The 54911-nt window shown below is 72.3% G+C and carries 57 protein-coding genes (2 of these 57 running past the window's edge); 24 read left to right on the top strand and 33 right to left on the bottom strand.

The window, feature by feature from the left end:
- Positions 1-369, bottom strand: partial view of a lipopolysaccharide biosynthesis protein gene (locus OHS58_RS27685; protein ID WP_328644502.1) — the 5' end (the start) only. It extends 834 nt beyond the left edge of the window; 369 of the gene's 1203 nt are visible here — the first part of the coding sequence; its start codon is at positions 367-369; its stop codon lies beyond the left edge, outside the window.
- A 70-nt stretch (positions 370-439) separates the two neighbouring features.
- Between OHS58_RS27685 and OHS58_RS27680 the strand changes: the two genes are divergently transcribed.
- Together OHS58_RS27680 and OHS58_RS27675 are read left to right on the top strand one after the other, a co-directional pair.
- On the top strand, positions 440-2131 hold the full coding sequence (locus tag OHS58_RS27680; RefSeq protein WP_328644501.1) for a hypothetical protein: 1692 nt from the start codon (positions 440-442) through the stop codon (positions 2129-2131).
- A 3-nt stretch (positions 2132-2134) separates the two neighbouring features.
- Entirely contained in the window at positions 2135-2317 is a 183-nt protein-coding gene (locus OHS58_RS27675; RefSeq protein WP_247056652.1) for a hypothetical protein, read from the top strand.
- Positions 2318-3246: 929 nt separating this feature from the next.
- Here OHS58_RS27675 and OHS58_RS27670 read toward each other — a convergent pair.
- On the bottom strand, positions 3247-4494 hold the full coding sequence (locus OHS58_RS27670; RefSeq protein ID WP_328649869.1) for a glycosyltransferase family 4 protein: 1248 nt from the start codon (positions 4492-4494) through the stop codon (positions 3247-3249).
- A gap of 173 nt (positions 4495-4667) precedes the next feature.
- Here OHS58_RS27670 and OHS58_RS27665 point away from each other — a divergent pair, with 173 nt between their 5' ends.
- Entirely contained in the window at positions 4668-5363 is a 696-nt protein-coding gene (locus tag OHS58_RS27665; protein ID WP_328649868.1) for a class I SAM-dependent methyltransferase, read from the top strand.
- Between the two features lies 1 nt (position 5364).
- Here the strand turns inward: OHS58_RS27665 and OHS58_RS27660 are convergent, their stop codons facing one another.
- Positions 5365-6429 (bottom strand): DUF3068 domain-containing protein, encoded by a 1065-nt coding sequence (locus OHS58_RS27660; RefSeq protein ID WP_328644500.1) that lies wholly within the window; start codon positions 6427-6429, stop codon positions 5365-5367.
- Positions 6430-6689: 260 nt separating this feature from the next.
- Between OHS58_RS27660 and OHS58_RS27655 the strand changes: the two genes are divergently transcribed.
- Entirely contained in the window at positions 6690-7187 is a 498-nt protein-coding gene (locus OHS58_RS27655; RefSeq protein WP_326943928.1) for a hypothetical protein, read from the top strand.
- Positions 7188-7231: 44 nt separating this feature from the next.
- Here the strand turns inward: OHS58_RS27655 and OHS58_RS27650 are convergent, their stop codons facing one another.
- Entirely contained in the window at positions 7232-7780 is a 549-nt protein-coding gene (locus OHS58_RS27650; protein WP_328644499.1) for a hypothetical protein, read from the bottom strand.
- A gap of 39 nt (positions 7781-7819) precedes the next feature.
- Positions 7820-8251, bottom strand: coding sequence for a RidA family protein (locus OHS58_RS27645; RefSeq protein WP_328644498.1), 432 nt, complete (start codon positions 8249-8251; stop codon positions 7820-7822).
- Positions 8252-8313: 62 nt separating this feature from the next.
- On the opposite strand from OHS58_RS27645, the gene OHS58_RS27640 reads away from it, so the two are divergent.
- Entirely contained in the window at positions 8314-8787 is a 474-nt protein-coding gene (locus OHS58_RS27640) for a MarR family winged helix-turn-helix transcriptional regulator (RefSeq protein WP_326958546.1), read from the top strand.
- Here OHS58_RS27640 and OHS58_RS27635 read toward each other — a convergent pair.
- The 4 genes from OHS58_RS27635 to OHS58_RS27620 form a co-directional block, all read right to left on the bottom strand.
- A complete protein-coding gene (locus OHS58_RS27635; protein ID WP_247056639.1) occupies positions 8784-8990 on the bottom strand; it encodes a helix-turn-helix domain-containing protein in 207 nt (68 codons plus the stop codon). The two genes, OHS58_RS27640 and OHS58_RS27635, sit on opposite strands and share 4 nt — an antisense overlap.
- Entirely contained in the window at positions 8990-9469 is a 480-nt protein-coding gene (locus tag OHS58_RS27630) for a DUF2975 domain-containing protein (protein ID WP_326958548.1), read from the bottom strand. Before OHS58_RS27630 ends, OHS58_RS27635 begins: the two co-directional genes overlap by 1 nt.
- Positions 9470-9500: 31 nt before the next feature.
- On the bottom strand, positions 9501-10676 hold the full coding sequence (locus OHS58_RS27625; protein WP_326958550.1) for a PucR family transcriptional regulator: 1176 nt from the start codon (positions 10674-10676) through the stop codon (positions 9501-9503).
- Between the two features lie 105 nt (positions 10677-10781).
- Positions 10782-11411: a class I SAM-dependent methyltransferase gene (locus OHS58_RS27620; protein ID WP_326943923.1), complete on the bottom strand. Its 630-nt coding sequence runs from the start codon at positions 11409-11411 to the stop codon at positions 10782-10784.
- Between the two features lie 176 nt (positions 11412-11587).
- On the opposite strand from OHS58_RS27620, the gene OHS58_RS27615 reads away from it, so the two are divergent.
- Complete coding sequence (locus OHS58_RS27615) at positions 11588-13570, top strand: glycosyl hydrolase family 28-related protein (RefSeq protein WP_328644497.1); 1983 nt, start codon at positions 11588-11590, stop codon at positions 13568-13570.
- 106 nt (positions 13571-13676) lie between these two features.
- Positions 13677-14144: a nitroreductase family deazaflavin-dependent oxidoreductase gene (locus tag OHS58_RS27610; protein WP_328649867.1), complete on the top strand. Its 468-nt coding sequence runs from the start codon at positions 13677-13679 to the stop codon at positions 14142-14144.
- On the opposite strand, the gene OHS58_RS27605 is transcribed toward OHS58_RS27610, so the two are convergent.
- Complete coding sequence (locus tag OHS58_RS27605; protein WP_247056629.1) at positions 14134-14667, bottom strand: GNAT family N-acetyltransferase; 534 nt, start codon at positions 14665-14667, stop codon at positions 14134-14136. The two genes, OHS58_RS27610 and OHS58_RS27605, sit on opposite strands and share 11 nt — an antisense overlap.
- Before the next feature lie 85 nt (positions 14668-14752).
- On the opposite strand from OHS58_RS27605, the gene OHS58_RS27600 reads away from it, so the two are divergent.
- Both OHS58_RS27600 and OHS58_RS27595 read left to right on the top strand, forming a co-directional pair.
- Positions 14753-15334 carry a YdeI/OmpD-associated family protein gene (locus OHS58_RS27600; protein WP_328644496.1) on the top strand — a complete coding sequence of 194 codons (582 nt, stop codon included), beginning with the start codon at positions 14753-14755 and terminating at the stop codon, positions 15332-15334.
- Positions 15335-15352: 18 nt separating this feature from the next.
- On the top strand, positions 15353-16720 hold the full coding sequence (locus OHS58_RS27595; RefSeq protein WP_328649866.1) for a pyridoxal phosphate-dependent decarboxylase family protein: 1368 nt from the start codon (positions 15353-15355) through the stop codon (positions 16718-16720).
- Here OHS58_RS27595 and OHS58_RS27590 read toward each other — a convergent pair.
- The gene (locus tag OHS58_RS27590; RefSeq protein WP_326943920.1) at positions 16714-17106 is read right to left on the bottom strand and encodes a hypothetical protein; all 393 of its coding nucleotides are present in this window, start codon (positions 17104-17106) and stop codon (positions 16714-16716) included. The genes OHS58_RS27595 and OHS58_RS27590 overlap by 7 nt on opposite strands.
- Before the next feature lie 184 nt (positions 17107-17290).
- On the opposite strand from OHS58_RS27590, the gene OHS58_RS27585 reads away from it, so the two are divergent.
- Positions 17291-18493, top strand: coding sequence for a glycoside hydrolase family 18 protein (locus tag OHS58_RS27585; protein WP_442788288.1), 1203 nt, complete (start codon positions 17291-17293; stop codon positions 18491-18493).
- Between the two features lie 61 nt (positions 18494-18554).
- On the opposite strand, the gene OHS58_RS27580 is transcribed toward OHS58_RS27585, so the two are convergent.
- Complete coding sequence (locus tag OHS58_RS27580) at positions 18555-19694, bottom strand: MFS transporter (RefSeq protein WP_328644495.1); 1140 nt, start codon at positions 19692-19694, stop codon at positions 18555-18557.
- A 64-nt stretch (positions 19695-19758) separates the two neighbouring features.
- Here OHS58_RS27580 and OHS58_RS27575 point away from each other — a divergent pair, with 64 nt between their 5' ends.
- Entirely contained in the window at positions 19759-20127 is a 369-nt protein-coding gene (locus OHS58_RS27575; RefSeq protein WP_326951633.1) for a MerR family transcriptional regulator, read from the top strand.
- A 67-nt stretch (positions 20128-20194) separates the two neighbouring features.
- Here the strand turns inward: OHS58_RS27575 and OHS58_RS27570 are convergent, their stop codons facing one another.
- On the bottom strand, positions 20195-20347 hold the full coding sequence (locus OHS58_RS27570) for a hypothetical protein (RefSeq protein ID WP_326958561.1): 153 nt from the start codon (positions 20345-20347) through the stop codon (positions 20195-20197).
- 173 nt (positions 20348-20520) lie between these two features.
- Between OHS58_RS27570 and OHS58_RS27565 the strand changes: the two genes are divergently transcribed.
- The gene (locus OHS58_RS27565) at positions 20521-20691 is read left to right on the top strand and encodes a hypothetical protein (protein WP_326943916.1); all 171 of its coding nucleotides are present in this window, start codon (positions 20521-20523) and stop codon (positions 20689-20691) included.
- Between the two features lie 7 nt (positions 20692-20698).
- On the opposite strand, the gene OHS58_RS27560 is transcribed toward OHS58_RS27565, so the two are convergent.
- Positions 20699-21655 (bottom strand): helix-turn-helix transcriptional regulator, encoded by a 957-nt coding sequence (locus tag OHS58_RS27560; protein WP_247056616.1) that lies wholly within the window; start codon positions 21653-21655, stop codon positions 20699-20701.
- A 318-nt stretch (positions 21656-21973) separates the two neighbouring features.
- Complete coding sequence (locus tag OHS58_RS27555; RefSeq protein ID WP_328644494.1) at positions 21974-22399, bottom strand: DUF5709 domain-containing protein; 426 nt, start codon at positions 22397-22399, stop codon at positions 21974-21976.
- A gap of 99 nt (positions 22400-22498) precedes the next feature.
- Here OHS58_RS27555 and OHS58_RS27550 point away from each other — a divergent pair, with 99 nt between their 5' ends.
- Complete coding sequence (locus OHS58_RS27550) at positions 22499-23329, top strand: cyclase family protein (protein ID WP_247056611.1); 831 nt, start codon at positions 22499-22501, stop codon at positions 23327-23329.
- Positions 23330-23398: 69 nt separating this feature from the next.
- Here the strand turns inward: OHS58_RS27550 and OHS58_RS27545 are convergent, their stop codons facing one another.
- The 4 genes from OHS58_RS27545 to OHS58_RS27530 all read right to left on the bottom strand — a co-directional run bounded on the left by OHS58_RS27545 (position 23399) and on the right by OHS58_RS27530 (position 28020).
- Positions 23399-25726 (bottom strand): putative bifunctional diguanylate cyclase/phosphodiesterase, encoded by a 2328-nt coding sequence (locus OHS58_RS27545; protein ID WP_328644493.1) that lies wholly within the window; start codon positions 25724-25726, stop codon positions 23399-23401.
- Between the two features lie 87 nt (positions 25727-25813).
- Entirely contained in the window at positions 25814-26635 is an 822-nt protein-coding gene (locus tag OHS58_RS27540; protein WP_328644492.1) for an ABC transporter permease, read from the bottom strand.
- Positions 26625-27524 carry an ABC transporter ATP-binding protein gene (locus OHS58_RS27535; RefSeq protein ID WP_328644491.1) on the bottom strand — a complete coding sequence of 300 codons (900 nt, stop codon included), beginning with the start codon at positions 27522-27524 and terminating at the stop codon, positions 26625-26627. The genes OHS58_RS27540 and OHS58_RS27535 overlap by 11 nt, the downstream gene beginning before the upstream one ends.
- A complete protein-coding gene (locus OHS58_RS27530) occupies positions 27433-28020 on the bottom strand; it encodes a hypothetical protein (protein ID WP_328644490.1) in 588 nt (195 codons plus the stop codon). The genes OHS58_RS27535 and OHS58_RS27530 overlap by 92 nt, the downstream gene beginning before the upstream one ends.
- Positions 28021-28217: 197 nt before the next feature.
- Here OHS58_RS27530 and OHS58_RS27525 point away from each other — a divergent pair, with 197 nt between their 5' ends.
- A complete protein-coding gene (locus tag OHS58_RS27525; protein ID WP_328644489.1) occupies positions 28218-28850 on the top strand; it encodes a TetR/AcrR family transcriptional regulator in 633 nt (210 codons plus the stop codon).
- 49 nt (positions 28851-28899) lie between these two features.
- Here the strand turns inward: OHS58_RS27525 and OHS58_RS27520 are convergent, their stop codons facing one another.
- Genes OHS58_RS27520 through OHS58_RS27510 form a run of 3 tightly spaced genes read right to left on the bottom strand, consistent with a single transcriptional unit; the run spans position 28900 to position 31877 of the window.
- Positions 28900-29289, bottom strand: a complete 390-nt coding sequence (locus OHS58_RS27520) for an NPCBM/NEW2 domain-containing protein (RefSeq protein WP_328644488.1) — start codon at positions 29287-29289, stop codon at positions 28900-28902.
- A 38-nt stretch (positions 29290-29327) separates the two neighbouring features.
- A complete protein-coding gene (locus OHS58_RS27515; protein WP_328644487.1) occupies positions 29328-29669 on the bottom strand; it encodes an SEFIR domain-containing protein in 342 nt (113 codons plus the stop codon).
- A 30-nt stretch (positions 29670-29699) separates the two neighbouring features.
- Positions 29700-31877: an ATP-binding protein gene (locus tag OHS58_RS27510; protein WP_328644486.1), complete on the bottom strand. Its 2178-nt coding sequence runs from the start codon at positions 31875-31877 to the stop codon at positions 29700-29702.
- 532 nt (positions 31878-32409) lie between these two features.
- On the opposite strand from OHS58_RS27510, the gene OHS58_RS27505 reads away from it, so the two are divergent.
- Complete coding sequence (locus OHS58_RS27505; RefSeq protein ID WP_328644485.1) at positions 32410-33375, top strand: hypothetical protein; 966 nt, start codon at positions 32410-32412, stop codon at positions 33373-33375.
- Here OHS58_RS27505 and OHS58_RS27500 read toward each other — a convergent pair.
- Complete coding sequence (locus OHS58_RS27500) at positions 33368-36028, bottom strand: toll/interleukin-1 receptor domain-containing protein (RefSeq protein WP_328644484.1); 2661 nt, start codon at positions 36026-36028, stop codon at positions 33368-33370. The genes OHS58_RS27505 and OHS58_RS27500 overlap by 8 nt on opposite strands.
- Positions 36029-36357: 329 nt before the next feature.
- On the opposite strand from OHS58_RS27500, the gene shbA reads away from it, so the two are divergent.
- Positions 36358-37008, top strand: a complete 651-nt coding sequence (gene shbA / locus OHS58_RS27495; RefSeq protein WP_326943904.1) for an RNA polymerase sigma factor ShbA — start codon at positions 36358-36360, stop codon at positions 37006-37008.
- Between the two features lie 4 nt (positions 37009-37012).
- On the opposite strand, the gene OHS58_RS27490 is transcribed toward shbA, so the two are convergent.
- Both OHS58_RS27490 and OHS58_RS27485 read right to left on the bottom strand, forming a co-directional pair.
- The gene (locus OHS58_RS27490; protein ID WP_326943903.1) at positions 37013-37315 is read right to left on the bottom strand and encodes a cupin domain-containing protein; all 303 of its coding nucleotides are present in this window, start codon (positions 37313-37315) and stop codon (positions 37013-37015) included.
- 277 nt (positions 37316-37592) lie between these two features.
- Entirely contained in the window at positions 37593-40583 is a 2991-nt protein-coding gene (locus OHS58_RS27485; RefSeq protein ID WP_328644483.1) for a BTAD domain-containing putative transcriptional regulator, read from the bottom strand.
- 89 nt (positions 40584-40672) lie between these two features.
- Between OHS58_RS27485 and OHS58_RS27480 the strand changes: the two genes are divergently transcribed.
- Complete coding sequence (locus OHS58_RS27480; RefSeq protein ID WP_328644482.1) at positions 40673-41542, top strand: alpha/beta fold hydrolase; 870 nt, start codon at positions 40673-40675, stop codon at positions 41540-41542.
- A 4-nt stretch (positions 41543-41546) separates the two neighbouring features.
- Positions 41547-41918 carry a glyoxalase gene (locus OHS58_RS27475; protein ID WP_328644481.1) on the top strand — a complete coding sequence of 124 codons (372 nt, stop codon included), beginning with the start codon at positions 41547-41549 and terminating at the stop codon, positions 41916-41918.
- Positions 41919-41999: 81 nt separating this feature from the next.
- Here the strand turns inward: OHS58_RS27475 and OHS58_RS27470 are convergent, their stop codons facing one another.
- Positions 42000-42365 carry an RNA-binding S4 domain-containing protein gene (locus tag OHS58_RS27470; protein ID WP_256475414.1) on the bottom strand — a complete coding sequence of 122 codons (366 nt, stop codon included), beginning with the start codon at positions 42363-42365 and terminating at the stop codon, positions 42000-42002.
- Between the two features lie 207 nt (positions 42366-42572).
- Here OHS58_RS27470 and OHS58_RS27465 point away from each other — a divergent pair, with 207 nt between their 5' ends.
- A complete protein-coding gene (locus OHS58_RS27465; protein WP_326958588.1) occupies positions 42573-44129 on the top strand; it encodes a GMC oxidoreductase in 1557 nt (518 codons plus the stop codon).
- Positions 44130-44183: 54 nt separating this feature from the next.
- On the opposite strand, the gene OHS58_RS27460 is transcribed toward OHS58_RS27465, so the two are convergent.
- Positions 44184-44669 (bottom strand): carboxymuconolactone decarboxylase family protein, encoded by a 486-nt coding sequence (locus OHS58_RS27460; protein WP_328644480.1) that lies wholly within the window; start codon positions 44667-44669, stop codon positions 44184-44186.
- Positions 44666-45742: an NAD(P)H-dependent amine dehydrogenase family protein gene (locus tag OHS58_RS27455; RefSeq protein ID WP_328644479.1), complete on the bottom strand. Its 1077-nt coding sequence runs from the start codon at positions 45740-45742 to the stop codon at positions 44666-44668. The genes OHS58_RS27460 and OHS58_RS27455 overlap by 4 nt, the downstream gene beginning before the upstream one ends.
- A gap of 115 nt (positions 45743-45857) precedes the next feature.
- On the opposite strand from OHS58_RS27455, the gene ilvD reads away from it, so the two are divergent.
- A complete protein-coding gene (ilvD, locus tag OHS58_RS27450) occupies positions 45858-47549 on the top strand; it encodes a dihydroxy-acid dehydratase (protein WP_328644478.1) in 1692 nt (563 codons plus the stop codon).
- Here the strand turns inward: ilvD and OHS58_RS27445 are convergent.
- A complete protein-coding gene (locus OHS58_RS27445; RefSeq protein WP_328644477.1) occupies positions 47528-48901 on the bottom strand; it encodes a class I adenylate-forming enzyme family protein in 1374 nt (457 codons plus the stop codon). The genes ilvD and OHS58_RS27445 overlap by 22 nt on opposite strands.
- 16 nt (positions 48902-48917) lie before the next feature.
- A complete protein-coding gene (locus tag OHS58_RS27440) occupies positions 48918-49331 on the bottom strand; it encodes an SsgA family sporulation/cell division regulator (protein ID WP_247056575.1) in 414 nt (137 codons plus the stop codon).
- A gap of 390 nt (positions 49332-49721) precedes the next feature.
- Between OHS58_RS27440 and sigK the strand changes: the two genes are divergently transcribed.
- From sigK to OHS58_RS27425, 3 genes are all read left to right on the top strand, one after another.
- Positions 49722-50318 carry an ECF RNA polymerase sigma factor SigK gene (sigK, locus tag OHS58_RS27435; RefSeq protein WP_247056573.1) on the top strand — a complete coding sequence of 199 codons (597 nt, stop codon included), beginning with the start codon at positions 49722-49724 and terminating at the stop codon, positions 50316-50318.
- The gene (locus OHS58_RS27430) at positions 50315-51040 is read left to right on the top strand and encodes an anti-sigma factor (protein WP_328644476.1); all 726 of its coding nucleotides are present in this window, start codon (positions 50315-50317) and stop codon (positions 51038-51040) included. The genes sigK and OHS58_RS27430 overlap by 4 nt, the downstream gene beginning before the upstream one ends.
- A gap of 162 nt (positions 51041-51202) precedes the next feature.
- Entirely contained in the window at positions 51203-51874 is a 672-nt protein-coding gene (locus tag OHS58_RS27425; RefSeq protein ID WP_326943893.1) for a fasciclin domain-containing protein, read from the top strand.
- Between the two features lie 58 nt (positions 51875-51932).
- On the opposite strand, the gene OHS58_RS27420 is transcribed toward OHS58_RS27425, so the two are convergent.
- Positions 51933-52937, bottom strand: a complete 1005-nt coding sequence (locus OHS58_RS27420; protein WP_328644475.1) for an LLM class flavin-dependent oxidoreductase — start codon at positions 52935-52937, stop codon at positions 51933-51935.
- Between the two features lie 105 nt (positions 52938-53042).
- A complete protein-coding gene (locus OHS58_RS27415) occupies positions 53043-53708 on the bottom strand; it encodes a TetR/AcrR family transcriptional regulator C-terminal domain-containing protein (RefSeq protein WP_326958603.1) in 666 nt (221 codons plus the stop codon).
- 98 nt (positions 53709-53806) lie between these two features.
- On the opposite strand from OHS58_RS27415, the gene OHS58_RS27410 reads away from it, so the two are divergent.
- Positions 53807-54778 (top strand): NAD(P)-dependent alcohol dehydrogenase, encoded by a 972-nt coding sequence (locus tag OHS58_RS27410; protein ID WP_328644474.1) that lies wholly within the window; start codon positions 53807-53809, stop codon positions 54776-54778.
- Here the strand turns inward: OHS58_RS27410 and OHS58_RS27405 are convergent.
- Positions 54765-54911, bottom strand: partial view of an aldo/keto reductase gene (locus OHS58_RS27405; RefSeq protein ID WP_328644473.1) — the 3' portion only. 696 nt of this gene lie beyond the right edge of the window; the window shows 147 of its 843 coding nt (coding positions 697-843); the start codon falls outside the window, past its right edge — the gene reads right to left on this strand; it ends in the stop codon at positions 54765-54767. The genes OHS58_RS27410 and OHS58_RS27405 overlap by 14 nt on opposite strands.

The raw sequence follows: 54911 nt of genomic DNA, 5'->3' as shown, positions 1-54911 counted from the left end.
CACCAGCAGCGCCGGCGCCAGCGAGCCCAGGTGCAGCAGGAGCACCAGCAACGGGCTGAGCGTCAACGCCGCCGCCGCGACGATCCCGCTCGTCACCAGGCCCAGCGCGAACAGCGATCCCGTGTGCTGCGGCGAGCGTGCGACGCGCAGCGCCACCACCGTCTGCAGCCCCATCGCCGGGACGACGCCGATCACCAGCACCGCCAGCAGCGAGCTCAGCTCCCCGAACGCCCCCGGCGCGAGGATCCGCGCCGCCGCGAGGCTCAGGACGTAGCTGCCCGCGTTGTTGCCCGCGAGCGCCAGCGAGACGAGGATCGCCGCGACCCGGCTGCCGGTCCGCGCCGGTTCGGCTTCGGTGTCTACGCTCAACGACGGGCTCCCATTACCGGCGAGTAATGAGCAGCGACGATAACCGCGCGGAAGACGGAAAGGAAGGGCCGTGGACGCACCGGGCAGGCGGCTGGCCCTTCCCGCCGTCTCCGCCGTGCTCGCGTTCGCCGTCTGCGCGCCCCTGCTCGGCCGCGGGTTCGTCCTGAGCTACGACATGGTGTTCGCGCCGCGGCAGTACTTCGTGCCGGACGCCTTCGGGATCGGCGCGACGCTGCCGCGGTCGGTGCCCGCCGACGCCGCCGTCGCGCTCGTCACCACCGTGCTGCCCGGCGACGTCGTCCAGAAACTCGTGCTGCTGCTGGCGATCTTCTTCGCCGCGCACGGCGCGGGCAAGCTCGTCCCGACCGAGCACACCGGCACCCGGCTGGTCGCCGCGACCGCGTACGCCTGGACGCCGTATCTCGCGGAACGGCTGTTCATCGGGCATTGGCCGCTGCTTGTGGCGTACGCGTGCCTGCCGTGGATCGTCCGCGCCGGCCTCGCCGCCCGCGACCACGAACCGAAATCCCTGTGGCGCCTCGTGCTCACCTGCGCGCCCGCGGTGCTGACGCCGCCGGGCGGGGTGCTCGCCGCCGCCGTCGCCATCGTGGCCGCCGGCTCGCGCCGGATCCCGGCGACGCTCGGCATCGCCGTGCTGCTCAACCTGCCCTGGCTGGTGCCGACGTTCCTCGACGCCGGCGGCACGTACTCCGACCCGGCCGGCGTCACGGCGTTCAGCGCCCGCGCCGAAAGCTGGGGCCCGGCGCTGCTCAGCGTCCTCGGCCTCGGCGGGATCTGGAACGCCGAGACGGTGCCCGGCAGCCGCGCGATGCCGCTGATCCCCGTGCTCGTGCTCATCACGGTCGCGATCGCGCTGGCCGGGCTGAAACCGCTCGCCGCGCGCTGGGGCACCCCGCCGGTCCGCGCGCTCTTCCTCCTCGGCGTCGCGGGCGTGCTGCTGGCCTCGCTCGCCACGCTGCCGTTCGGTGACGCCGTGCTGGACTTCGCGACGCGGCGGCTCCCCGGCGCCGGTCTGCTGCGTGACGCCCAGAAGTGGGTGGCCTGGTGGGCGTTGCCGCTCGCGATCGGGTTCGCGCTCGCGATCGAAGCCGCGGCGGCGAAACTGCGGACGAGACAAGGACGCACCGGGCTCGTCGCGGCCGCGGCGCTGTTCCCGATCCTCACCATGCCGGACCTGGCGTGGGGTGGCTGGGGCCGGCTCGGCACCGCGCAGTACCCGGACGACTGGCGCGCGGTGTCCGAAGTGCTCAGTGGGGACGATCGTCCCGGCGACGTGCTGGCGTTGCCGCTCTCGACGTTCCGCGGCTTCGCGTGGAACGGCGGCCGCACGCAGCTCGACCCGGCGCCGCGCGTGCTCCCGAAACCGGTGCTGATGGACGACACCCTGCAGGTCGGGGCCGACCGGATCGCCGGTGAGGACCCGCGGATCGGCGACGTGCGCGCCGCGACGTCCGCCGGGGAGCTCACCGCGGCCGGGGTCGGCTGGATCCTCGTCGAACACGGGACCCCGGGCGACGTCGACCCGCGGCTGCTCGCCGGCGCGACGCTGGTGTGGTCCGGGGAATGGCTGACGCTGTACCGGACCCCGGGTGAGGCACCCGTGAAAGCCGTTGCGTGGGGCCCGGCTTTGCTCGCGGACGGAGTAGCGCTCACGTTGCTCTGCGTCGCACTGTTGTGCCGCATGTTACCGATGCGTACATTGAGCCGCGGCAGGACTTTCCCGCCGCGGAAGAAGGAGTGACACGTGGGCACGCTCATCGGGGTGGTAGCCGCCGTCATCATCGGTGGCGGTCTGGCGACCGGCGCGGGCTTCGCCCTCATCCAGAGCGCCGACCCGGACAGCACCGCCCAGGTGCAGGACCAGCTCAACGCGCAGGTGAAGTACAACCCCGCGGACCACCCGGCCAAGCTGTACGGGAACCGCTGACGCGCATGACGCAGTCCGCCACCGACCACGCGCACCGCGTGGTCGGGCTCTACGGCGACCCCACCGTTTCCTGGAGCATCCTCCTGGAAGCGGACCTCTTTTCGGCCCCGGACCCGGAGAAACTCCGCGCGCGGCTGGCGGCCGTTCTCCCGCAGTACCCGCTCCTCGGCGCCGCGCCGGCGGTCGAACAGACCACCGCGGCCGGGATTTCCCAGGTCCGCGCCCGGTTCGCGGCCGAGCCCTACGAGCGCGGCGCGCCCCTGGTGCGCGTCGCCGTCAGCACGGACGAACCGGCGTTGCTCGTCGCCGGCCACCACGGCGCGCTCGACGGCCTCGGCCTGCTCGCCCTGCTCGGCTTCCTCCTCGACGTCCCGGTTTCCTCGGCGGCGCGCGGCATCGGGGCGCGCGCCGACGGCGGGAAGCCGTTCCTCGTTTCGGCCGTCCAGCGGCTCGCCGAGGCGCTTTTCGCGCCACCCGGCCGGATCGTGCCCGACCGGGACGGCGAGACCGCGGGAGACGTCTTCGAAGCCCGCCGCGTGCCCCGGCTGCGGCTGGGTGCCGCGGGGTTCGTCGCGGCCGCCACCCGCGCGACCGGACGCTGGAACCACGCGCACGGCGCCCGCACGGTCCGCGTCGTCGCCGCGCTGGGCGCGTCGTGGCGCTCCGGCGCCGCGCCGGAACCCGTGCACGACAGCGCGTTCTTCCGGTTGCGGCTGCCGGCCGACCCGGACTCCGGCGCCGTCGCGGACGTCCTGCGCGCGCAGCCGCCCGAGCCCGATTTCCCCGCGCGCAGCAGCCGGATCGCCCGGCTGGGCACCCGGGTGCTGGCGAGCAGGCTCGGCTCGACGTTCCTGGTGTCGAACCTCGGCGTGGTGTCCACCGGGGACACCGTCCGCTCGATCGCGTTCTACCCGGCCGCGAGCGGCCGCTCAGGCGTGGCGTTCGGCGCGGCGACCACGGGGGACACCACCACGGTGACCGTGCGCGCCCGCCGCAAGGACTTCGGCGCGGCGGCCGCCGGCCGGCTGGTGGACCGGTTCCGCGACGCGGTGCGGGAACAGGCCGGCTGAGCTCAGGACGCGGGGCCGGGGCGCGGGCCGGCCGGCGACGTCCCGCACGAGTGACGCGAACTCGCCGACACTCTGGTCCCAGCTGTACTTCCCGGCCCGCTCGGCGCCGGCCAGGCCCATCTCCGCGCGGCGCAGGCCGTCCGCGAGCAGGCCGTCGACGCGGGCGGTGAAGTCGTCGAAGTCGTCGGCGAGCAGCCCGGTCCGGCCGTCCACGATGGACTCGGCGACGCCGCCCGCCGCGCGGTAGGCGACCGAGGGCACGCCGTGCGCGGCCGCCTCCATGATGACGATGCCCCAGCCCTCCTTGACCGACGGGCACAGGTGCAGCCACGAGCGCGCCAGGATCTCGTGCTTGGCCTGCTCGTCGACCCAGCCGTGCAGGGTGACGCGGTCCGCGACGCCGCGCTCGGCCGCGTGCGCCCGCAGCACCTCGTCCCACGGCCCCTGGCCGACGACCTCGAGCCGCAGCTGCGGCCAGCGCCGCGCGAGCCGCGCGACGACGTCGATGGCGTGCTCGATCCGCTTGTGCGGCACCAGCCGGCTCACCGCGACCAGCGTGGGCGAACTGTCGCGTTCGGCCGCCACCGGCGGGGGCGCGTCGAGGCCGTTGGCGACCACGGTGACGCGGTCGCGGTCGACGCCCAGCCCGGCGAGCTCGGCCTTGGTGACCTCGGAAACCGTGACGTAGGCGCACTCGCGGAACAGCCACGGCGCCAGCCGCGACTCGATCCACCAGCCGATCCGGCCCAGCGTCTCGCCCAGCGCGCTGATCCACTGTTCCTTGTGGACGTGGTGCACGAGCACCAGCACCGGACAGCCGGCGACCAGCCGGGCGAAGAACGGCATCCCGTTCTGGACGTCCACCACCAGGTCCGCGCGGGCCCGCCGGATCGCCCGCAGCGCGTGCGCGTAGACGCCGAACTTGTTGCCGCGGCGCCGGTAGCGGACGCCGTCTCGCCATTCGCCCGCGGTCGCGCCGGGGTAGGCCGCGCACTGGATCTCGACCCGGTAGCCCGCTTTCGCGAGCCCTTCGGCCATCCGCTCGACGTACCGCTCGGACCCGCCGCCCTCGGGGTGGCCGGTGTCGCGCCAGTTGACCAGGAGCACACGAGGACGGTCCATCGGGTTATCCAAACTGTAGCGACGATGCTAGGTTACCGGTGCGTACACAGTATGCGTACACAGTAGAGGAACGTATTTCGGAAAGCGATGGTTCAATGGCAGTAAATCCGGTCGTCGCCCCGAACACCGAGCCGCACCGCGCGACGCTCCACCGTTCCGTGACGCTCTTCCGCACCTTTCTCACCGAACAGACCGACCCGGACGGCTTCTACTCGGCGCTCGCCGCCGACTCCGTGCGGCAACTGGCGGCCCACGCTCCGCTGTCCGGGCGCACGGTGCTCGACGTCGGGGGCGGTCCGGGGTATTTCTCGGACGCCTTCCGCGCGGCCGGCGCGACGTATCTCGGGGTCGACCCGGACGTCGGCGAGCTGTCCGCGCGCGGTGAGCCGGGGGAGAACATGATCCGCGCGAGCGGCACGGAACTGCCCGTGCGCACCGGATCCGTGGACGTCTGCTACTCGTCGAACGTGCTGGAGCACGTCGCGAAGCCGTGGGTGATGCTCGACGAGATGTGCCGGGTGACCAAGCCCGGCGGCACCGTCTTCGCGTCGTTCACGCCGTGGTATTCACCCTGGGGCGGGCACGAGACCGCGCCGTGGCATTTCCTCGGCGGTTACTACGCGCGTCAGCGGTATTTCCGGAAGCTCGGGAAGCAGCCGAAGAACAAATTCGGCGAAAGCCTTTTCCCGGTGTCGGTCGGCGCCGCGCTCCGCTGGGCGAAGGCGACGCCGCTGGCCGATCTGGTGGCCGGGTACCCGCGTTATCACCCGAGCTGGGCGATGTGGATCGTGCGGGTCCCGGCCCTGCGGGAAATCGCTTCCTGGAATCTGGTCCTGGTGTTGCGGCGGCGCTGACTCAGCGGCCGGCGCCGACCGGTTCCCGCCGCCGCGGCGGGACCGGCGGCTCGGCCCGGCGCCGCCGGGCCAGCAGCACGATCGAGCCGATGATCAGCACGCCGCCCCCGATCCCGAGCCACAGCGGACCGGTGCTGGAGAGGAACTCCAAGCGGCCCTTGTTCGCGTTCACCTGGTCGGCCATCTTCGCCACGGTCTCCGCGGTGAAGGCGAGCGTCCCGTCGAACACCACGGTCGGCTGACCGGTGCCGGAGCGCAGCTCCTGGTGCTGCTGTTGCTGCTGCTTGACCTCGATCCCGGTGACCGGCTCCACCCACATCGTGTTGACGCCGCGGTAGTAGAGGTCGGCCTTGACGGTCGGGTCCGCGGAGCCGACGAGGGAGCCCGGCACGTCCTTCGTGGCGGTCTTGGTGTCGGGGATGTCCTGGACGAACTTGTAGGTCTCGATCCCGTCGACGGTCTCGGTGCCGGAGTACTTGGCGGTGACGGCCGCGCCGGTGTTGTCGTCGTAGACCTTGTAGTCCTGCTGCTCGGTGCCGAACGGGAACTTGAACTGCAGCCCGGGCTGCGCCTTGTAGTCGTTCGTCTCCGGCGGCTTCTGGCCGTCCTTGTCCGCCTTGTCCTTCAGCTCGGTGACGAAGCTGCTCTTGGCGTCGCACTGCGGGTCGGACTCGCCGCGCGGCTCGTAGCCCTCGCCGGTGCGCCGGTCGAAGCAGACCTGCCGCTTGCTCGCGCTGAGCACGGTGTTGTCGGCGTCGTCGGTGACCTGCACGGCCAGGAGCCAGACCGCGTAGTCGGTGTCCTGGTGCATCTCCGGCGCCGCGAAGTTCGCCTGCACGTGGGCCGTCGCGGTCAGCTTGGCGTCCTTGCGGATCGCCGAGACCGGGCCGGAACCGTTGTCCGTCACGGCGAGCACCTGGCTCGCGGTGCCTTCGAGCAGCGACGTCGAATCCTGGTCGAGCGGCACCTTGGCGAGCTTGGGGTAGACGTAGGTCGGCAGGAGCACAGCGCCCGCGACCGCGAATACGCCCAGTGCCAGCAAGATCAGGCCGAAAGCACGTCGCAACGGTCCTCCTGGTGTCACGCAAATTACCGGGCGGTAATCAGTGCCCGGATAGTGGCCCGCGCCACGCCGGGCGTCAAAGTGTGACCTGCGGTCACAGACACCCGGTACGACCGGAAGGTGGCATGTGCGCCGCCATTCGCACCAAGCGACCAAACATGTTTGTTCCCGGGCACAACGGGCATGGGCCCACCATCGGACGATCCTCACTCCGCCGCGCAGTACCGCAAGGGAGAATCCCCACTTTGTCGCAGGATCCTCCGATGGTCGCCATCGCGGCCACCGCTCGCTGGCGCGCCCGGATCGTGGCGGCGGCCGCGAGCGTCGGTGTCAGCCTCAGTGATCCGTCGGCGGGCATCCCGGGCATCCGCACGCTCGTCTGCGATCGCGGCGACCTGGCGCGGTTCGTCCCCCGCCTGACCCGCGACGCCGAGCCGCCCCGCCCGGCGATCGGCGCCCATTCGGACTCGATAGCCGACCGCGAGCTGCGCGACGCCGTCGCCGACGTGGCGGCCCTGCTTTCGTTGCACGGCAACGTGGTGCTGGACCTGGACGCCGGTGGCCGCCGCCGCCCGGCACCGCGAGCGGACGTGGTCGTCTCGGCCGCCGTGGACCGTCCCCAGTGGACGGAGCCGGCGGTGACGCTCCCCGTGGGCACGGCCCGGCGCGGGGGCCCGCTCACGGTGGAGCTCACCGCCGGCCCCGGCTTCGAGGGCACCCTGCTGGAACTGGCGAGGCTGGTGGAGCTGGACGCGGCTTAACCCGGGGCCGAACGGCTCCAGCCGGCGCCCTGCCGCACGCCGTGTCAGGAATTCGCGGCCGCTCCCTTCCGGTGGACCTCGCAGTCCGGGTTCGGGCATTCGGCCGCGAGCCGGGTGTTCCAGGCCGCCAGCATCGACTCGTGGCGCCGCGCGAACCGGGCGTCCCGCCGCGCCTGCCACGCCGACGGGGTCACCATGCGGGTCACCAGGAACTGGCCGGGCATGTAGTCGTTGCCGGCGTCGGCGACCTCCAGGCCGGCGGCCGTCAGGATCGTCCGCATCGCCTCGGCCATCGCTGCCCCGATCGCGGACGTCAACCGCCCGAACGCCGCGCATTCCGCGCCCTCGCGGTGCGGGTCGTCGCCCCAGGCTTCCTGCGCCGCGTCGAGCAGGATCGCGTGCTCGTACCAGTCGACCGCCACTCCGCGCAGATCCGGCACGTCGACGTACACGACCGCGCCGGCGGTGCCGGTCGGGTGTTCTCCCGGCGCCACCGGCAACCCGGCGGCGGCCAGTTCGGCCTGGACGATGTCGCGGAGGGTCTCCAGCCGGAACCGGCGGTCCGGTTCCGCCGCGGCGGGTGTTTCCGTCATGCCGCCATCGTCACAGACACCACCGACAAATCCGGAGGCTCAGCTCACGATGGCCGTGGCGCGGATCTCCACCCGCATCCCCGGTGCACCCAAAGCCGCGACGCCGAGCTGGGTCCAGATGGGCGCTCGGTCGCCCATACGCTTGCGGAACTGCTCCACCATCACGCGCGTGTGGTCGTCGCCGATGGTGTCGGGTGCCGTGGGGATGTGGAACGAGTCCACGGCGACCACGTCGGTCCAGCTCGCGCCCGCGGTGGCGAGCGTGCGCTCGACGTTCTCGAAGGCCCGGACGATCTCCTCCTCCAGGGACTCGGGGAAGACGGTGTCGTCGTCCCAGCCGCCCTGGCCCGAGATCTCGACGCGGTCGCCGATCCGGACCGCCTGCGTGTAGTGCAGGGCGGCCAGGTGCTTGGGGCCGTAGCCGGGGGTGACGAAGAACTCGGGCATGACGTTCCCTTCGGTTGACTTCACGCTTGAAGTCAAGGTATCAGACTTCAAGCGTGAAGTCATGCCGAGCTGGGTAGAGTTCCCCCATGGCACCCGATGACGACGAGCCGCGCTGGCTGACGCCGTCCGAAAAGGACGCCTGGACCGGCCTGGCCTCGCTCGTCCTGCTGCTGCCGGGCAAGCTGGAAGCGCCGTTGCAGCAGGAAGCCGGCGTGACGCTCTTCGAGTACCTGGCGCTCAGCCAGATGTCGGAGGCGCCGGATCGCCGGCTGCGGATGAGCGAGCTCGCCTACCTGGCCAACGGTTCGCTCTCGCGACTGTCCAACGTGGTCAAGCGGTTCGAGCAGCGGGGCTGGGTCGAACGCTCACCCGATCCCGGCGACGGCCGCTACACGCTGGCCGCGCTCACCGACGCGGGTTACGCCGTGGTCGTCGCCGCGGCGCCGGCGCACGTGCGGGCCGTGCGGCAGCTCGTGCTCGACCCGCTCACCGCGGCCGACCAGCAGGCACTGGCCCGGATCGCCGAAAAGCTGCGGGTGCGGCCCGTCGACCTTGCCTAGTCGTCGACCCACTCCAGCAGGTCGCCGGGCTGGCACTCGAGGACCCGGCACATGGCTTCCAGCGTGCTGAAGCGCACGGCCTTCGCGCGGCCGTTCTTCAGGACGGCGACGTTGGCCGGCGTCAGCCCGACCTTCTCCGCGAACTCGCCGACGCTCAGCTTGCGCTTGGCGAGCTCGACGTCGATGCGCACGACGATCGCCATCAGATGACCGCTTCCATGTCGGTACGCAGCGTAGTGGCCTGGCGCAGCAGGGCGCGCATGACCACCATCAGCAGGCCGATCACGGTGATCCCGACGGTGGCCAGGAACAACACCATCGGCATCCCCGGGTCGTCCGCGTTGAAGCCGACGAAGATCAGCATGCCGGCGAAGACCACCCACGCGGCGACCACGGCCCAGACGATCGCGTCGACCCACTTCAGGGCGCCGCTGGTGAAGATCCGGTCCTTCTTGACCAGGGTCAGCAGCTTCCACGTCGCGACCACCACCACCTCGACGCACAGCACGAGGAACACTGCGATCGCGGTCAGCGGCCACCGGAGGCTCGCGTCGTTCGGGTTCTGCGACGTCGTGTACGCGATCCCGCCGGGCAGCGAGAGCGTCTGGAAGACGACCAGGACGGCGAACAGCACGACGAGGAAGACCCGGAGCGCGGGTACGGCCCACTTCTCTGCGAACATGTGACGACTATCGCTGGATATCTATCGAAAGTCAATCGACGGGATCCAGTCGTACCGATTCGAGGGCGACGTACAGTTCGCCGATGTCCACCGGATCGGTCAGGTCGCGCTTGGTCAGCTCCTGCACGCGCCGCAGGCGGTAGCGGACGGTGTTGGGGTGCACGAACAACCGGTCCGCCGCCTCCTTCGCCGACCCGTGGCCGCCGAACCACGCGAGCAGCGTGTCGAGCAGGACCTTGCGCTCGGCGCCCGGCAGCGTGAGCACCCCCGACAACGCGGACCGCACGACGTCGCGAGCCATCCCCGGCGCGGCCGCGACCAGCGTGGTCACCGGCGAGTCGCCGAACACCACCACGCCCGCGGTCGCCGACGGCAGTGAACGACGCGCGATCCGGGCCCGGTGCAGCGCGTCCGGGACGTCCGGGAACCCGGTGAACGGCCGGCTCAGCCCGGCCGCGACCGGCAGTGAACCCAGCACTTCCCGCAGCCGTCGGACGTCTTCGATCCGGTCGATCGCGACCAGGCCCGCCTCGCCGCCGGGCCGCCAGGCCGACCGCCAGCGCCGCGCCCGCATCAAGGCCTCGACGGTGTCCTGCCCGTCCGGTTCGACGCGTTCGGTGACGACCGCGACGAACATGCCCGCGGTCGGCAGCCCCAGCTCGCGGGCCGCGGACTCCATTTCGGACTGACCGGCCAGCCGGCCGCGCAGCAGGTCGTCCAGCCGCTGGACGTTCGCGTGCGACGGCTCGGCCGCGACCTCGTCGTACGCCGTGGTCAGCGCGTCCGAGTAGAGGTCGATCGCCTTCCAGACGTAGGAGTTGATCTCGATCGTGCGGGTGGAGCTGAGGAACTCGGGGCCGGCCAGCTCCAGCAGGGCCTCGTAGACGAACGTGCCGCCGATCCGGAACGCGCGCAGCACCGCCGGCAGCGGAATGCCCTGCCGCGCTTGGACGAGCCCGGTCTTGCGGGCCGCGTCGAGGGCGAGGCCGTGGCCGTCGGCCAGCGCCGTGAGCGCGCGTTCGAGGTTGGCGTGGCAGACCTTGCGCAGCTCGGCCGGCGCGACGTGGTCGACCTGGCGGTAGAACTCGTCCTCGTCGCTGAGCAGCCGGGCGAGGCGATCGGCGAACTCCGGCAGCCGGCCCAGCATTTCGCGCACCAGCTCACGGTGTTCGCGAGGTACCGGCCTGGCCAGAGCTTCGATGCCCATCCCTCACTTTAGCTCGGGTTCCGGCGCCCGGGATACGCACGAAGTTGAGTAAAATTCATATCCGCTGGGTGATCTTCCCGGTGAGGGGTTGACGCCACGACTGACTCACGAAACCCGGCGCGCGGTCAGGTAGACGTGCGGCTCGGGCGCGGCGCCGGGGTGGTCCGGGACGAACTCCGCTCGCTCCTCGCGGATGATCTCCAGCCCGGCCGCGCGCAGCAGCCCGGCCAGCGCTTCGGCGGTGAAACTGCTCGCGCGCACGGGGTGTCCCATGAAGACGATGTCGAGCCCGTCGACATCCGCCGGCACGGTGGCCAGCAGGACCAGACCGCCCGGTTTCACCCAGGCCGCCAGCCGGCCGATCACGGTCTCCTGCTCCGCGCGCGTGAGCTGCAGCAGCGAGAAGAACGTCGTGACCGCGTCCCAGGTGCCGTCCTCGAAGGTCAGTTCGCGCAGGTCGCCGAGGTCGAACCGGGCGGCGGGCACCTGCGCCCGCGCGATCTCGACCATCTTCGGCGCGATGTCGTACCCGGTGACGTCGTGGCCCGCCGCGGCCAGCAGTTCGGCGACCGGGCGCCCGGTGCCCGAACCCAGGTCGAGCACCTTCGCCCGCGGGGGCAGCGATTCGATCAACGCCGTGATCGCGTCCCGCTGAGCGATCGCGGTGCGGAAGGCGGCTTCGTAGTCCTTGCCGAGCGCGTCGAAGACCTCGGCGGCGGATTCGGGACGAGTCATGCCCCGACCGTGCCAGAAACCCACGCCCGCGCGGGAATGAACGTCCGATTGCGCAAGTCCGCGACCGCGCAACGCAAGTTCGGAGTAAGTTCGGGCAAAATCGGGGCAACGTCTTGTGGCCTGGCCGAAGTGCGACCTACTCTTCCGCCGCACGCCCGAGAGAAACGAGTCCCGCGATGTCGCGAAGCACCCTCGGAGCCGCGTTCGTCGCGGTCGTCACCGCTCTTGTCTCCGTCGCCGTCCCCGCGTCGGCCGCCATCGCCCGGCCTGTGGTGACGCGCGCCGCGCTCGACCCCGCGCTGGTCGCCGGGCGCGGCGCCACCGTCGGCTTCGCCGAGCAGGAGGCGGAGAACGCCCGCACCGACGGCACCGTGATCGGCCCGGACCGCTCGGCCTACACGCTGCCCGCCGAGGCGTCCGGCCGTCGCGCCGTGAAACTGACGGCGGGGCAGCACGTCGAGTTCACGCTGCCCGCCGCGGCCAACGCGATCACCGTCCGCTACAGCATCCCGGACGCGCCGCACGGCGGCGGGATCACCGCGCCGCTGGACGTCACCGTCGACGGCGGCCACCGGCAGGCGATGACGCTGACCTCGCAGTACGCGTGGCTGTACAACCAGTACCCGTTCACGAACGACCCGGACGCGGACCTGCTGCACCCGGACTGGTGGATCACCGAGTGCTCGTGCGTCCCCGCCGCGACCACCCCGCCGCCGGTCGTCGCGAAACCCTTCCGTCCCAACCACTTCTACGACGAACAGCGCCTGCTGCTCGGCAAGACCTACCGGGCCGGGGACAAGGTCCGGCTCACCGTCCCGGCCGGGACGCCCGCCGCGTGGACGGTCGTCGACCTGCTCGACTCCGAGCTCGTCGCGCCGCCGCGCGTCGACCTCGTCGCCGCGAACGTCCTGTTCTTCGGCGCCGACCCGACCGGCAGGCGCGACTCCGCCGACGCCCTCGACCGCGCGATCGCCTTCGCCCGCCGGGCGCACCTCAAGGTCTACCTGCCGCCCGGCACCTACCAGGTCAACCGGCACATCATCGTCGACGACGTCACGATCGAGGGCGCCGGCAACTGGTACACGATCGTCAAGGGGCACGAGGTCAAGCTCGGCACCCCCGCGCCGGACGGCTCGGTGCACACCGGCGTCGGCTTCTACGGTCGTGACGCGTCCGCCGGCGGCAGTCACAACGTCCACCTCTCCGGCTTCGCGATCGTCGGCGACGTCCGGGAGCGCGTCGACACCGACCAGGTCAACGCCATCGGCGGCGCGCTCAGCGACTCCACTGTGGACGGCCTGTACCTGCACCACACCAAGGTCGGCCTGTGGTTCGACGGCCCGATGAAGAACACGCGGATCACGAACAACGTCATCGCCGACCAGATCGCCGACGGCCTGAACTTCCACACCGGCGTCACGGACTCGGTGGTGTCGAACAATTTCGTCCGCAACACCGGTGACGACGGCCTCGCGATGTGGTCGGAGAAGACCGAGAACGCGCGGAACACGTTCAGCCACAACACCGTCCAGACGCCGGTGCTGGCCAACGGGATCGCGCTCTACGGCGGCACCGACACCACCGTGGCGGGCAACCTGGTCGCCGACCCGATCCGCGAGGGCAGCGCGATCCAGGTCGGCTCGCGCTTCGGCGCCGAGCCGTTCACCGGGTACGTGCGGATCACGGACAACACGACCGTCCGGGCCGGGACGTTCGAGCTGAACTGGAAGATCGGGCTCGGCGCGATCTGGTTCTACGCCCTGGAAAAGAACATCGACGCCGACGTCCAGGTGACCGGCGACGCCTTCCTCGACAACACCTACAACGCGATCATGCTGGTCAGCGACTTCCCGGTGAAGGACCTGTACTCGATCAACGGCCTGAAGTTCGCGGACCTGCGCGTCGACGGCGCCGGGACGTCGGTGCTGAGCGCCCGCGCGGCCGGGTCGGCGTCGTTCCGCAACGTCGACGCCCGCAACGTCGGCGCGGTCGGCGTCAACAACTGCGGCTCGTTCAACTTCCCGCCGACGGGTTCGGAGTTCTCGCTGACCGACCTCGGCGGCAACTCGAGCTGGCTGGCCCCGTGGCTCCTCCCGAACACGATCACCTGCGACGACCGCCCGCCGGTGGTCCCGCCACCCGCACCGTCCACCTGGTGAGTGCCGCCCGGGGGTCGTGAGTGTTTAGGGCGGTTAGAACCGCCCTAAACACTCACGACCGGCCGCGGCAGAGGGCCCGGCCGCTAGGGTTCGTGGGGTGGCTGGGTTGCGGGGTGTGTTCGCGGGGTTCGGGAAGAGCAAGGCGTTCGCGGTGGTCGGGCGGGCGTTGATGCCGGCCGACCGGGTGCTGCTGCGGATCAGCGGTGGCCGGGTCGGCGTCGGCACCGCCGTCGGGCTGCGGACGCTGCTGCTCACCACGCTCGGCCGCCGCAGCGGTGAGCCGCGTCAGGTGCCGCTGTTGTACGTCGAGCGCGGCGGCGGGTACGTCGTCATCGGCTCGAACTGGGGCGGCGAGGCGCACCCGGCGTGGTCGGCGAACCTGCTGGCCAACCCGAAGGCGACCGCCGCGATCGCCGGCCGGACGGCCGAGGTCACCGCGCGGTTGCTCATCGGGGAAGAGCGCCAGGAGATGTGGGACGCGGTCGCGGAGTACTGGCCCGCGTACGACCGCTACGCCGTGCGGGCCGAGCACCGCGAGATCCGCGTCTTCCTGCTGGAGCCGGTCAGTCGATGAGGTCGGTGTGCCGGATCCGGTACACCTGCAGCCGCAGGTTGTAGTACTTGTCGGTCTCGCCGACCCACTGCATGCCGAGCCGCTTGGCGACGGCGATCGCGCGCGTGTTGTTCGGCCGGGCGACGGCGAACAGCTCGTCGGTGTCCTGGGTGAACGCCCACTGGATGAGCGCCTGTGACGCCTCCGACGCGTAACCCTGACCCCAGACGCCGGGGCTGAGCTGCCAGCTCAGCTCGAGGTCCTCTTCGAACGGTGGCAGCAGCCGGATGCCGAGGCCGCCGATCACGGCGCCGTCCTCCTTGCGCTCCACGGCCCAGCGCCCGCGCGGCGGCCAGAGGTTGGGCTGCGCCTCCTGCCACGCGTTCAGGACGGCGCGCATGGCGCCGACATCGCTGACGCGGTCCATGGCCGGGGTCAGCCAGTGCGTGACGTCTTCCGCGCCGTAGATCTCGAACGCGGCTTCGGCGTCGTCCACCGTCCAGTCCCGGATCACGAGCCGGTCGGTGCTCAGCGCAGTCTCCATATCAAGACGCTACGCCGGGAGGGCCGCGGTTGTTCCCGCCGGAAAGTGCTCAGAAGGTGAACACTTCACCCCTGATGATGTGGGCATGGAGACTTTGGACGGCATCGCGGTGCTGAAGGTCACGTCGGTCGCGCAGTGGCGGGACTGGCTGGCGTCGCGCGGTACGGCGTCATCGGTGTGGCTGGTGATCCGGCGCAAGCACAGCGCGTCGCCGGGAGTGCTGGTGCACGAGGCGATGGAGCAGGCGCTGTGCTTCGGCTGGATCGACAGCAAAGCGCTGCGGCGGGACGCGGAGAGCACGTACCTCTGCTTCACGCCGCGGAACCCGAAGAGCACGTGGAGCCGCGTGAACCGCGACCGCGTGGCCCGGCTGACGGCGGCCGGCCTGATGACGCCGTCCGGGCAGGCGCTGGTCGACCTCGCCCGCCGCACCGGGACCTGGGACGCGCTGGCGGAGGCGCAGGACGGCGTCGTCCCGACGGATCTCGCGCGGGCGTTCGACGCCGTCGCGGCCGGGCACTTCGCCGCGTTCCCGCCGTCGTCGAAGCGGCTGATCCTGGAGTGGATCGCGAATGCGAAGCGCCCGGAGACGCGGCAGCGGCGCATCACGACGACCGCCGAGCTGGCCCGGGAAAACGTGCGGGCCGCGCACCCGAAGGCCGCCTAGAGTCGGGACGTGGACGAACTGCGTGACCTCCTGGCCCGGGCCGCCGCGCTGGCCGCGGACCACCGGGACTCCCTGGCCGAACGACCGGTGGCGCCGGCCGCCGACCTCGCCGCGTTGCGTGCGGGCTTCGGCGGGCCGCTGCCGACGGACCCGAGCCCGCCGGCCGACGTGCTCGAACACCTCGCGCGGGCCGCCGCGCCCGGGCTGATGGCGACCGCCGGGCCGCGGTTCTTCGGGTTCGTCATCGGCGGGGGACTGCCCGCCGCGACCGCCGCCGACGTCCTCGCCGCGGGCTGGGACCAGAACGCCTTCAACGCCGTGCTCTCACCGGCCGCCGCGGCCGCGGAAGACGTCGCCGGCGGCTGGCTCAAGGAGCTGCTCGGCATCCCGGCCGGCGCGACGGCCGGGTTCGTCACCGGCGGGCAGGCGGCGAACACCGTCGGGCTCACCGCCGCGCGCCACCACGTGCTCGCCGAAGCGGGCTGGGACGCCGAACGCGACGGGCTCTTCGGCGCCCCGCGCGTCCGCGTGGTCGCGAGCGCCGAACGGCACGCGACGATCGACCGCGCCTTGCGGCTGCTGGGCTTCGGCACGGCCGCCGTCGAGGAGGTGGCGGCCGGTCCCCAGGGCGCGATCGACGTCGCCGACCTGGTGCGGGTGCTGGCCGCCGGGACCGGCCCGGCGATCGTCTGCCTGCAGGCGGGCAACGTGAACACCGGCGCGTGCGACGACCTGCGCGCCGCTCGCGAAGCCGCCGGTGACGCCTGGGTGCACGTCGACGGCGCGTTCGGCCTGTGGGCCGCGGCCAACCCGGCCACGGCGTCGCTGCTCGACGGCGTCGAGCTGGCCGACTCCTGGGCCTGCGACGGGCACAAGTGGCTCAACGTGCCCTACGACTCGGGGTTCGTCTTCTGCGCCCGGCCGGACGCCCACGCCGCGGCCTTCGCCAACCGCGCGGCCTACCTCGTCGGCGCGGGCGAGGTGGCCGGCATGGGCGACCTCACGCCGGAGTCGTCGCGGCGCGCCCGCGGGTTCGCCGTCTGGGCGGCCCTGCGCGAACTGGGCCGCGACGGCGTGGCCGAGCTCGTCGACCGCTGCTGCCGGCTGGCCCGCCGCTTCGCCGCGGCGCTCGCCGACGGCGGCGCGGAGATCGCCAACGACGTCGTCCTCAACCAGGTCCTGGTGTCCTTCGGCGGCGACGCCCGCACCGACGCGCTCGTCACGGCGATCCAGCGCGACGGCACGTGCTGGCTCGGCGGAACCACTTGGCGCGGCCGCCGGTACGTGCGGATTTCGGTGTCGAACTGGTCCACGACGGAGGCCGACGTCGACCGTTCGGCGGCGGCGATCCTGCGGCTGGCCGGACTTGGCCAGGGGCTTCAGTAGCCTTCGCGCACGGAAAGCGGCTCCGATTTCCACGAAATCGTCTTCGCGCCACCGGTCGGCCACGCCGACGAGAGCCGTCGGCGCACGCTGCCGAGCGCGCCCAGGGTGACCAGGTCGACGCCGGAACCCTGCGCTGCCAACGAGTTCACCTCGGTGCCGGTCAACGGCACGATGTCGAAGAACTGGGCGTCCGCGCCGCCGGACCAGTCGACGAACTCGGTGAAGATCGAGGCGAACGCCTGGCCGCATTCCGGACATTCGCGCAGGGAAACGCCGAAGTGCGACTGCTCCACCAAGCGGTGGGTTTCCCGGAGCCGGGTCGTGCAGAACGCCATCGCGGTCAATGCGTCTTTGCCGCAACAGCGGGCGCAGCCGAACTCCGTCATGCGGGGATCTTCGCACACGGTGAATCCGCACCCGGCTGCGACACGACCGGGAAATCTGTTCGCCGCCCGCTTTTCGCTCTGTCCGCAGTGGTCTGGACCTGTTAGCCTCAGCCGGTCCGCCCAGCCGGTCCGCCCAGCCGGTCCCGAAAGGGCGGTGACCCCCGAAGGGAAAGCCGTGCTCCGCATGAGAAAACGCATCGCCGTGATCGCGCTGGCGCTCGCCGCCGCCGCCGTCGTCGCGCCGCCCGCGGAAGCCGGGCCGGCCCACGGCGGTCAGTCCGACGGCAAGGTGATGGCCTACTTCGCCGACTGGGACGTCTACGCCCGCAACTACCACGTCAAGGACATCGAGACGTCGGGGTCGGCCGCGAAGCTGACCCACATCAACTACGCGTTCGGCAACGTGACCGGCGGCGGCTGCGCGGTCGGCGACCCGTGGGCCGACCACGACATGCCCTACGACGCCGCCGGCAGTGTCAACGGCCAGGCCGACAGCGGCACGCTCCACGGCAGCTTCAACCAGCTCCTGGAGCTGAAGAAGCTGCACCCGAAGCTCAAGGTGATCTGGTCGTTCGGCGGCTGGACCTGGTCGAGCGGCTTCACCGAGGCGGCGAAGAACCCGGCCGCGTTCGCCGAGTCCTGCTACAACCTCGTCAACGACCCGCGCTGGGCCGGCGTCTTCGACGGCATCGACATCGACTGGGAGTACCCCAACGCCTGCGGCCTGAACTGCGACACCAGCGGGCCGAAGGCGTTCACGGGCCTGGTCAAGGCGTTGCGCGCGAAGTTCGGGCACCAGCTCGTCACGGCCGCGATCACCGCGGACGGCTCGCGCAACGGCAAGATCGACGCGAACGACTACGCCGGGGCGAGCCGCTACCTCGACTGGTACAACGTGATGACCTACGACTACTTCGTCGCCGGCGGCAGCCCGGCCGGGCCCACCGCGCCGCACTCGCCGCTGCGGTCCTACCCGGGCATCCCGACCGCCGGGTTCTACGCCGACGCGGCCATCCAGAAGCTGCGCCACCAGGGCGTCCCGTCGTCGAAGATGTTGCTGGGCCTCGGGTTCTACGGCCGCGGCTGGGACGGCGTGACGCAGAAGCAGCCGGGCGGCACGGCCACCGGTCCCGCCCCGGGCACCTACGAAGCCGGCGTCGAGGACTACAAGGTCCTCAAGACGACCTGCCCGGCGAACGGGAAGGTCGCAGGCACGGCGTACGCCAAGTGCGGCTCGCAGTGGTGGAGCTACGACACCCCCGAGACCGCGGCGGCCAAGGCGGGCTACGCGAAGTCGCAGGGCCTCGGCGGGGTGTTCGCCTGGGAGCTGTCGGGTGACACCACCAACGCGGAACTGCTGCGGGCCATCTCGTCTGGCCGCTGCTGAAAGCTGGAGGGCCCGGGCGCGAGCCCGCCCGGGCTCTTCGTCCACCTCGAGACGGCTGCATTCAAGACTGAATCGGGAAGCCGTGCCGCCGGGCGCCGAGCACTACGGCGAGCACCGGCACCAGGAGCACGAGCAGCGTCCACGGGAACGCGGTGGGGCCGGCGGCGTCGAGCAGGACGCCGCCGGCCACCCCGCCCGCGGCCATCGCGGCGTTCCACAACGTGACGAGCATGGCCTGCGCGTTGTCCGCGGCCTCGCCACCGGCGTTGCCGGCGGCGGTCTGCAGCAGCGTCGGGACGCCGCCCCAGCCGAGGCCCCACAGCGCCACGGCGACGTAGATCAGCGCGGGACTGTCCGCGATCATGAGCGCGGCGGCGACGGCGACCAGGATCGTGCTGAGGATCGTGAGCCGGCGCAGCGCGCGGTCGATCCGGGCGCCGACGATCCCGATGCCCGCCAGCGACGCGACGCCGAACACCAGCAGGACGACGTCCACCGAGCCGCCGAGCCCGGCGTGGCCGAGGAACGCGGCGACGTAGGTGTAGAGCACGGTGTGCGCCAGCACGAACACGAGCGTCACGACCAGGACGGGCGCGACGCCCGGCACGGTGAGCGTGCGCAGCACGGGCAGCCGGCCGCCGCGGGCCTGCCCCGGGTGGTCCGGCACGCCGGCGGCGATCCAGGCCAGCAGCACGACGGCGATCGCCGACATCACGCCGAACGCCGAGCGCCAGCCGAACAGGCCGCCCAGGAACGTCCCGGCCGGGATGCCGAGCGACAGCGCGAGCGGGATGCCGGCCATCACGACCGCGATGGCCTTGCCCTCCCGGCCGGCGGGCGCCAGCCGTCGGGCGTACCCGGCGAGCAGTGCCCAGACGACGCCCGCCGCGATCCCGGCGACGAACCGGGCCACCATCGTCAGCGCGTAGTCCGCGGACAGCGCCGTCACGGTGTTGGCGACGGCGAACCCGGCCACCCCGGTGAGCAGCAAACGTTTGCGGCGCCAGGTCGACGTCGCCGCGGCCAGCGGGATCGCGGTGAGGGCGGTGCCGAGCGCGTAGATCGTCACGGCCTGCCCGGCCGCGGACTCGCCGACGCGCAGGCCGGCGCTCATGCCGGGCAGCACGCCCGCGGGCAGGGCCTCGGTGAGCACCGTGACGAAGGCGGCGGTGGTCAGGGCGAGCAGAGCGGGGGTCCTCATGGGGATATGCTCGAACCCTCACATGGATGTGAAGGTCCAGCCCGGCGGACGTGAGGTGGCGCACATGCGGATCGGCGAGCTGTCCGAGCGCACCGGCACGTCCCGGCGGCTGCTGCGGTACTACGAGGAGCAGGGCCTCATCATCGCCTCCCGCGGCTCGAACGGCTACCGCGACTACGACGAGACGACGGTCGACCGCGTGATCCAGGTCCGCGGGCTGCTGGACGCCGGGCTGCCGACGCGGATCATCAAGCAGATCCTGCCGTGCCTGGACAAACCCCGGGCGATCTACTTCCCGGACGCGACCCCGGAGATGCTGGCCACGCTGGAAGCGGAACGCGACCGCATGGCGCGTCGCGCGGAGTGCCTGCTGCGCAACCGCGACGCGATTTCCGGCTACCTGGACGCGGTCCGCGAGTACAACCGCGCCTGACCCGCCGTCCGCTCGTCGAAGTCCGTGAATGCCACATCGACGGACACCACGTCCCTCGATGTGGCATTCACGGACCCGCGACGGTGGCCGGGTCGGCCGGGGCGGGGTTCGTCGCCGCGACCCAGTGCAGTGTGTCGGCTTCCGGCCACCAGCCGGCCGGGTCCGGGCGGGGACGGGCGCCCTCCTCACCCCACCAGCGCGGGGGCGCCTCGTCACCCATGTCCCCGACCGTAGGAGAGCCGCGCCGGCCCGCGCACCGGTCGGGTGCGGCCAACGTCCGGTACCGGCCAGCCGGCCGGTGGCCGGTACCGGACACTGACCGAAACCGCCCCTGCCGTCGCCGGCCGGGCGGGCCTAACTTGGCCGGGAGATCCCCGCTCCGGAAGGAAGACCATGATCAAGCGAGTGCTGGCCGGCCTGCTCGCCGCGGCGGCCATCGGCACCCTCGCCGTCCCGGCGGCCGCCGCGGCGCCGGGAACCGGCACGCCGGGAGTCCGGCCGCCCGGGACCGGCTGCGTCTGGATGTGGACCCAGGGCCCGCCGGAGTGCCGGAAGCTCGAGTAGCGCCGGCTCAACCGAGCCAGCCCAGCCGGGTGGCCGCGAACACCGCGGCCACCCGGTTGTCCGCCTGCAGCGCCTCCAGCAGCCCCTGGACGTGCCGCCGGACCGTGCGCTCGCTGACGTCGAGGTGCCGCGCGATCGCGCCGTCCGTCATGCCGGTGGCCAGCAGGTCCAGCACCTTCGCCTGGGTCGGGGTGAGGCCGTGACGGGGCTGCGCGCCACCGCCGTCCACCGCGACCGCCTGGCTCCAGACCAGCTCGAACAGCATCCGCAGGGCCGCGACGATCGTCGGGCTGCGGACGAACAGCGCGCCGTCCATGCCGCTCGGGTCCAGCGGGACCAGCGCGGAGTGGTGGTCCGCGACGACCATCTTCATCGGCAGCTCCGGCGCCACCCGCATGGCCCACCCGGCCGCGACGCTGGCGGCCACGACCTCCTTGGCGCCGTCGAACTCCAGGGCCGCGCGCTCGTAGACGTTGCGCAGCCGCACCCCGCGTTCGGTCACCGCGTCCGGCAGGCGCAGCACCGTGCCCGCGTCCGGTTTCCGCTTGAAGTGCCGCGTGGTGAACGTCAGGAACTCTTCGCGCGCGGACAGGCACAGCTCCAGCGACAGCGAGCCGATGCGCTGCGGGTCCGTCAGCACCTCGACGCCCGGGTCGCCGCCGCTGCCGTGCGCCGCGCGGTACACCGCCTGCAGCATGTCCAGCTGCTGGCGCGCCGCGACGATCTGGCGCTGCTGCTCCACGAGCCGCTGCTGCGCGCCCAGGATCGCGTGGTCGACGGCGCGCACCGGCTCCATCGGCGCGATCACCGGGTCGTCGCGGTAGTCGCGGCGCACGAAACCCTGGTCGAACAGCTCCCGCATCTCCGGGCTCTCGGCCCGCGGATCGTCCAGCGGCAACGGCCCGGTGCGCACCATCGCGTCGTACAGCGCGCCCGCGCCGGGCGTCAGCAAGCCCTCGAGCATCCGTGCCCCTCCTCCGGCAGCGGCGGGGACGTGGACGGCCGGATCCGGCCGGTGTCCGCTCTGCCACCTACCCCACGCGCCGGACGGCGGAAAGGATTAGGCCGGTCGGGAACTTCGCCGCCGGACCCGTCGAGGGGGCAGGTCCGGCGGCGGACCCGACAGGAGCCGGACAGCGTCGTGCAAGGGGACTGCGGCACGGTGACGCCGTCGTGGCCGGCACGAACCGCCGAGGGGGCGGGTCGTGTTCCCCAGCGCGACGACCGCGGACCGGACCGTCGAGGTCCGGCGGGTGGCGGGGCCGGTCCCGGCCCCGCCACCTCACCAGCGGCGGGACGGGTCGATCACGTGGACGGCGGCTTCCTCCGCCGAAGCCGCGCCGCCGTCGACGCCCGCGTCGGAGGCGTACAGCTCTTCGTCGGTGTCCGCGCCGAAGCCCTCGTCCGAAGCGACGAGCCGGCCCGCGCGGACGTCGCCGACCTCGTCGTCGACCAGTTCGCCGTCGGTGTCCTCGCTGTCGCCCAGGCCGTCGTCGTCGGCGTCGTCGGCCAGGTCGGGGACCTCGCGGGCGAGCCGGCCGTCGAGGCTTTCGCCTTCCGCGGTCTCCCGCGCGGTCGTGCCCCAGCCCTCGGTCGCGCGCGTGTGCTCCGGCGGGGAGTAGCCCTCGGCCAGCTCGTCGCGGTCGAGCAGGGTGTCCTCGGGGTCGAGCACGCCGTTGTCGGCGTTGTCTTCGATGTCGTCGTCCATGGACCCCATCTTCGTCCAGCTCCTTGGGCCGCACCCGGTCCGGGTGATATCACGTGCAGGCCGCCGCACGGGCGGTGTTCCGGTGAAAGGTGATTCCCCATGCCGATGAGACGCAGGGTGCTGGCCGCGGGGCTGGCCGGGGTGTTCGGCGCCGCCGTGTCCGGGCGGACCGCGCAGGCCGCGACGGCGACGACTCCGCCGGTGCGGCTCGACCAGCTGAACCTGGTCAACCTGTCGCACGTCAACGACCCCGCGAAGACCAACGTGTTCCCCGGCGATCCGGCGTTCTCGCTGGAGACCATCGCGACCATCCCGGACGACGGCTACTACCTGCAGTTCGTCCGCGAAGGCGAGCACACGGGCACGCACTGGGGCGCGCCCGGCCACTTCAACACCGGTCAGCCCCTCGCCGACGCGATGGACCCGGCGGATCTATTCCGGCCCGCCGTCAAGATCGACATAAGAGCGAAGGCGGCGGCCAACGCGGACTACGGCGTCACGATCGACGACCTCAAGGCCTGGGAGAAGCGCCACGGCCGGATCCCCGACGACGCCGTCGTCGTGCTCTGGACCGGCTGGGACGCCAAGTGGGGCACCCCGGCCTACCCGAACACCGGCGCCGACGGCGTGCTGCACCAGCCCGGGTTCTCGATCCCGGCGGTCAAGTGGCTGATCGACACCGGCCGGCTGGGCCGCCAGGGCGGCACGGGCACCGACACGTTCAGCCCGGACGTCGGCACCGACGAGACGTACACCGTGTCCAAGCTGGTCTACCAGCGCCACCGGATCAGCCTGGAGATCCTGGCGAACCTGAAGGCGCTGCCGACGACGGGCGCGTGGGTGCTGGCGGGCGGCCCGATCAACCGCAGGGGCGCGGGCTCGACGGCGACGATCTTCGGTGTGCTCCCGCCGGGCGTGCACGCGGACTGAGCCGGTCGTGAGTGTTTAGGGCGGTTAGAACCGCCCTAAACACTCACGACAAGCCGCGGCAGACCCGGGTCAGCTCGCCGAGAGCGGCGTGGCGCCCGAGAGGCGCAGGGCCGACAGCGGCGCCGGGCGGCCGAAGCGGTAGCCCTGGGCCGTCGTGCAGCCCGCGCGGGTGATCAGCTCGGCCTGCTCGGCCGTCTCGATGCCTTCCGCGACCACCGCGAGGTCGAGGTCGGCGCACAGCCCGACCAGCGAACGGCACAGGGCCGCGTCGCGCTCCGGCTGGATGCCCGTCGTCAGCGCGCGGTCCAGCTTGATCAGGTCGACCGGCAGCGCGTGCAGCACGGTCAGCGAGCTGTACCCGGCCCCGAAGTCGTCGAGCGCCACCCGGACGCCGAGGGCCTGCAGCCGCCGGATCGCGTCGGCGCCGGCCGCGAGGTCCGGCACCGGCACCGTCTCGGTGATCTCGACGACGAGGCGGTCCGCCGGCAGGCCGTACCGGGCCAGGCTCGCGCTGACGCTCTGCTCGAGCGTGGCCGCGCCGAGCCGGCTGGCGCAGACGTTGACGTGCACCGTCAGGTCCAGCCCGGCCGCGGTGATCTCGCGGCAGGCCAGGTCCAGCACCAGCGCGTCCAGCTCGGCCCCGAGACCGGCGCCTTCGACCGCGCGGACGAACGTCTCGGGCGAGACCGGCGTGCCGTCCGGGGCGCTCCAGCGGGCCAGCGCTTCGACGGCCACCGGCGTCTCGTCGGCGAGCCGCACGATCGGCTGGAACACCAGCCCGAAGCCCTCCGGGACGCCGCCGGCCGCGCGGCGCAGCGCCGACGGGAAGTCCGGCGGGCCGTCCTGCGACGGCCGGTAGACCACGGTCGTGTCCTTGCCGAGGCGCTTGCCCGCGTACATCGACGTGTCCGCGCGGCCCAGCAGCACGTCGGAGGTGACCAGCGGCTCGGCCGGGTCCGGCACGACCAGACCCATGCTCGCCCGCACCACGACCAGCGTGCCGTGCACCGAGAACGGCCGGCGCAGCGCGCCGCGGATCCGGTCCGCGACCGCCTGCGGCGCCTCGACTTCGCCTTCGAGCAGGATCGCGAACTCGTCGCCGCCGAGGCGCGCGACGGTGTCGGTCGAGCGAACGCAGCTCAGCAGCCGCTGCGCGACGCCGTGCAGCAGGAGGTCACCGCCGGCGTGCCCGAACCGGTCGTTGACCTCCTTGAAGTCGTCGAGGTCCACGAAGATCAGCACGAGCGGGCGGTGGTCCCCGGTGGCTTCCGCGCCGTCGGCGACGGCCCGGTCGAGCCGGTCGCCGAACAACGCGCGGTTGGCCAGCCCGGTGAGCGGGTCGTGGTAGGCCTGGTGGGTCAGCTGCTGCTGGCCCTCGTACACCCGCCGCAGCAGCAACCGGTTGTCCAGCACGGAAAGCAGCTGCCGGGCGAGCACCAGGAACACCACGAGCACGCCGACGAACACTTCGACGCCGTCCGGCCCGGCCCCGGCCACCAGCTGCGCGGTGATCAGCAGCGCCACGGCCGTGACCGGGATGTACGGCAGCGCCAGCTGCCACCAGTCGACGCCGCCGGACTGGCCCGCGTCGTCGCGCCGGCGCGCGTTCGGCGTCGCCAGCAGCGCGAACGCGATGAACATCGGGCCGAGCACGAACCCCGCGTCGGCCCACGGCTTCATGCTCTCCGCGCCGATGCTGACGAGGTAGGCGAACACGCTGTCGGAGCAGGCGAGCGCGACGATCCCGACGGCCAGCAGCAGCAGGTTCGCGCGGTAGGGCCGGTCCACCCGGTCGAACACCACCAGCAGCACCGCGACGACCACGATGACCAGGTCCGACAGCGGGTAGGCGATGGCCACGGCCCACGAGCCCGCGTCCGGCGCGGTGGCCCGGACCAGCTGCCCGAGCGCCGCGGTCCAGGTCAGGATGAACAGCGAGCCGGTGACGACCAGGCCGTCGAGCACCACCGCGATGCCGAAGTGCGCGGTCCACTGCGCGGGCTGCCAGCGCTCGCGGTCCGGCCGGATCCGCGCCCGGGCCAGCGTGAACAACGCCGCGAGCGCGAAGACCGGGAAGCTCAGGTAGCCGACGTCGGCCAGCGACGGCGACGGCAGGCCCCGGCCGTCGACCAGCTGGAACCAGGACCAGACGCACTGCCCGAGCGACCAGCCGGCCATGCCGAGCGCGATGAGCAGCCGCCACCAGCGCTGGTGCCCGCCGAAGCGGCGGGCGACCAGGCAGCCGCAGACGACCGCGGCGACCCCGGCGCTCAGCTGCATGGCGTCGTCGATCCACAACGCGAAGGTGTCACCCCAGAACGCGAACCCGTTGCCGGCGATCAGCGCCGCCGTGACGACGACGAGCGTGATCGCCACCGGGTACCGCCGCACTGTCATGGCACCTCACGTGGTCAAACCCGGTCAGTCGAACTGAGAAACACTACACCGGGCACGACCGGGAACCGGCTCACCGCACCGGCACCATCAGGCGATGTCACGCCGGTGGAGCAGCCACCCGCCGAGCACGGCGAACCCGACCAGGTACCCCGCGATCACCATGGTGGCCTGCCCGGACCCGACGATCTGCCCGACCCCGGGGGCACTCGCCCCGAACGACGCCGCGAGCGCGCCGGCGTTCGGCCCGGGCAGCACCTTCTGCAGCTCGGCGACCCACGTCAGCAGCGGCGCGGCGACCGACGCGAGCAGGTTCTGCACGGCCAGCAGCCACACCAGGCCCAGCCCGATCGGCAGCGCGACCGAGCGCAGGCCGATGGCCAGCAGCACGCCGAGCGCGCCCCACATGGCCGTCACCAGCCAGCCGGCGCCGAGGCCCAGCAGGACGTCGGACGCGCTCGGCCAGACCAGCGCCTGGCCCTGCAGCGACGCGACGAGCGCACTCGCGCCCGCGGTCGCCGCGAACAGCGTCAGCACCGTGGCGAGGGCCGCCGCCGTGACGACGACCAGCTTCGCGCCGAACACCGTGACGCGCGAAGGGTTCTGCACCAGCACGGTCTTCCACGTGCCGAAGCCGTATTCGCTGCCCGCGACGAGCACGCCGAAGATCAGCGCGAGCGCGCCGACGAAGATCGGCAGCCCGCCCAGCGCGCTGCCGACGAACGCGTCCGGCAGCATCGCGCTCAGCCCGCGCCCGGCGCCGGGCCCGCCGGCCGCCGGGGCCCCGCCCAGGCCCGCGTAGGGGACGGCGTAGCCGAAGGTCAGCGTCAGCACGACGGCGACGGCCAGCAGCAGCCAGCTCGCGGGCCGGCGCGCCTGCTTCAGGAGCTCGGCACGGATGTCACGCGGCATCGGGGGTACCTCCGGTCAGGGCGAGGAACGTCTGTTCCAGGTCGGGTTCGCGCCAGCGCAGCTCGCTGACGTCGAGGCCGGCGCCGACGAGCGCCGCGTTGATCCGCCCGGCCTCGCCGGGGTCGACGTCGAGCTCGAGCGCGGCGCCGTCGGCGTGCACGCGGTCCGCGCCGAGCAGCCGGCCGAGGTGCGCGCGGGCCTGGTCGAGCGGCCCGGCGACGACGCGCAGCGCGCCACCCGCCCGCAGGTCCGGCACGGTCGTCTCGGCGACGAGCCGGCCGTGGTCGAGCACGCCGACGCGGTCGCAGATCTGCTCGACCTCGGCCAGCAGGTGGCTCGAGAGCAGCACGGTGCAGCCGTCCGCGGCGAGCTTGCGCAGCGTGACGCGCATGTCGGCCATCCCGGCCGGGTCGAGGCCGTTGGTCGGCTCGTCGAGCACCACCAGTTCGGGCTCCTTCAGCAGCGCGGCCGCGAGGCCGAGCCGCTGCTTCATGCCGAGCGAGTACGTCGCGTACCTGTCCTTGGCCCGATCGGTCAGGGTGACGACGTCGAGCACGGCGTCGACGCGGGCGCGCGGGACACCGGCGTGGTCGGCGAGGACCCGCAGGTTCGCCCGGCCCGACAGGTACGGGTAGAAGGCGGGGCCTTCGATGAGCGCGCCGACGCGGGCGAGGCTGGCCGGGCCCGGTTCGGCGCCGAAGAGCCGGACGCGGCCGGACGTCGGCCGGATCAGGCCGAGCAGCATCCGCAGCGTCGTCGTCTTGCCGGCGCCGTTCGGGCCGAGGAAGCCGTAGACCTCACCGGCGCGCACCGACAGGTTCAGCTCCGCCACCGCGGCGGCCGGTCCGTAGCGTTTGGTCAGGGCGATCGTTTCGACGGGCAGGTTCACGGGTCTCCTTCCGGACGCGGCCCCACGGCTTGAAGACCGAGAGGACGCTGGCGAACAGCAACAGGCTGGGGGCGACGATCACGGGGTAGAGCAGGCCGGCCGGGTCGCCTTCGGGCGGCACTCCGGCGGCGAGCTGACGGCCGTACTCGGCCGCGTCGTACAGCCCCGGGCGCAGCGCGAAGAGGATCAGCAGCGCCATCACGACGTTCACCGCCAGCTTCACGGCCACCCACCAGTAGCGGACGAGGCCGTACTTCGTGCCGAGCCCGAGCACGACGCCGGTGCCGAGCGTGAGGAGCGCGGCGATCAGCATCGGCCACACGGCGAACAGCTCCAGCGCCTGCAGGCTCGTGGCGACGACGGCGGGGTCACCGGAGATCAGCGCGGTGGCGACGAGGATGCCGAGGACCGCGTCGATCCCGATCCACGCGCCCCCCGAGACGATGTGGGCCACCAGGTACCACTTGCGGGCCCGGGCGCCGAGACGGCGTGTCATGGGTCCCTCCTTTTCGCTGCCACCCATCCTCGGGATCCGGGCCGCCGGGGGCGTCCCCCGGCGTACGGCACTTGGGCCTACGGCAGCGCGCGTACCCGGGTACGTCCGGTGTGGTGTGCGGGCCGGTTCTCCGGCCGCGTCCCGGGTGCCCCGATAGACTGAGTCCGGCACGCAGGACGAACCGGCAGGTGGTGCAGGTGACGCAGGCGAAGGAGCGGACCCGGGAGCGCATCTCCCGCAGCGGGGTGGACAAGTTCACCGAGCGGCGGGCGCAGCTGGCCGGGTCGGCGCTGCGGACGCTGGCCGAGCTCGGTTACGCGCGCACGAGCCTGCGGGAGATCGCCCAGAACTCGGAGTTCTCGCACGGCGTGCTGCACTACTACTTCGCCGACAAGGTGGACCTGCTCACCCACTGCGTCCGCCAGTTCGAGGAAGTCTGCGTCACCCGCTACGACGAGATCGTGGCCCGCGCCCAGACGGCTGAAGAGCTGAAGCGCGACTTCGCGGCGGCGATGGCCGCCACCCTGCGCGCGGACGCGAAGATGCACCGCCTCTGGTACGACCTGCGCAACCAGAGCCTGTTCGAGGAGTCGTTCCGCGCGGACGTCCTCGAGATCGACCGCCGCCGCGAAGAGATGATCTGGCACGTGGTGACGCGCTACGCAGACCTCGCGAAGACCCCGGTGGAGGTCCCGGCCCCGGTCGCGTACGCGTTGTTCGACGGCCTGTTCCAGCAAGCCCTGCTGCGGCACCTGGCAGGCGCGCCCGACGTCCCGGAGGAGCTGGAAAGCGCCGTCCCGTCGGTGCTGACCCGAATCGTGGCCGGCTAGCGCCTCGCCCAGCTGCTCGTGCTCCGCGGCGCGGGCACGAGAACGGCGATCAGGTGGTCAGGACCGGATTGCCCCAGCCGAGTTCCGGCAGGCCGTTCGACAGACCGCCCGCGATCCGCGCGCCCGCCGGCAGTGGTGACCCGGTCGTGTCGGGCCGGTAGGCCACGAGCCGCAGCCGCAGCACCTCGGCGACGTCCAGCTCGAAGTGGGCGGGCGTGCCGAGCCGCACGGTGGCGCCCGGCTGGGCGACGCCGTCGAGGAACACCTCGAAGTGGCCGGTCCGGCCGGAGTCCGCGGCGTCGTCGAGGACGCCGGCCGCGGCCTCGAACCTCCGGTACTTCCGCCCGAGGTCGTACTCGACGACGCCGCGGGGTTCGCCGCAGAACATCGAGCAGCGGTGGGCGATGCCGTGCCCGTAGTGCGTGCCGTCGATGCGCACGGCGGAAAGCCGGACGTCCGGTCCTTTCGAGACCGGGTTCAGTTCGGTGGTGAGCAGCAGTCGGCCACCTGGAACTGCCGGACCACGAAGTGGGTCGTCGAGTACGGGTTGAGGAACCGCGGGATCTCGTCGACCGCCCGGCCGGGGAGCACGACCGGCAGGATCCGCGCGGTGTACTCGTCGATGTCGCCGGTCACCTGGTCCCGCAGCACCGCGCCCTCGAACTGCGCACCCCGGCCGACGTGGGGCGGCTCCTCGCCGTCGGTGTACACCTCGAGGCCGACGTGCCGGTGGAGGAACTCGGCGAACCGGCGCACGAGCGTCTTGTGGTCCTCGTCGTCGTGCGAATACGACACGAAGACCCGGGGGCGGCTCGGCATGACCCCGGAGCCGGGGGTCCGGAGCCGCCGTTACGCCGGCCGGACGCGGGTTTCGCCGACCACGACCGGGTCGAGGCCGGGGTGGTTCTCGTCCGCCTGCGCCCAGTACCCCGCCGCCTCCGAAGCCGCGCCGCGGGCGGCCGCGACGTTGCCCAGGCCGGTGTAGGCCCGCGCGGCTTCGTGGTCGCTCTCGCACGCCTCCGCCCGCGCCGCCGCTTCGCGGTAGGCCGCCGCGGCGAGGTCGAGCTCGCCGGTGTGGAACCGGGCCCAGCCCAGGCAGTTGAGCGCCAGCACGGCGTCGAGGTCCAGGCCGAGCTCGTCGAACACGCTCAGCGTGGCCGCCGCGAGTTCCGCCGCCTCCGCGGCTTCGCCGAGCGCGACGCGCACCAGCGCGATGCCGCGTTCGGTGATGGCGGCGTTGCGGCGGCTGCCGGTCTGGACGTAGAACTCCAGCGCCGTCCCGAAATCGCGCAGGGCCGCTTGGTGTTCGCCGCGGTAGTGGTCGGTCCAGGCGTGGTGCGCGAGCGCGGTGCTCTCGCCGTGGCGGTCACCGATCGCGCGGTACTCCCGGAGCGCTTCGCGGTAGCACTCGGACGCGCCGTCGAGGTCGCCCCGGTCGATCAGGGCGATCCCGAGGTTCGCCGTCGTGGTCGCCAGCGCCCACCGGTCGCCCGCCGCTTCGGCCGCCGCGCGGGCCCAGCGGTGCGTCGCGATCCACTCGTCCCACAGCTTCGCCAGGAAGAAGTAGCCGCGCAGGAAGAACGCCAGCTGCCAGCACCGCTCGTGCTCGCCGAGCTCGCCGGCCCGGCGGCACAGCGCGACGAGGTTCGGCCACTCGGCGCGGAACCACGCGACGCCGTCGAGCGGCCCCGGCTCGGGCAGGCCGCCGGGGTAGGTGACCACCGGCCGGTAGCGCTGCGGGGCCAGCAGCCGGTCGGCCCGTTCGGCGTCCCGCACGGCGAACGCCGCGAGCTGCCGGAAGGCCGCCTGCCGCTCCTCGGGCTCGAGGGCGGCTTCGCCGGTCTCGACGGCGAAGGCGCGGAGGAGGTCGTGGAAGCCGTAGCGGTCGGCGGCGGGCTGGGTGACCAGGTAGGCGTCGTGCAGCCGGTCGAGCAGCCGGTCGGTCTCCCGCGGGGCGAGCCCGGCCAGCGCGCTCGCCGCGCGGACGTCGAGGTCGTGGCCGGGGTGCAGCGAGAGCAGGCCGAACAGCCGGGCCTCGGCGTCGCTGAGCTGACGCGCCGACAGCCGGAAGGCCGCGGACAGGCTGCGCTCGCCGTCGTCGAGCTCGCCGAGCCGGTCGGCTTCGACGGCCAGCCGGCGGTCCAGCTCGGCCACGTCCCACGCCGGGTGGGCGCGCAGCCGGGCCGCGGCGATCCGGACGGCGAGCGGGAGCCGCCCGCAGCGGTCGGCGACGCGGGCCGCGTCGGCGGCGTCCGCGCCGGTGAGCGCGGTGAAGAGCGCGGCCGCCGCGCCGGCGGGCAGGACGTCGAGCGAGACGTGCCGGGCCTCGTCGAGCGCGCTCAGCCGCGACCGGCTGGTCACCAGCACCCGGCACTTCGGCTCGGCCGGCAGCAGCGGCCGCACCTGCGCCGCGTCGGCCGCGTTGTCGAGCACCAGCAGCAGGCTGCGCCCGCGCAGCCGGGAGCGGTAGAGCGCGGCGCGGTCGTCCGGGTCGGCCGGGATCCGCTCGGCGGGCACGCCGAGCACCCGCAGCAGCCGGTCGTGCAGGGCCGCCGGGTCGACCGGCGTCTCGCCGTGCCCGCGCAGGTCGACGAACAGGCAGCCGTCGGCGAACACCGCTTCGAGCCGGTGCGCGCAGCGGACGGCCAGCGCCGTCTTGCCGACCCCGCCCATCCCGGAGATCACGCAGACGCCGTTTTCGGCTTCCAGCGCGTCGCGCACCGCCTGTAGCTCCGGGGTGCGGCCGGTGAAGTCGCCGGTGGCGGGCGGCAGCCCGGACGCGCGGACGTCGGGGCGGGTGCGCCGTCGCGCGGGTTCGCGGGGGAGCAGCGCGGTCAGCGCCCCGGGCGCGTCCAGCTCGGCCTCGCACAGCGCGGCGAGTGCGGGATTCGGTGTGGTCAGCCCGGTTTCCACTTTGCTCAGATAACCCTTGCTGTAGTGGACCCGGTCCGCGAGGCCGGTCAGGGAGAGCCCGGCCGCCCGGCGCAGGCGCCGCAGTTCCGCGCCGAACGTCGCTCGTTCGTTCATCAGTACCCACCCTCGTCGCAGGAGCATTATGACGGCGCCGGAGCGTCGCCGGGGGTGGCCGGCCGGGTTCCGGGGCCCGGCCGGCCGCTGTGCGCACAGCCCGTGTTCGTCACGCATGGCCCCGTCCTCAGCCGAAGACGACGGTCAGCAGGGCGAGGATCAGCCCGATCGCGTGGGTCTGCATGGTTGGCGCACCTCCTCTCGGCGGGCGAAGACCAGGGAGGCGGCCCGGCCACCGGAGTGGTGAAAACGCACCGGCAACCGTCATTTCGACTCCTTCGACAGTGCGCACCAGGGCAGCACTCGGCGCGGGGTTCACCCCGTGGTCTTCGGTTTTTTGCCGCAGAATCGCCGCGGCCCGCCAAGAATGCGGCCGCCCGGAACGGCCCGGCAAGGAGTTTCCCGTTTCCCACAAGGAGAGGAAAGGAAACCGCGGCATAACGATCCGTATGTCGTGCCATGATCGACTGGACAGCGGCCGCGGGGCTGACGAGTATTGACGACCGTGCGCGGAACGGCGAGGGGAGGAACGGTGGTCCTCAAAGCGGCGGATGTGGTCGGCGAGCTGAAGATTCTCCGCAAGGGGAGGGGAATTTTCACCACACCGCTGGGGGAACGGGTCGGGCCGGCGCTGCGCGAGATATGCGGCATTCTCGAAGATGACGACCAGGCCGTGCTGCAGCGTAAACTGTCCGGCCGATTGCTGCCGCTGGTCGAGGCGCTGCCGGAGGACCTGAAGATCGTCCTGCTCGCCGCGTTCGCGCTGCACGAGAGCGCCCGCAAGCCCTTCTACCAGGAACGGGTGCACTGGGCGGCGATCACGCTGCAGCGCGACGACCGGACGGTGCGCCGTCGTATCGACGAAGGCATCGAACAGATCGCGGCAATGGCGGTCAAGGTGACCGAGCCGGATCCCGGACCGCGGTATCCGAGCCGCAGTTGGCACACCGAAGAACTGCGGGTCGCGCTGACGTTGGGTGACCCGTCGGCCGAGGCGTTCGAATTCCGGCGGGTCGTCGCGGACGCCGACGAAATCACCGAGCTGGATCTGGCGCTGACGCTGAGCGCGGCCGCGAAGTCAGGCGAATCCGTGCACGAGTCGGATCTGGAAGTGGACGTCTTCCACGGTGGTGTGCTGACCAGCCGGGCGATGGAGTCGAGCGACCGGATCGGGCTGGCGTTGCGGTTGCCGGAACCGTTGCGGCGCGGGGAACAGCACGAAATCGCGTTGCGGTTCCGGGCGAGCATCCGGGAACCGCACTACGTGTGCGTGCCGCGGCACCCGTGCGATCTGTTCGACCTGCACGTCAAGTTCGGCGACCGGGTGCCGGAGCACATCGTCCTCCTGGAAAAGGCTTTCCAGGAGGACGCGCGCGACACGTCCCGGCGCGGGACGCTGCTCAAGGCCGACGACTCCGGCGAGGTGCACGTCCGGTTCCGGCACCTCGCCCCCGGCTTCGCCTACGGCATCCGCTGGGAACCCGCGGACGTCAACTGACCCCGGCCCGGCCGGGCCAGATCAGCCGTTCGACGGTGAACAACGCCGACACGAACGGCTGCGGCAGCCGCACGACCTGCCGGGCGGCCTGCGCTTTGGCCGCGAGCTCGGTGCTGACGCCGAGCGCGTCGACGACGTCCAGCGCGGCGCCGTCGACCAGCCCGGTCGCCCGGTCACGCGGGCCGTGACCGCTCAGCGCGAGCGCGATCCCGAGGTCGAGGCGGCTTTCGATGGTCTCCGGGTGGGTCCGGCCGAGCAGCCGGATCTGCGGCTCCACAATGCCTTCCAGCAGCTCGGCCTGGCGGCCGAACTCGCGCAGCTGGGCGTGCGCCAGGCCCATTCCGTGCCGGATCCGGTACCGCAGCCGGTGGTCCCCGCCCAGCACCCGCAGCACGACCCGCTCGGTCGCGGACAGCACGGCCAGCGCGCGTTTGGGCTGGCCCAGGGCCAGCAACGCGCGGTCGGCGTGCGCCGCGGCCGTCAGGGTCAGCGGGTTTTCCGAACCGTAACGGCGCGCGTAGCTCTCCTCCAGCTCACGCAGTTCGGCCGCCGAGCGCTCCCAGTCGGCCGGGGCGGCCCGCAGGTCGGCCAGGTCGAGCGCCAGCATCGCGTCGGCGCGGACGAGCTCCGCTTCACCGCAGCGGACGTGCCGCTCCCGGCCCGCCGCGTGGTAGGCCGCGACGACCTCGCCGGCAACCTCCCGCGCCCGTCGCGGTTGCCCGGACAGCTGCAGGCTGCGCGCGTGTTCGAGCCGGACGGACGCCGGTTCGTCGCCGTCCGGCGGGGCGTCCCGCAGCTCCGCGAGCACCGGTTCGAGGAGCGCGACGGCCTCCCGCGGCCGGCCGCGCAGCCGGTGGGCCTGCGCCGCGACGACGGCGGCCCGGTAGCGCTCGCCGCCGTCGTCGGGCAGCCGGTCCCCGATGCGCCGCCAGAACGTCCGGTCGGCTTCGGCGTAGTCGCCCTGGCAGTCCAGGGCCTGCGCCGCGGTCAGGCCGGCCGCGTACTGCTCGGCTTCGCTGTCCGCCAGCACGAGCGCTTCACGCGCGTGCCCGACGGCCTCCGGGTACAGGCCACAAGCGATTTCGACGCGGGCCGCGCGGGTGTGGTCCGCGGCCGTCGCCTCGCCGCTCGACAGGATCACGGCGTGGATCTCGCCGGCCGTCGTCGGATCCCCTTGAGCTTCGAACGCCGCCGCGACCGGCCGCAGCAGCCGCACCCGGTGCGCCGGCGCGGTTTCGGCGAGAGCGCGGGCGTGCTGGAGCAGGAAGTCACGCCGGCCCCGGTGGCCGGCCAGCCAGGCGAGCAGGACGTCGGCGGCGCGGCCGGGCAGGTCACCCGGGTCGAGGCCGGTGCGGGCGACGTCGAGGGTGAGGCCCAGGAACCGCAGGTCGCCGTCCACTTCGGTGGCGAGCCCGCGGCTGACGAGCGCCGCTTCCGCACGAGAGCCCAGCACCTCGGCGGCGAACTCCGGCGGGACCGGGACGGGCGCGAGCACCGCACCCAGCCGGACCAGGTCCCGGGCCGCGGCGCCGAGTCCGGCGAGCAGGTCCCGGACGGCTTCCGGCGCGGTGTCCGGCAGGGCGTCGAGCACCTCGCCGGCCGGCGGCCGGAGCGCCGCGGCGCGCAGGGTGACCGGGTGGCCGTCGCAGCGGTCGGCGAACCGCAGCACGGCCGCGCGCTCGGCGTGGCCGGCAGGCGTCCGGAACAGCCGCAGGCTCTCCTCGCCGGTGAGGCCGGCCAGGTCCACGGTCGCCGCGTCCCACCGGCCCGACCGGCTGGTGACCAGGGTGCGGACGTGGTCGCCCGGCAGCACGAGCCGGTCGAGGACCGCGGGCGGCAGCCCGGCCGGGACGTCGTCGACGAGCACCAGCACCCGCTCGCGAGCGGCGTCGATCCGGTCGGTGAGCAGCGCGCGCAGGCGGTCGAGGTCCAGCCCGGAGACGTCGGTGCCGAGCCGGTCCGCGGCGGCGCGCGCGAGCGCGAGGGGGAACTGCGCGAGGAAGTCGTCCGGGTCGAGGTGCCCGAACGGGCCGGTCCGGAGCACCCCGCCGGGGAAGGCGCCGGCGAACAGGCAGGCGTACTGCTCGGTGAGCGCCGTCTTGCCGATGCCGGGCAGGCCGCGCACGACCACCGGCCGCGGATCCGCGGTGGCGCCCGGGAAGAGCGCGCTGTGGACGGCCCAGAGCGCCGGGTAGCGGCCGGCAGGCGGGCCCGGCCGGCCCAGGGGGACGTCGGTCGCGGCGACCTTCGCGCGGACCTGGGCGACGACGTTCGCCGAGGTCACGGCGAACCTCGCGTCCCGGAGTTCGGCCGGCTCGAGGTGCGCCGTGTCGGATTCGGGGTTGAGCACCAGGACGCGATCCGCCGGGTCGCCGTGGTGCCAGGCGGCGGCCAGCGCGGCCGTCAGCTGCCATTGGCACGCGTATTCCGCCGGCAGGGCGGGTGAATAGCAGGCGAGCAGGACGCGCGATCCACCGAGGGCGTCGATGGACGCGTCGAAATCGTCGAACCGGGCCCGGAATACGCGCAGCCCGTCGGCTTCGAGCGCTTCTTCGACCCGTTCCACCGCCGGGTCGGCTCGCGGGGAACACAGGAAGACGTCGAACCGGTCCGTCACGGGGTAACCGTGCGGGCCGGAATCGGAATCCGTCATCGGGGCACACTCTCCGGTGGCGTTCAATGGGTGATCATCGGTGGAGGTCCTGGGGGTAGGGGGCGGTCACGGGCGAAGCATCGGTGCGCAGCGCGATTTCGCTACCGGTTCCCGCGGTGTGGCGATTACTGTCAAGAATCTGACCAGCCGGGCGGGGGCCGACCGCCGGGTATGCCGAGTGGGCCGTTTCTCGTTAACGGACAATATGTGGACAAGAACCACAGCACTGCAACGTTGCTGGTCAGCGCCTCGATAATCGAATGCGGGAACAGAAAACGAGTTCCTGCGGAGTAGGTATTTCCGGGTGGCCGGAACGAGGAGGGAACCCCATGGAGACCATGGCGTTGGACACGGTTCCGGCCGAAGAGGTCGACGGCTACACCGTGCTGAAGGAACTGCCGCGACCGGAAGGCCGGCTGACCAAGGAGGACCTCGACCCGGTGGTCGCGGCGGCGCGCACCGGTGACCCGGCGGCGATCCAGGCGCTGCTGCGGCTGATCAAGCCGACGGTCGCCCGCTACTGCCGCGCCCGGATCGGCGGCCGCGACCTGTCGTACCTCTCGGCCGACGACGTCGCGCAGGAGGTCCTGCTCGCGGTGCTCAAGGTGCTGCCGGGCTACCAGGACCGCGGCGGCTCGTTCCTGTACCTCGTGCGGGCGATCGCGGCCAACAAGGTCGCCGACGCGTTCCGCTCGGTGGCGCGCGACCGCTCGAAGCCGGTGTCGGAGCTGCCGGACCGCCCGCTGGGCGGCAACGAGCCGGAGAACCACGTGCTGGAGATGGACCTCGGCGCCCGCCTGGGCCGGCTGATGGCGACGTTGCCGCCGCTGCACCAGGCGATCCTGTCCCTGCGGATCGTCGTCGGCCTGTCGGCGAACGAGACGGCGGAGTCGCTGGGCATTTCGCCGGGCAACGTCCGCATCACGCAGTACCGCGCCCTCCAGAAGCTGCGCGCGATGATCGGCGAAAACGAGGTCTAGCGCGTCACTCCAGGTATTCGGTGATGAAGTGGTCGCTTTCGTGGATGTGCACGGCCTCGTAGACCCCGGGGCCGAGCACCGCGAACTTGTGCGCGGTGCCGGCCGGGACGACGAGCACGTCCCCGGCACCGCCGTCACGTTCCGCGTCACCGATGGTGAACCGCGCCCGCCCCCGGATGATGACGAACGTCTCGGCATAGGGATGCCGATGCAGCCGCGGCCCGGACCCCACGACGTCGCTGCTTTCCCGGATGACGGAGATCCCGGACCCGACGTCGCGCCCCTCGAAGTTCTCGCTGTCGCTCACCCGCTCCAGGGTAGGCGCCGCACGCAGGCCGCGGTGCCGGTTTTCGCGCGGCCCCCGTGTCGACCCTCCAATCACGCGTGTCGACCCGCCAATCACGCGAACTGACCCTCCAATCACGCGAGCCGACCCTCCAGGCACGTGAGCCGACCGTCCAGGTACGCCGAACTCGCGTGATTAGCCGCGTATCTCACGTGATTGAAGGCGGATCTCGCGTGATTGGGGGCGCATCTCGCGTGATTGGCGGGACATCACGTGTGATTGGGGGGTCGACACGGCGTCAGGTGTGGGATTCCAGGGCGGCGATCCAGTGCGGGGCCTTGCAGCGGCGGGCCAGTTCCCGGGCTTGGCGGTAGTGCGAAGCCGCGGGAAGGTTTAGGGCCGTCGCGAGTTCGGCCAGGTAGAACGCCACCGGGCGGAGCGTCAGCAGGCCGCTGCCCGCGCCGGCCAGCTCCGCCGCTGCCGGGAGGAGCGCGTCGTACAGGCGGGTCATGGCGGGGACGTCGCCGGTGTTGATGGCCGTCAGAGCCTGGAGGGACAGGCGGGCCTCGTACAGGAGGTCGTGCGGGGCGTCGCCCGTATAGTCCACTGTGGACGCTCCGCGTTGCACCCGGTGGCACTGCAGGGCGAAGTCGAGGATGCCGTCCTCCAGGCCGGTCATGCCCGTCCCCGGGAGGCGGGCGGCCGCCGCGCGGAAGAGCGCTTCCGCCGCCGGGTCGTCCGCGATGCTCGCACGCAACGCGCGGTACCACTGCGTGAACACGCCGACCAGCGGCAGGTCGTGGTCGGCGGCCAGGCGGTCGGCCGCCTCGGCGTGGACGTCGGCCGCGGGCAGGTCGGCCAGTGCCGAAAACGCCTGGACCAGCACCAGATGCCCCAGCACCTCGAACGTCACCAGGCCGTGCGCCGCGGCGACGTCGACCAGCTCACGGCCGATGCGCGCCCGCTCCGGCGCCAGCCCGGCCCGGTCGAACGCCTGCATGAACCGCGCGTTGAGCGCGAACGCGAGCAGCGCCGGCTCACCCAGTTCCCGCGCCAGGGCCTCGGCTTCGAAGGCCGCCTCCCGGCCGCGGTCGCCGCCGGTGTTGCGCAGCTCCAGCGTGAGCGTCGCCAGCAGCCGCGCGCGCTCGGCGCGGCGCTCCGGCGGCAGCGCGACCAGCGTCTTCTCGACGACCGTGACGATCCGCGCGGCCAGCTCCGGGTCGTCGTTGGCCGTCCACACCGCCGGGACGTCGAACGCGCCCAGCACGGACGCGGTCAGCACCGGGTCGCCGAGGGACTCCGCCAGCGTCACGGCTTCCGCGCGGTGCTCGCGGGCCTGCGCCAGCGCACCCGTGACGGCCAGCGCCCGCACCAGCCCCATGATCAGGTCCAGCCGCTCCCGGACGTCGTCGCCGGCCCGGTCGAGCGCGGCCCGCCACAGCCGCGCCGCTTCGTGCGGGGCCACCCGGCGCTCGGCGCGCTCCGCCGCCAGCCGCGCGTACCGCACGGCGGCCGGGCTTTCCGCGAGCAGGAAGTGGTGGGCCAGCGCGTCGACGTCGTCGGGGCGCAGCCGCTCCAGCGCGGCGCCGGCGTCGGCGTGCCAGCGGGCGCGCCGCGTGTGCGAAAGATCGTGGTACAGCGTGTCCCGCACCAGGTCGTGCGCGAACCGGACCCGCCCGGGCGCGGGCTCGACCAGGAACCCGGCCCGGACCGCGGCTTCGACGTCGTCGAGGACGTCGGTGCCGGCCAGCGAGCCGAGCAGCCCGAGGTCGACGTCGCGGCCGAGCACCGCCGCGCGGCGCAGCACTTCCCGCGTTCCGGCGGGCAGCTGCGACGTGCGGTGGCGGACGACGTCGCGGACCCCGGGCGGCACGACGGCGTCGGAGTCGGCGTCGAAGAGCCGCGCGAGCTCCCGCACGAAGAACGGGTTGCCGCCGCTGCGCCGGTGGATCGCCGCCGCGGTGGGCGCGGGGACGTCGTGGCCGAGCGTCGCGCGGACGAGGTCACGCACTTCGGTGGCCCCGAGGCCGCCCAGGTAGACGCGGGCGGGTTCGGCCCGCGCGACGCGCCCGAGGAAGCCGGCCAGGGTGGCGGGCAGGTCGGTGCTGCGGTGCGTCCCGACGACGAGCACGCGCCGCACCGACGGATTCGCGACGACGGAGGCCAGCAGCGTGAGGGTTTCGGCGCCGGCCCACTGGAGGTCGTCGAACACGAGCAGCAGTGGCGCCTTGCGGCCGAGCGCGGCGAGGTGGGCGGCGACGGCGCGGTGCCGCCGGAACCGCGCGGCCACGGGATCGCCGCCCGGTTCGGGATCGAGCGCCACGGCCTCGCCCAGGACACGGGTCCACGGCCACACCGCGGGCAGGCCCTCGTCGTCCGGGCTGGCGCCCCACGCCGTGGTCCAGCCGTTGGCGGCCAGGCGCGCCGAGAACGCCTCCGCCAAGGCGGTTTTGCCCGCGCCCGCCTCGCCGGAGATCAGCGCCAGCCGCAGCCGGCCGGTGCGGGCGGTGGTTGCCTCCGCGGCCAGCCGGGCCAGTTCGTCCGCGCGTCCCACCAGGGGCGAGACGGCCGGAGTCGCCGCCAGGATGTCCGCCTCCGCCTGACGCAGCCCCGGACCCGGGTCGATGCCCAGCTCCGACGCCAGGACGTGCCGCGCCCGCCGCAACGCGCCCAGCGCGTCACCCTGGCGCCCGGCCCGGTAGAGGGCCAGCGCGAGCAGCCGCCAGCCGTCCTCCCGCAACGGCCACGCCTCGACGTGCGCCTCCAGGTCCGGTACCGCCTCGGCCGCGCGGCCCAGCTCCAGCAGCGCCGCCGCCCGCCGCTCGACGCCCAGCCGGCGCAGCTCGTCGAGGCGGTTGATCTCGCCGCGGGCCCAGGGCTCGTCGGCGAACTCCGCGTACGCGGGCCCGCGCCAGAGGCCGAGCGCTTCGTCCACTTGGGACAGTGCCGCGCCGGGCGTGGTCACCGCCGCCTCGAAACTCCAAGCGTCGACGGACTCCGCGCGCAACGCGTACCCGGGTCCCGAGGTCACCAGCAGCCGGGCCGGAGTCCGCGGCGCCCGATCGGGTTCCAGCGCGCGGCGCAACGCGGACACGAACGTCTGGAGCGCGCCGACCGCACCCGCGGGCGGGTCCGGCCAGAGGTCGTCGACCAGGACGTCCACCGGCACGACCCGGCCGCGCGCGATCAGCAGCCGCGCCAGGACCGCCCGGTGCCGCGGGCCCTTGAGCGCCAGGGGGCCCCGCTCGTCCTCGGCCACGAGCGGACCGAGCACGCCGAACCGGACCATGCACGCACTGTAACGCGCTCAGCCGGCGCTGACCCGGCGCTGATCGGCTTGACGCAGGCTCGCCGGGCAACCACCGCGAAAGGACGTCCATGCAGATCCCCGGGTTCGACTACCAGCGCGTCACGGTCGGTGACGACGTAGCCCTCAACGTCGCCGTCGGCGGCTCCGGCGCCCCGATCGTGCTGCTGCACGGCTTCCCGCAGACCCACCTGATGTGGCGGCACGTGGCCGCCGACCTCGCCGCCGACCACACGGTGCTCGTCCCCGACCTGCGCGGCTACGGCGCCAGCGACAAGCCGGCCGACACCGGCGAGACGTACTCGAAGCGCACGATGGCCGCCGACGTCGTGGCCGTCGCCCGCGCGTTCGGGCACGAGCGGTTCGCCCTCGCCGGGCACGACCGCGGCGCGCTGGTCGCCATCCGGGCCGGCCTCGACCACCCGGCCGCCGTCTCCCACCTGGCGATCCTCGACGTGCTGCCGACCCTCGACACGTGGGACGTGCTGCGCGGCGTGAGCGCGGCGGTCGGCTTCCACCTCTACCTGATGGCCCAGCCACCGGGCCTGCCCGAGACGCTGATCGCCGGCGCGCCCGACGCGTTCTTCGGGTACTTCCTCGACGCCTGGACGCAGCGCCCGGACGCGATCCCGGCCGACGTCCGCGCCGAGTACCTGCGGGCCAGCCGCGAGGCCGTGCCGTCGATCGTCGCGGACTACCGGGCGACGGCGACGGTGGACGTCGAGCACGACACGGCGTCGCGGACGGCCGGCGACCGGCTCGGCATGCCGGTCACCGTGCTGCAGCAGGACTGGGGCGCCGCGCTCGGCTACGACGCGACGGCGTTGTGGCGCCCGTGGACGGCCGACCTGCGCCACCGCACGGTGTCGTCGGGGCACTTCATGGCCGAGGAGGCGCCCGCCGACGTCGTGAAGGAACTGCGCGAGCTGGTGGCACGCTGAGGGCATGACCTTCGGCGTGCACCACGTCCAGCTGGCCATCGAGCCCGGCAGCGAGGACCGCTGCCGCGCGTTCTACGTCGGCGTGCTCGGGCTGACCGAGATCCCGAAGCCGCCGGAACTGGCCGCCCGCGGCGGGCTGTGGTTGCGGGACGGCGGGCTGGAACTCCACCTCGGCGTCGAGACGGACTTCCGGCCCGCCCGCAAGGCCCACCCGGGAATCCTCACCGACGACCTCGACGCGCTGGCAGCCCGCCTCGAAGCGCACGGCAGCCCGGTGGAATGGGACGACGGTTTCCCCGGCCACCGCCGGTTCTACACAAGCGACTGCCTCGGCAACCGCCTGGAATTCCTGACCCCGGTTCCACCGCCCGCTTGACCCGAAGTCCGTGAATGCCACATCGAGGGACACCAAGTCCCTCGATGTGGCATTCACGGCTTTCAGCGGGCGCAGGTGTTGTCAGAGATCCGGGGAGCGGAACGCGTCCAGCACGCGGCGCTCCCTTTTGGTCGGTCGGCCCGCGCCGCGGTCGCGGCGGGCGACCGGGATCACGGACTCCGGGGTCGGCTTCGGCGTCCGGTCCAGGAAGCACGTCGCCGCGTCCGGCGCGCCCACTCGTTTCTGGATCACCCGTACCACGTCGAGGATCCTGGTCGTGCCGCCGACGCGGACGCGGACCTCGTCGCCGGGTACGACGGTCGTCGCGGGCTTCGCCGGCTTGTCGTTGACGCGCACGTGGCCGCCTCGGCACGCCGCCGCGGCGTCCGGGCGGGTCTTCATCAGCCGGACCGCCCACAGCCAGCGGTCCACACGGGTCGACTCCACAGTCGTCCATCATGGCCCATTCGCGCCAATGCTGCGCCGTGCCTGGAGGTTACTCGCGGGTATATGTCGACTTGTCTGTACCAGTGAGCTATAACGTGTTCTAAATACCTCAACGGTGAGGAACATCACATGAGCGACGAAGCCATGGAGAGAACAAACTCTGGCGGTCTTTCCCGACGTCTCTTCATTGCAGGAACAGGTTCTATCTTGGCCGGGGCCGCGCTCGCCGGCCGAGCCGCCGGTGCGACGCCGAGAGCGGCCGGCCCCATCCCCGACGGGGCCCGGGTTCCGGCCCTGGTGATCGGCTCCGGCTACGGCGGCCAGGTCACCGCCCTGCGGCTCGCGCAGGCCGGCGTCGACGTCCAGCTGGTCGAAATGGGCATGGCCTGGGACACGCCCGGCTCCGACGGCAAGATCTTCGCCAACACGACCACGCCCGACCAGCGCTCGTTCTGGTTGCGCACCCGCACGAAGCAGCCGCTGTCCAACTTCCTCGGGTTCCCGATCGACAAGGACATCCCGAAGTACACCGGCATCCTCGACGCCGAGGAGTTCAGCGGCATCACCGTGTACCAGGGCCGCGGCGTCGGCGGCGGCTCGCTCGTCAACGGCGGCATGGCCGTGACGCCGAAGCGGGAGAACTTCGGCGCGATCCTCCCGACGGTCAGCGCCGACGAGATGTACAACACCTACTACCCGCGCGCCAACGCCGGTCTCGGCGTCGGCCTCATCGACCCGGCCTGGTTCGACACCGCCGAGTGCTACCAGTACGCGCGGGTCGGGCGGAAGCAGGCGCAGCGGTCCGGGTTCCCGTACGTCTTCGTGCCGGACGTGTACGACTGGAACTACATGAAGCAGGAGCAGGCCAACACCGTGCCGCGCTCGGCGCTGGCCGGGGAAATCCTGTACGGCAACAACTACGGCAAGAAGTCGCTGCAGAAGACCTACCTGCCGCAGATCCAGGCGACCGGCCGCGTCACCATCTCGCCGCTGCACCGGGTGGCGAAGGTGACGCCCGCGTCCGGCGGCGGCTACACCGTCACGATCGAGCAGCTCAACACCACGGGTGACGTGTCGGCGACCAAGGTCGTGACCGCGGCCAAGGTCTTCTTCGCCGCGGGCAGCGTCGGCACGAGCAAGCTGCTGGTGAAGTTCAAGGCCACCGGCGCGCTGCCGAACCTCAACGGCGAGGTCGGCAAGAACTGGGGCGACAACGGGAACGTGATGGTCGGGCGGGCCAACCAGATCTGGGACCCGACCGGCAGCCTCCAGTCGTCCATCCCGTGCGGCGGCATCGACAACTGGGCGGCCGGCGGCGCGTTCGCGGAGGTCGCGCCGCTGCCGACCGGGATCGAGACGTGGGCGTCGTTCTACCTGTCCATCACGAAGAACCCGAACCGCGCGCAGTTCAGCTGGAACCCGTCGACCCAGAAGGTCGACCTGAACTGGCAGACGGCGTGGAAGCAGCCGGGCATCGACATGGCCAAGACCATCTTCGACAAGATCAACGCGAAGGAGGGCACGATCTACCGGTCCGACCTCTTCGGCTTCTACAAGATCTGGGGCGACCATCTGACCTACCACCCGCTCGGCGGCGCGGTGCTCGACAAGGCGACCGACAACTACGGCAGGCTCGCCGGATACCAGGGCCTGTACGCGATCGACGGTTCCCTGATCCCCGGCAACACGAGCGTCAACCCGTTCGTCACCATCACCGCACTGGCCGAACGGAACATCGAGAAGATCATCGCCACGGACTTCTAGGGTCTGCCGCGGCTCGTCGTGAGTGTTTAGGGCGGTTCTAACCGCCCTAAACACTCACGAGCGGTGGGACGGGAGGACGCAGGCGACGTCGAGACCCAGGACGTGGTTGAGCCGCCCGAAGGCCAGCCACGAACCGAGGCTCATGCTCAGCTCGACGACCTCCTTCTGGCTGTAGTGCTCGGCCATCCGCTTCCAGAACTCGTCGTCGATGCTGTGGTGGTCGAGCGCGTACCGCTCGGCGTACTCGGCCGCCAGGCGCGTCCGCTCGTCGAACAGATCCGTCGTGCGCCACTCCGAAACGGCGTCGGCGAACTCCTCTTCGACCTTGGCGCCGTCGCGTTCGGTGCGCCAGTCGAGACAGAAGACGCAGCCGTTGATCTGCGCGATCCGCAGCCGCGCGGCCTCGAACTCCCGCAGCCCCAACGTGGTGTGCGAATAGACCGCCAGCGAGAACTTCGAGGCGGCGACCCCGATACCGGGCACCATTTCGCCCCACACGTACCCGATCGGGTCCTTGCCCTCGGGGATGTCGATGTTCACGAGCGCCTCCTTCCGAGCTTGCCGGCTGCCGGACGCAGCGGGACGTCGAGTGCGTCGTAGAGGCCGGGTTTCGCGTCGGCCAGCCAGTCGATCGCGCCGACGAGACGGCCGACCGCGGTGGCGTTGCCGCCCGCGGACCGGTTTTCGCCTTCGTCGCTCGCTTCGACGCTGACCTCGATGCGCGGCCGGCCTTCGATGATCACGCGGTGGGCGCCGTCGCCGCTGGGCGGCGTCGGCCAGTCCGGCGCGCACGCCGGGTGGATGCGGGTGACGTGCTCGATGACGATCCGCGGCTCGCCGTCGACGATGCCCTGGACCTCGAACCGCACCGCGCCCTGGGTGCCCTTCTCGAACTCGCCCATGGTCCGCGTGGACACGGTTTCCTCCAGCGGACGCCGGTGCAGCGTCTCGCGCAGCTCGTCGACCTCGACGCCGAGGCCGCGCGCGATCAGCCGGACCTGCCCGCCCCACACCATCGACGGCACGCCGGTCATCAGCATCGGCGGGTCGTAGTCCATTGGCTGGCCCATGCCGACCAGGTACCGCACGGAGTCGGGCTGCTCGTAGGTCGAGTAGTCGAAGATCTCCTGGCAGCGGATGACGTCGACGTCGGTGCCGAGCCCGCTGATCAGCAGCGGCAGCACGTCGTTGCCCCAGCCGGGGTCGACGCCGGAGACGAACAGCGAGCCGCCGCCGTCGGTGATCGCGGCCAGGACCGGGTCCCGCAGCTCCGGCGGCGCGTTGCGCTGGTCGTAGAGCGGGTAGAGGGCCGGCGTCACGACGATCGCGCCCGCCCGGATCGCGCGCACGATGTCGGCCAGCGCGTCGTCGAAGCGGATGTCGCCGGAAGCGGCGTAGACGATCGCGCGCGGACTCGCCGCCAGCACCGCCTCGACGTCGTCGGTCGCGGTGACACCCAGGTCGCCGACGCCGGCGAGCGCGCCCGCGTCCTTGCCGACCTTGTCCGGGTTGTGCACCAGCACCGCGGTCAGCTTCAACGCGGGATGGGCCTCGACGGCCCGGATTGCGGCCCGGCCGACGTTGCCCGTGCCCCACACCACTGTGGCGATCATTTCGCCGAGTTTTCGCCGGTTCGACCGGCTCGAGGAAGGGAATCGTTCCGGTGAGCGGACCGCGCGGACGCGGGTAGCATCCAGTGCGTCCGAACGTCGTATCGGAAGGCGCGTCATGACGATCGACCCGAAGCCCCGCAGCCGCACGGTCACCGACGGGATCGAGGCCGCACCCGCCCGGGGCATGCTCCGCGCCGTCGGGATGGGCGACGACGACTGGCGCAAGCCGATCATCGGCGTCGCCAGCTCGTGGAACGAGATCACGCCCTGCAACCTGTCGCTGGACCGGCTGGCGCAGGCGTCGAAGGAAGGCGTGCACGCGGCCGGCGGCTACCCGCTGCAGTTCGGCACGATCTCCGTCTCCGACGGCATTTCGATGGGCCACGACGGGATGCACTTCTCGCTGGTGTCGCGCGAGGTCATCGCGGACTCCGTCGAGACGGTGATGCAGGCCGAACGCCTCGACGGCTCGATCCTGCTGGCCGGCTGCGACAAGTCGCTGCCCGGGATGCTGATGGCCGCCGCACGGCTCGACCTCGCGTCGGTCTTCCTCTACGCCGGCTCGATCGCCCCCGGCTGGGTGAAGCTCACCGACGGCACCGAGAAGGACGTCACGCTGATCGACGCCTTTGAAGCCGTCGGCGCGTGCCGGGCGGGGCGGCTCAAGACCGCCGACCTCGACCGCATCGAACGCGCCATCTGCCCCGGTGAGGGCGCCTGCGGCGGGATGTACACGGCGAACACGATGGCGTCGGCGGCCGAGGCGATGGGGATGAGCATGCCGGGATCGGCCGCGCCGCCGTCCGCGGACCGCCGTCGCGACAACTACGCGCACCTGTCCGGCGAGGCCGTGGTCGGGCTGCTCGAAAAGGGCATCACCGCGCGCGACATCCTCACGCGGGAGGCGTTCGAGAACGCCATCACCGTCGTCATGGCCCTCGGCGGCTCGACCAACGCCGTGCTGCACCTGCTGGCCATCGCGCACGAGGCGAAGGTCGCGCTCGACCTCGACGACTTCAACCGCGTCGGCGACCGCGTCCCGCACCTGGGCGACCTGAAGCCGTTCGGCAAGTACGTCATGAACGACATCGACCGCCACGGCGGCATCCCGGTGCTGATGAAGGCCCTGCTCGACGAGGGCCTGATCCACGGCGACGCGCTCACCGTCACCGGTAAGACCGTGGCCGAAAACCTGGCCGAGCTGGACCCCGAGCCGATCGACGGCGAGGTCCTGCGCAAGCTGGACAACCCGCTGCACCCGACCGGTGGCATCACCATCCTGCGCGGCTCGCTCGCGCCCGAGGGCGCCGTCGTGAAGTCGGCGGGCTTCGACACGGCCGGCTTCGAAGGCCCGGCGCGCGTGTTCGAGCGCGAGCAGGAGGCGATGGCCGCGCTGAACGAGGGCCACATCGAGGCGGGCGACGTCGTCGTCATCCGCTATGAAGGCCCCAAGGGCGGGCCGGGGATGCGCGAGATGCTCGCCATCACCGCGGCGATCAAGGGCGCCGGGCTCGGCAAGGACGTCCTGCTGCTGACCGACGGCCGGTTCTCCGGCGGCACCACCGGCCTGTGCATCGGGCACGTCGCGCCCGAAGCCGTGGACGGCGGGCCGATCGCCTTCGTCCGCACCGGCGACCGGATCGCCGTCGACATCAAGGCCCGCAGCATCGACCTGCTGGTCGACGCGGCCGAGCTGGCCCGCCGTCGCGAGGGCTGGGAGCCGCTGCCGAACAAGTTCCCGGAAGGCGTGCTCGGCAAGTACGCGAAGCTGGTCCGGTCGTCGTCCTACGGCGCCGTCACGACCTGAGCGAGGGCGCGTTTGTCGACCTTGCCGACTTCGGTGAGCGGCAGCGCGTCGGTGAAGGACACGCTCGCCGGGACGTAGTGTTCCTGGCCGAAGGCTTTTCGGGCGTGGGCCTGCAGTTCCTCGACGGTGATCGGGTGCGTCGCGACGACGACGGCGTGCAGCACCTGGCCGTCCACGGTGTGCTTGCCGAAGACGGCGGCCGCGCGGACCGCCGGGTGCGTCGCGAGGGCGTGCTCGACGACGGTCGAGGGCACCTTCGTGCCGTGCTCGCCGACCACGACGACGTCGTCCACGCGGTCGAGCAGGTAGAGGTAGCCCTCGTCGTCGAAGCGGCCGAGGTCGCCGGTGCGCAGCCAGCCGGCGCCGACCTCCGGGCCGCCGAGGTAACCGTCCATCATGGACAGTCCGCGCACCTCGACCTCGCCGTCGGCGAGCCGCGCCTCCATCCCGGGCACGATCCGGCCGACCGAGCCGAGCCGCTCGGGGTGCCCGGCCAGCTCGGCGGCGGAGATGCTCGCGATCATCGGAGCTTCGGTGAGGCCGTAACCCTGGCCGACGACCGGGCCGAAGACGTCGAGGGCCTGCGCGAGCCGGTGCGGCGGCAGCGGCGCGGCGCCCAGGGAAAGTGAGCGGACGCTGCTGACGTCGGTGCTCGTCAACGCCGGGTGGTCCAGGACCGCGGCGAGGCGCGGTGGCGTCAGGGAGAGCGTGTCGATCCGGTGCTCCTGGATCGCTTCGAGGACGGCGCCCGCGTCGAAGCCGTCCTGGAGCACGAGGGTGTCGCGGCGCAGGAGCGCGCCGAACACGGTGGCGTTGCCGGTCATGTGCGTCATCGGCGCGACGAGCAGCGTGCGGCCGGGGCCGTCCGGCGACGGCGCGAAGATGTAGGCCATGCCGTCGTAGATGCCGCTGTGCCGGATGAGCTTCGGGGTGCCGGTGGTGCCGCCGGTGGGGAAGAGGACGTGGACGGCGCCGGGCAGGTGCAGGTCCCGGGGCGCGCCGTCGAGGTCGTCGAGGGTGCGGACGTCGTCGCCGGGCCAGTCGTCCGGCCGGTCGGTGACGACGGTGGTGACGCCCGCCGCGGTGGCCGCGGCGAGCCGGTCCGGCCGCGGCGCCGAAGCGGCGACCAGCAGCACGGTGGCGCCGCGCAGGAGCGCCGCGAGCTGCACGAGCAGTGTCTCGGGCCGGTTCCGGACGTCGATCGCGACGACGTCCACCTCGCCCAGGCCGCCGTGCAGCCGGCGCAGGCGGTCCCGGGCCTGGTGGTAGGTCGTGACGCCGTCCTGGTGGAACAGGACGCGGTCGCCGCCGTCGTCGAGGGCGGTCAGGACGGTCGTCAGGAAGAAGCTCACCCGGCGACGGTACTGCTCAGTCCTGGTACGAGAGCTTCTCGAGTTCGGTGTCGAAGTCGAACCAGTCGCTCTCGCTGCCGGCCGGGATGACCTCGTACGTCGTGTCCAGGAAGGCGGCGAGCTCCTTCGCGGGCGCCTCGAGCACGGCGGCGCCGTCCGGGGAGGTCAGCTCGACGATCACCAGCTCCGGGTTGCCGGCGGGGCCGATGCGCACGTCACCGTCGCCGCAGCGGGCGAGCAGGCCGTCGGCGAGCAGGTCGCGCCCGAACAGCCACCGGACGGCGTTCGCACCCGCGTGGAGCACGACGGCGACCGCGTACGGGTCGCGGGTGTCGTACTCGAGCTCGGCCGGCACCGGCTTCGGCTCCGCCCCGAAGGTGCGGAGGGCGAAGTCGACGCTGGTGCTGGTCAGGCTGTGCGGCTCGGCCATGGGGTGGCCCCTCACGTCTCGTCGGTTCTGTCGATCTTGCTCTGGAGATAACCCATAGTGAGGTCAATGCCTTCTCAATGCGAAAGCGTTTCACTCCATAGGGGGACCGAGAAGTGCTAAAGGTCACCGTGAGCGCGAACAAACGGGCAACGCGCAGCCTCGAACGTGAAGGATTCGTCGCGACTTTCACGAAGCGGCCGGACCGGACCGAGTCCGCAACACCAGGTCTTCGGAGCCGCTGACCGGACGGATGGGTCCGGCTGCCGAACTTGCCCCGTCCGGGTGGGACACGCCACCTCATCGCCGCACAGACCAGTCCGCCGCGCCCGCCGGTCGCGAATCCCCCGCAGATGCCGGAGGGCGTCGTGGGTGACGTGGAGGTTGCCGGGGATGGGTGAGCGTGGGCGGCTGCGGCTGCATACGGACGAGGCTCCGGTGACCGTGGCCAGTGCCGAGGAACTGCTGCAGCGGGTCGGGGCCGGGGACGAGAGCGCTTTTTCGGCGCTCTACGACCTCATCGCCGGTCCGGTGCTGGGTCTGGCGATGCGCGTGCTGCGCAACCACGCCCAGGCCGAGGAAGTGGCGCAGGAGGTACTGGTGGAGGTGTGGCGCAAGGCCACGAGGTTCGCCCCGGAGCGCGGCAGCGCGCTGTCGTGGGTGCTGATGATCGCCCACCGCCGGGCCGTCGACCGTGTGCGCTCCCACCAGGCCGTGCTCGACCGCGAGGACAAGGTCGGCCGGATGGACGTGCAACGGCCGTTCGACGAGGTCACCGAGTCCACCATGGCCAGCCTGGACCAGGAGCGGGTGCGCCAGTGCCTGTCCGCGCTGACCGACCTGCAGCGCGAGTCCATCGTGCTGGCCTACTACAACGGCTACACCTACCCGGAAGTGGCCGAGGTGCTGAAGGTGGCACCCGGCACCGTCAAGACCCGGATCCGGGACGGGCTCATCCGGCTGCGCGACTGCTTGGGGGTGGAACGATGACTGCCGAACTGCACACGCTGACCGGCGCTTACGCGCTCGACGCGGTGTCCGATGCGGAACGTGCCGAGTTCGAACGGCACCTCGGGGAGTGCGCCGCCTGCCGCCAGGAGGTCGAAGAGCTGCGGGCCACCGGCTCGCGGCTCGCCGTCGCCGTGGCGGTCGACCCGCCGGCGGAGCTGCGGGCCCGCGTGCTGGCCGAGGTGGCCCGGACCCGGCAGGTGCCGCCCAAGGTGACCGCCATCGGCGCCGCGTCCGGCCGGGCGCGGACCTGGCAGGTGCGCGTCGCGCTGCTCGGCGCCGCCGCCGCGGCCGTCGTGGCGGTCGCGTTCGGCGTGCACACCGCCTCCAGCGACCGGCAGCTCGACGCCGCCCAGCAGGAACAGGCGTCGCTCAACTCGGTGCTGACCGCGCCGGACGCCTCGACGCTCAAGGGCTCCGGCCAGAGCGGCGCCACGCTCGTGGTGTCGCGCGGCCAGGGCAAGGCCGTCCTGCTCGCCTCCGGGTTCCCGGCGCTCGACGCGGGCCACGCCTACCAGGTGTGGTTCACCGGCGCCGACGGCACGCGGTCGGCGGGGCTGATGCGACCCGAGTCGCCGCACCAGATGCGCCCGATGCTCGCCGCGATCCCGCCGGGCACCGACCACATCGGGATCACCGTCGAGCCCGCGGGCGGTTCCGCGGGTCCGACGACCGCGCCGGTCAGCACGATTTCGCTTTCTTGACCAGTTTCGCCGAAACGCCGGCAGGGTGACACAGCTTCGCTTTCACCGCACAGTGAGCCGTGTCACCCGATCGGACCCAATCCGTTTTCACCGCAGCCCCGAATGACCCACAACAAACAGTTCCGAGTGAACTGTCCAAGCCGCTTAATGGAGTGATTTTTCGTGCGTAACCTTCGTATTGCCGGTATCGGTCTGACGGCGGCCGCCGCGCTCACCCTGACCGCGTGCAGCGGCAGCGACACCGCGTCGTCGGGCAGCTCCAGCGCTCCGGCCCCGTCGTCCTCGATGGCCGCCCCGTCCTCCAGCGCCGACGCCGGTGCTTCCGATGGCATGACGACCAACGCCGACGTCTTCGGTCCGGCTTGTTCGCAGCTGCCGCAGGGCTCCGCGCCCGGTTCGCTGGACTCGATGGGCCCGCAGCCGGTCGCCTCGGCCGCGTCGACGAACCCGCTGCTGACCAAGCTGGTCGCCGCGGTCAAGGCCACCAACCTGGTCGACACCCTCAACAGCGCGCCGGCCATCACCGTGTTCGCGCCGGCCGACCCGGCGTTCGCCGCGTTGGGTGACGCCAAGTTCAACGAGCTGGCGGGCAAGCCGGCCGAGCTGTCGCCGATCCTGCAGTACCACGTCGTCGGCAAGCGTTACGACGCCAAGGGCCTCGCGTCCGCCGGCACGCTCGACTCGCTGAACGCCGCGGGTGGTCCGCTGAAGATCGAGGGCACCGGTGACAACATGACCGTCAACGGCGCGAAGATCCTCTGTGGCAACATCCCCACCAAGAACGCCACCGTCTTCGTGATCGACAAGGTGCTGACCCCGGGCACCAACAAGTAAGCATTCCCCGGATCAGTCCACAGTGGCCTCATCGAGGCCACTGTGGACTTTCCGCGTCTCAGGGGTGCCGGCCGAGCTCCGGGCCGAGCTTCGTCGCGATGTCCGTGAGGATCTGGACGTAGTCCTCGTGCTCGAAGGTGAACGGCAGCGCGAACGCGACCTCGTCGATTTCCCGGAATGCGGCGTGGTCGTGCAGCCGCTCGGCGATTTCCGCGGAAGTGCCGACGAAATCGGGGGAAAACAGCATTCGCGCCGGGCCCTGCGGGGTTTCCGTGCGCGGTAGCCGTTTCGCGGCGAACGCCTCGTATTTGGCGCGCTGTTCCGGCGTGGCGCTGTCGGTCGGGACGACGACGAGCCCCTGCGAGACCCGCGCGTTTTCGCCATCGGGGTGGGCGGCGCGGAAGGTCCGGATGTGGGACAGCTGGATGTCCGCGAAGTCGTCGGCCTCTTCGGCCTTGACGACGCTGCTGGTCAGGAAGTTCATCCGGTGCTTGCCGGCCCACTCCGCCGAGCGCAGGCTCGCGCCGCCGTACCAGAGGCGGTCGCCGAGCCCGGGCGCCTGCGGCTGGACGCGGTCGGAGAACACCTCGAAGCCCGCGGTGCCGCTGAACTCCGTCGCCGGCTCGCCGCGCACGAAGTCCAGCAGCCGCTGGACGCGCTCGTAACCGAAGTCCTCGACGTCCGCGGTGTCCGGGTAGAGGGCCGGCTTGACCTCGTCCCAGCGCATCGGCGGCCCGACGCTCAGGCCTGGGTTGAGCCGCCCGCCCGAGAGCAGGTCGACCGTGGCGAGGTCCTCGGCCAGCCGCAGCGGGTTCTCCCAGCCCAGCGGGATCACGGCGGTGCCGAGGTGGATCCGGCTGGTGCGCTGCGACGCCGCGGCCAGCACGGCGACCGGCGACGAGATGCCGTACTGGAGGTGGCGGTGGCGCACCCAGGCGCTGTCGAAGCCGAGCTGCTCCCCGAGCTCGATGATCTCGAGGGTCGATTCGTGGCCGCGGCGCGGGTCGGCCGCGTCGAACAGGCCGATGGTCAGGAAGCCGAGCTTCCGCAGGGGTCGCGACACCGGTGTTCCTCCACGATCCGGGACGGGATGACGCTCTCGATTCTGCCCCTCGGACGCCGTCGTCCCACCTGCTGAACGTTTGGACCAAGTGCAGCTACGTCCGGCTCAGGTCTCGAGGAGGCGGTCCAAGCCGTCGAGGATGAGGTCCAGACCGAACTCGAACTCTTCCTGATCGTCGCACCAGCCCAGCGTCGAGTCCGGGTCGTCGTGGGCTATCTCGCTCAGCATGCCCACCAGGTTGGGCAGCTGGCCGGCCAGGTCCGCGGGGGTGCTGTCGCCGCTCTCGGACGGGTCGAACAGCTCCTGGTTGAAGCCGAGCGCGCGGCTGCCCAGGGCGTGCAGCGAGTGGTGGACCAGGTCGTACGAGAAACCGCCCGCACGCATCAGGCCGACCAGGGCGTCGTAGTAACGCAGGACCGCCAGGCTCGTCGACGAGCGCGTTTCGAACAGTGCCGGTGCCCAGCGGTGGCGGAGGAACACCTCGCGCGCCGCCAGGATTCGTTGGCGCACCGCGGCTTTCCAGCCTGGAGCGGAGATGTTCGCGACGGCTTCGTTGATCTCCTGGGCCACCGCGTCGACGATGCCGTCGAGCACGTCTTCCTTCTTGGCCACGTGGTAGTAGAGCGACATCGCCTCGGCACCCAGCTCCTCCGCGAGACGGCGCATCGTGAGCGCGCGCAGGCCGTGCTCGTCCGCGAGTTCGACCGCCGCGCGCAGCACGCGCTCGCGGCTCAGCGGGGTCCGCGGTGCGGGGACGGCGTCGGTGGCCACCCGCAAGATCGTACAAGGTAAGGCTGGCGATCATGCGCCTTACGGCGTACGGTCGCCTTACAGCGTACGACTTACGTTGTAAGAGCCGGGGAGACGTCATGAAAGCGCTGGTCCTGCACGCGTACGGCCCGCCCGAGCACCTGAGTTTCGAGGACGTCGCCGAGCCGGTGCCCGCCGCCGGTGAGGTGCTGGTCCGGGTGCTTGCCACCTCCGTGAACCCCTACGACTGGCACTACATGCGCGGCGAGCCGCGGATCGCGCGCCTGATGCCCGGCGGCCCGCGACGGCCACGCGCCGTGATCCTCGGCTGCGACCTGGCGGGCCGGGTCGAGGCGGTCGGCGAAGGTGTGACGGCGTTCCGGCCCGGCGACGACGTCTACGCACTGCTGCCGCACGGGGCATACGCCGAGTACGTCACCGTTCCCGAAGACCTGCTCGCCCCGAAACCCGCGAACCTGTCCCACGCGCAGGCGGCGGCGATGCCGATGGCGGCCGTCACCGCGCTGGTCGCCCTGAGCGGGGTGGAACGCGGGCACCGCGTCCTGGTCAACGGCGCTTCCGGCGGGGTCGGCACCTTCGCCGTCCAGCTGGCCAAGGCGCTCGGCGCGCGGGTCGACGCCGTCTGCGGCGCGGCCAACGCCGACCTCGCCCGCTCGCTCGGCGCTACCGAGGTGACCGACTACCGCGAAGACGACTTCACCCGCGGCGGCCGCACCTACGACGTTCTCCTGGACATCGCGGGCAGCCGATCGCTTCCGGCCTGCCGGCGGCTGCTGACCCGGACGGGCCGGTTCGTCGCCGTCGGCGGCCCGGCCGGGCGCTGGGTGCAGCCGGCCGGCCACGTGTTCGGCGCGCTGGCTGCCGGGCCCTTCACCGGACGGAAAGTCGTGCTCGCGGACGCGGTGGCCTGCCGCGACAAGAAGGCGGTCCTGAGCAGGCTGGCCGGGTACGCCGAGTCCGGCGCCCTCACGCCGGTGATCGATCGGAGTTACCCGTTCGGCGACCTCCGCGAGGCGATTGCGTACCAGGAGGCGGGGCACGCCAAGGGAAAGGTCGTCATAACCCGGTGATCGCCGTGTGTTCGTCGGGGCTCAGGACGAGGTCCGCGGCGGCCAGGTTCTCCCGCACGTGCGCGATCGACGTCGTGCCGGGGATCGGCAGGACGGCCGGGGAGCGGCCGAGCAGCCAGGCCAGCGCGACCTG

The sequence above is a fragment of the Amycolatopsis sp. NBC_00348 genome, from assembly GCF_036114655.1.
Lineage (GTDB): Bacteria > Actinomycetota > Actinomycetes > Mycobacteriales > Pseudonocardiaceae > Amycolatopsis.
Note: the sequence above shows the minus strand (reverse complement) of the source record. Positions and strands in the feature narration are given on the sequence as shown.

What these genes read in the sequence shown, in the direction of transcription:
- OHS58_RS27655 (WP_326943928.1), top strand. Translation starts at nt 6,690, where the DNA reads ATGGTCGCCATCGCGGCCACCGCTCGCTGGCGCGCCCGGATCGTGGCG.
- OHS58_RS27650 (WP_328644499.1), bottom strand. Translation starts at nt 7,780, where the DNA reads ATGACGGAAACACCCGCCGCGGCGGAACCGGACCGCCGGTTCCGGCTG.
- OHS58_RS27640 (WP_326958546.1), top strand. Translation starts at nt 8,314, where the DNA reads ATGGCACCCGATGACGACGAGCCGCGCTGGCTGACGCCGTCCGAAAAG.
- OHS58_RS27635 (WP_247056639.1), bottom strand. Translation starts at nt 8,990, where the DNA reads ATGGCGATCGTCGTGCGCATCGACGTCGAGCTCGCCAAGCGCAAGCTG.
- OHS58_RS27630 (WP_326958548.1), bottom strand. Translation starts at nt 9,469, where the DNA reads ATGTTCGCAGAGAAGTGGGCCGTACCCGCGCTCCGGGTCTTCCTCGTC.
- OHS58_RS27625 (WP_326958550.1), bottom strand. Translation starts at nt 10,676, where the DNA reads ATGGGCATCGAAGCTCTGGCCAGGCCGGTACCTCGCGAACACCGTGAG.
- OHS58_RS27620 (WP_326943923.1), bottom strand. Translation starts at nt 11,411, where the DNA reads ATGACTCGTCCCGAATCCGCCGCCGAGGTCTTCGACGCGCTCGGCAAG.
- OHS58_RS27615 (WP_328644497.1), top strand. Translation starts at nt 11,588, where the DNA reads ATGTCGCGAAGCACCCTCGGAGCCGCGTTCGTCGCGGTCGTCACCGCT.
- OHS58_RS27605 (WP_247056629.1), bottom strand. Translation starts at nt 14,667, where the DNA reads ATGGAGACTGCGCTGAGCACCGACCGGCTCGTGATCCGGGACTGGACG.
- OHS58_RS27600 (WP_328644496.1), top strand. Translation starts at nt 14,753, where the DNA reads ATGGAGACTTTGGACGGCATCGCGGTGCTGAAGGTCACGTCGGTCGCG.
- OHS58_RS27590 (WP_326943920.1), bottom strand. Translation starts at nt 17,106, where the DNA reads ATGACGGAGTTCGGCTGCGCCCGCTGTTGCGGCAAAGACGCATTGACC.
- OHS58_RS27585 (WP_442788288.1), top strand. Translation starts at nt 17,291, where the DNA reads ATGAGAAAACGCATCGCCGTGATCGCGCTGGCGCTCGCCGCCGCCGCC.
- OHS58_RS27580 (WP_328644495.1), bottom strand. Translation starts at nt 19,694, where the DNA reads ATGAGGACCCCCGCTCTGCTCGCCCTGACCACCGCCGCCTTCGTCACG.
- OHS58_RS27575 (WP_326951633.1), top strand. Translation starts at nt 19,759, where the DNA reads ATGCGGATCGGCGAGCTGTCCGAGCGCACCGGCACGTCCCGGCGGCTG.
- OHS58_RS27570 (WP_326958561.1), bottom strand. Translation starts at nt 20,347, where the DNA reads ATGGGTGACGAGGCGCCCCCGCGCTGGTGGGGTGAGGAGGGCGCCCGT.
- OHS58_RS27565 (WP_326943916.1), top strand. Translation starts at nt 20,521, where the DNA reads ATGATCAAGCGAGTGCTGGCCGGCCTGCTCGCCGCGGCGGCCATCGGC.
- OHS58_RS27560 (WP_247056616.1), bottom strand. Translation starts at nt 21,655, where the DNA reads ATGCTCGAGGGCTTGCTGACGCCCGGCGCGGGCGCGCTGTACGACGCG.
- OHS58_RS27555 (WP_328644494.1), bottom strand. Translation starts at nt 22,399, where the DNA reads ATGGACGACGACATCGAAGACAACGCCGACAACGGCGTGCTCGACCCC.
- OHS58_RS27550 (WP_247056611.1), top strand. Translation starts at nt 22,499, where the DNA reads ATGCCGATGAGACGCAGGGTGCTGGCCGCGGGGCTGGCCGGGGTGTTC.
- OHS58_RS27545 (WP_328644493.1), bottom strand. Translation starts at nt 25,726, where the DNA reads ATGACAGTGCGGCGGTACCCGGTGGCGATCACGCTCGTCGTCGTCACG.
- OHS58_RS27540 (WP_328644492.1), bottom strand. Translation starts at nt 26,635, where the DNA reads ATGCCGCGTGACATCCGTGCCGAGCTCCTGAAGCAGGCGCGCCGGCCC.
- OHS58_RS27530 (WP_328644490.1), bottom strand. Translation starts at nt 28,020, where the DNA reads ATGACACGCCGTCTCGGCGCCCGGGCCCGCAAGTGGTACCTGGTGGCC.
- OHS58_RS27515 (WP_328644487.1), bottom strand. Translation starts at nt 29,669, where the DNA reads ATGCCGAGCCGCCCCCGGGTCTTCGTGTCGTATTCGCACGACGACGAG.
- OHS58_RS27510 (WP_328644486.1), bottom strand. Translation starts at nt 31,877, where the DNA reads ATGAACGAACGAGCGACGTTCGGCGCGGAACTGCGGCGCCTGCGCCGG.
- OHS58_RS27500 (WP_328644484.1), bottom strand. Translation starts at nt 36,028, where the DNA reads ATGACGGATTCCGATTCCGGCCCGCACGGTTACCCCGTGACGGACCGG.
- shbA (WP_326943904.1), top strand. Translation starts at nt 36,358, where the DNA reads ATGGAGACCATGGCGTTGGACACGGTTCCGGCCGAAGAGGTCGACGGC.
- OHS58_RS27485 (WP_328644483.1), bottom strand. Translation starts at nt 40,583, where the DNA reads ATGGTCCGGTTCGGCGTGCTCGGTCCGCTCGTGGCCGAGGACGAGCGG.
- OHS58_RS27480 (WP_328644482.1), top strand. Translation starts at nt 40,673, where the DNA reads ATGCAGATCCCCGGGTTCGACTACCAGCGCGTCACGGTCGGTGACGAC.
- OHS58_RS27475 (WP_328644481.1), top strand. Translation starts at nt 41,547, where the DNA reads ATGACCTTCGGCGTGCACCACGTCCAGCTGGCCATCGAGCCCGGCAGC.
- OHS58_RS27455 (WP_328644479.1), bottom strand. Translation starts at nt 45,742, where the DNA reads ATGATCGCCACAGTGGTGTGGGGCACGGGCAACGTCGGCCGGGCCGCA.
- ilvD (WP_328644478.1), top strand. Translation starts at nt 45,858, where the DNA reads ATGACGATCGACCCGAAGCCCCGCAGCCGCACGGTCACCGACGGGATC.
- OHS58_RS27440 (WP_247056575.1), bottom strand. Translation starts at nt 49,331, where the DNA reads ATGGCCGAGCCGCACAGCCTGACCAGCACCAGCGTCGACTTCGCCCTC.
- sigK (WP_247056573.1), top strand. Translation starts at nt 49,722, where the DNA reads ATGGGTGAGCGTGGGCGGCTGCGGCTGCATACGGACGAGGCTCCGGTG.
- OHS58_RS27430 (WP_328644476.1), top strand. Translation starts at nt 50,315, where the DNA reads ATGACTGCCGAACTGCACACGCTGACCGGCGCTTACGCGCTCGACGCG.
- OHS58_RS27410 (WP_328644474.1), top strand. Translation starts at nt 53,807, where the DNA reads ATGAAAGCGCTGGTCCTGCACGCGTACGGCCCGCCCGAGCACCTGAGT.